48 protein-coding genes and 2 pseudogenes (1 of these 50 running past the window's edge) are annotated in these 57,671 nt (G+C 37.4%); 31 read left to right on the top strand and 19 right to left on the bottom strand.

The features are described 5' to 3' along the window. The 3 genes from gltB to rlmN form a co-directional block, all read left to right on the top strand. Window positions 1–1,908 carry the 3' portion of a glutamate synthase large subunit gene (gene gltB, locus JUJ52_RS08020; RefSeq protein WP_205389183.1) on the top strand. The gene continues 2,700 nt to the left of window position 1, outside the view, so the window shows 1,908 of its 4,608 coding nt (coding positions 2,701–4,608); its start codon lies beyond the left edge, outside the window; it ends in the stop codon at window positions 1,906–1,908. A 62-nt stretch (window positions 1,909–1,970) separates the two neighbouring features. Beyond that, window positions 1,971–3,458: a glutamate synthase subunit beta gene (locus JUJ52_RS08015; RefSeq protein WP_205389182.1), complete on the top strand. Its 1,488-nt coding sequence runs from the start codon at window positions 1,971–1,973 to the stop codon at window positions 3,456–3,458. A gap of 264 nt (window positions 3,459–3,722) precedes the next feature. Beyond that, window positions 3,723–4,790: a dual-specificity RNA methyltransferase RlmN gene (gene rlmN, locus JUJ52_RS08010; RefSeq protein WP_026683071.1), complete on the top strand. Its 1,068-nt coding sequence runs from the start codon at window positions 3,723–3,725 to the stop codon at window positions 4,788–4,790. Between the two features lie 57 nt (window positions 4,791–4,847). Here the strand turns inward: rlmN and JUJ52_RS08005 are convergent, their stop codons facing one another. Beyond that, entirely contained in the window at window positions 4,848–5,237 is a 390-nt protein-coding gene (locus JUJ52_RS08005) for a thiol-disulfide oxidoreductase DCC family protein (protein WP_121604034.1), read from the bottom strand. A gap of 339 nt (window positions 5,238–5,576) precedes the next feature. On the opposite strand from JUJ52_RS08005, the gene JUJ52_RS08000 reads away from it, so the two are divergent. From JUJ52_RS08000 to JUJ52_RS07990, 3 genes are all read left to right on the top strand, one after another. After that, window positions 5,577–5,726: a hypothetical protein gene (locus tag JUJ52_RS08000; protein ID WP_228088850.1), complete on the top strand. Its 150-nt coding sequence runs from the start codon at window positions 5,577–5,579 to the stop codon at window positions 5,724–5,726. Between the two features lie 465 nt (window positions 5,727–6,191). Further along, window positions 6,192–7,367 (top strand): ParM/StbA family protein, encoded by a 1,176-nt coding sequence (locus JUJ52_RS07995; RefSeq protein WP_121604033.1) that lies wholly within the window; start codon window positions 6,192–6,194, stop codon window positions 7,365–7,367. Window positions 7,368–7,376: 9 nt separating this feature from the next. Beyond that, complete coding sequence (locus tag JUJ52_RS07990; protein ID WP_121604032.1) at window positions 7,377–7,913, top strand: hypothetical protein; 537 nt, start codon at window positions 7,377–7,379, stop codon at window positions 7,911–7,913. 38 nt (window positions 7,914–7,951) lie between these two features. On the opposite strand, the gene fdhD is transcribed toward JUJ52_RS07990, so the two are convergent. Then, complete coding sequence (fdhD, locus tag JUJ52_RS07985) at window positions 7,952–8,743, bottom strand: formate dehydrogenase accessory sulfurtransferase FdhD (RefSeq protein WP_121604031.1); 792 nt, start codon at window positions 8,741–8,743, stop codon at window positions 7,952–7,954. 13 nt (window positions 8,744–8,756) lie between these two features. Further along, entirely contained in the window at window positions 8,757–11,108 is a 2,352-nt protein-coding gene (locus tag JUJ52_RS07980) for an FdhF/YdeP family oxidoreductase (RefSeq protein WP_121604030.1), read from the bottom strand. A gap of 456 nt (window positions 11,109–11,564) precedes the next feature. Between JUJ52_RS07980 and JUJ52_RS07975 the strand changes: the two genes are divergently transcribed. The 4 genes and pseudogenes from JUJ52_RS07975 (at window position 11,565) to JUJ52_RS07960 (ending at window position 15,585) form a co-directional block, all read left to right on the top strand. Further along, window positions 11,565–12,101 carry an RNA polymerase sigma factor gene (locus JUJ52_RS07975; protein ID WP_026683065.1) on the top strand — a complete coding sequence of 179 codons (537 nt, stop codon included), beginning with the start codon at window positions 11,565–11,567 and terminating at the stop codon, window positions 12,099–12,101. Next, a complete protein-coding gene (locus tag JUJ52_RS07970; protein ID WP_205389181.1) occupies window positions 12,091–12,840 on the top strand; it encodes a hypothetical protein in 750 nt (249 codons plus the stop codon). The genes JUJ52_RS07975 and JUJ52_RS07970 overlap by 11 nt, the downstream gene beginning before the upstream one ends. Window positions 12,841–12,862: 22 nt before the next feature. Then, window positions 12,863–14,761 (top strand): annotated as a pseudogene (asnB, locus tag JUJ52_RS07965) (asparagine synthase (glutamine-hydrolyzing)). 164 nt (window positions 14,762–14,925) lie between these two features. Then, window positions 14,926–15,585 carry a DUF421 domain-containing protein gene (locus JUJ52_RS07960; protein WP_026683063.1) on the top strand — a complete coding sequence of 220 codons (660 nt, stop codon included), beginning with the start codon at window positions 14,926–14,928 and terminating at the stop codon, window positions 15,583–15,585. A 256-nt stretch (window positions 15,586–15,841) separates the two neighbouring features. On the opposite strand, the gene JUJ52_RS07955 is transcribed toward JUJ52_RS07960, so the two are convergent. Continuing rightward, the gene (locus JUJ52_RS07955; RefSeq protein ID WP_166530930.1) at window positions 15,842–17,416 is read right to left on the bottom strand and encodes a BCCT family transporter; all 1,575 of its coding nucleotides are present in this window, start codon (window positions 17,414–17,416) and stop codon (window positions 15,842–15,844) included. A 781-nt stretch (window positions 17,417–18,197) separates the two neighbouring features. Here JUJ52_RS07955 and JUJ52_RS07950 point away from each other — a divergent pair. From JUJ52_RS07950 to JUJ52_RS07935, 4 genes are all read left to right on the top strand, one after another. Continuing rightward, window positions 18,198–20,432, top strand: a complete 2,235-nt coding sequence (locus JUJ52_RS07950; RefSeq protein WP_205389180.1) for a ribonucleoside-diphosphate reductase subunit alpha — start codon at window positions 18,198–18,200, stop codon at window positions 20,430–20,432. Then, window positions 20,417–20,863 carry a flavodoxin gene (locus JUJ52_RS07945; protein WP_026683061.1) on the top strand — a complete coding sequence of 149 codons (447 nt, stop codon included), beginning with the start codon at window positions 20,417–20,419 and terminating at the stop codon, window positions 20,861–20,863. The genes JUJ52_RS07950 and JUJ52_RS07945 overlap by 16 nt, the downstream gene beginning before the upstream one ends. Further along, window positions 20,844–21,887 (top strand): ribonucleotide-diphosphate reductase subunit beta, encoded by a 1,044-nt coding sequence (locus tag JUJ52_RS07940; RefSeq protein ID WP_026683060.1) that lies wholly within the window; start codon window positions 20,844–20,846, stop codon window positions 21,885–21,887. Before JUJ52_RS07945 ends, JUJ52_RS07940 begins: the two co-directional genes overlap by 20 nt. A 344-nt stretch (window positions 21,888–22,231) precedes the next feature. Continuing rightward, a complete protein-coding gene (locus JUJ52_RS07935) occupies window positions 22,232–22,429 on the top strand; it encodes a hypothetical protein (protein ID WP_121603754.1) in 198 nt (65 codons plus the stop codon). A gap of 259 nt (window positions 22,430–22,688) precedes the next feature. Here the strand turns inward: JUJ52_RS07935 and JUJ52_RS07930 are convergent, their stop codons facing one another. Next, window positions 22,689–23,957, bottom strand: a complete 1,269-nt coding sequence (locus JUJ52_RS07930) for a hypothetical protein (RefSeq protein ID WP_205389179.1) — start codon at window positions 23,955–23,957, stop codon at window positions 22,689–22,691. Between the two features lie 230 nt (window positions 23,958–24,187). On the opposite strand from JUJ52_RS07930, the gene JUJ52_RS07925 reads away from it, so the two are divergent. Together JUJ52_RS07925 and JUJ52_RS07920 are read left to right on the top strand one after the other, a co-directional pair. Further along, window positions 24,188–25,243: a MerR family transcriptional regulator gene (locus tag JUJ52_RS07925; RefSeq protein WP_205389178.1), complete on the top strand. Its 1,056-nt coding sequence runs from the start codon at window positions 24,188–24,190 to the stop codon at window positions 25,241–25,243. Continuing rightward, window positions 25,240–25,740: a GNAT family N-acetyltransferase gene (locus JUJ52_RS07920; RefSeq protein ID WP_205389177.1), complete on the top strand. Its 501-nt coding sequence runs from the start codon at window positions 25,240–25,242 to the stop codon at window positions 25,738–25,740. The genes JUJ52_RS07925 and JUJ52_RS07920 overlap by 4 nt, the downstream gene beginning before the upstream one ends. 21 nt (window positions 25,741–25,761) lie before the next feature. On the opposite strand, the gene JUJ52_RS07915 is transcribed toward JUJ52_RS07920, so the two are convergent. Further along, entirely contained in the window at window positions 25,762–26,883 is a 1,122-nt protein-coding gene (locus tag JUJ52_RS07915; protein WP_205389176.1) for an N-acetylmuramoyl-L-alanine amidase family protein, read from the bottom strand. Window positions 26,884–27,380: 497 nt separating this feature from the next. Here JUJ52_RS07915 and JUJ52_RS07910 point away from each other — a divergent pair, with 497 nt between their 5' ends. After that, complete coding sequence (locus JUJ52_RS07910) at window positions 27,381–27,725, top strand: hypothetical protein (protein ID WP_026682975.1); 345 nt, start codon at window positions 27,381–27,383, stop codon at window positions 27,723–27,725. A gap of 168 nt (window positions 27,726–27,893) precedes the next feature. On the opposite strand, the gene JUJ52_RS07905 is transcribed toward JUJ52_RS07910, so the two are convergent. Then, window positions 27,894–28,430 carry a flavodoxin family protein gene (locus JUJ52_RS07905; RefSeq protein ID WP_205389175.1) on the bottom strand — a complete coding sequence of 179 codons (537 nt, stop codon included), beginning with the start codon at window positions 28,428–28,430 and terminating at the stop codon, window positions 27,894–27,896. Window positions 28,431–28,827: 397 nt separating this feature from the next. On the opposite strand from JUJ52_RS07905, the gene JUJ52_RS07900 reads away from it, so the two are divergent. The 4 genes from JUJ52_RS07900 (at window position 28,828) to JUJ52_RS07885 (ending at window position 30,820) form a co-directional block, all read left to right on the top strand. Continuing rightward, window positions 28,828–29,454, top strand: coding sequence for an NUDIX hydrolase (locus JUJ52_RS07900; protein ID WP_226983568.1), 627 nt, complete (start codon window positions 28,828–28,830; stop codon window positions 29,452–29,454). Window positions 29,455–29,477: 23 nt separating this feature from the next. Beyond that, window positions 29,478–29,672 (top strand): shikimate kinase, encoded by a 195-nt coding sequence (locus tag JUJ52_RS07895; protein WP_226983567.1) that lies wholly within the window; start codon window positions 29,478–29,480, stop codon window positions 29,670–29,672. A 330-nt stretch (window positions 29,673–30,002) separates the two neighbouring features. Beyond that, window positions 30,003–30,299, top strand: coding sequence for a DUF4306 domain-containing protein (locus JUJ52_RS07890; protein WP_205389174.1), 297 nt, complete (start codon window positions 30,003–30,005; stop codon window positions 30,297–30,299). A gap of 323 nt (window positions 30,300–30,622) precedes the next feature. Further along, window positions 30,623–30,820, top strand: coding sequence for a hypothetical protein (locus JUJ52_RS07885; protein ID WP_121603754.1), 198 nt, complete (start codon window positions 30,623–30,625; stop codon window positions 30,818–30,820). Window positions 30,821–31,055: 235 nt separating this feature from the next. Here the strand turns inward: JUJ52_RS07885 and JUJ52_RS07880 are convergent, their stop codons facing one another. Genes JUJ52_RS07880 through JUJ52_RS07860 form a run of 5 tightly spaced genes read right to left on the bottom strand, consistent with a single transcriptional unit; the run spans window position 31,056 to window position 35,231 of the window. Continuing rightward, entirely contained in the window at window positions 31,056–32,291 is a 1,236-nt protein-coding gene (locus tag JUJ52_RS07880; protein ID WP_166530633.1) for an ABC transporter permease, read from the bottom strand. Continuing rightward, window positions 32,284–33,216, bottom strand: a complete 933-nt coding sequence (locus tag JUJ52_RS07875) for an ABC transporter ATP-binding protein (protein ID WP_205389172.1) — start codon at window positions 33,214–33,216, stop codon at window positions 32,284–32,286. The genes JUJ52_RS07880 and JUJ52_RS07875 overlap by 8 nt, the downstream gene beginning before the upstream one ends. Window positions 33,217–33,234: 18 nt before the next feature. Further along, complete coding sequence (locus JUJ52_RS07870; RefSeq protein ID WP_026682969.1) at window positions 33,235–34,083, bottom strand: ATP-binding cassette domain-containing protein; 849 nt, start codon at window positions 34,081–34,083, stop codon at window positions 33,235–33,237. Beyond that, window positions 34,080–34,481, bottom strand: a complete 402-nt coding sequence (locus JUJ52_RS07865) for a GntR family transcriptional regulator (protein ID WP_026682968.1) — start codon at window positions 34,479–34,481, stop codon at window positions 34,080–34,082. The genes JUJ52_RS07870 and JUJ52_RS07865 overlap by 4 nt, the downstream gene beginning before the upstream one ends. Window positions 34,482–34,502: 21 nt before the next feature. Next, complete coding sequence (locus tag JUJ52_RS07860; RefSeq protein ID WP_205389168.1) at window positions 34,503–35,231, bottom strand: hypothetical protein; 729 nt, start codon at window positions 35,229–35,231, stop codon at window positions 34,503–34,505. 237 nt (window positions 35,232–35,468) lie between these two features. Here JUJ52_RS07860 and JUJ52_RS07855 point away from each other — a divergent pair, with 237 nt between their 5' ends. The 3 genes from JUJ52_RS07855 to JUJ52_RS07845 all read left to right on the top strand — a co-directional run bounded on the left by JUJ52_RS07855 (window position 35,469) and on the right by JUJ52_RS07845 (window position 37,867). Beyond that, window positions 35,469–35,975, top strand: coding sequence for a DoxX family protein (locus JUJ52_RS07855; RefSeq protein ID WP_166530630.1), 507 nt, complete (start codon window positions 35,469–35,471; stop codon window positions 35,973–35,975). Window positions 35,976–36,410: 435 nt separating this feature from the next. Beyond that, window positions 36,411–37,028 carry a superoxide dismutase family protein gene (locus JUJ52_RS07850; protein WP_205389166.1) on the top strand — a complete coding sequence of 206 codons (618 nt, stop codon included), beginning with the start codon at window positions 36,411–36,413 and terminating at the stop codon, window positions 37,026–37,028. Between the two features lie 122 nt (window positions 37,029–37,150). Then, window positions 37,151–37,867, top strand: a complete 717-nt coding sequence (locus tag JUJ52_RS07845; protein ID WP_205389164.1) for a sulfite exporter TauE/SafE family protein — start codon at window positions 37,151–37,153, stop codon at window positions 37,865–37,867. 579 nt (window positions 37,868–38,446) lie between these two features. Here the strand turns inward: JUJ52_RS07845 and gntK are convergent. After that, window positions 38,447–39,988 carry a gluconokinase gene (gntK, locus tag JUJ52_RS07840; protein ID WP_205389162.1) on the bottom strand — a complete coding sequence of 514 codons (1,542 nt, stop codon included), beginning with the start codon at window positions 39,986–39,988 and terminating at the stop codon, window positions 38,447–38,449. A 320-nt stretch (window positions 39,989–40,308) separates the two neighbouring features. Between gntK and JUJ52_RS07835 the strand changes: the two genes are divergently transcribed. Beyond that, complete coding sequence (locus tag JUJ52_RS07835; protein WP_226983566.1) at window positions 40,309–41,499, top strand: MFS transporter; 1,191 nt, start codon at window positions 40,309–40,311, stop codon at window positions 41,497–41,499. A 50-nt stretch (window positions 41,500–41,549) separates the two neighbouring features. Here JUJ52_RS07835 and JUJ52_RS07830 read toward each other — a convergent pair whose 3' ends face one another. After that, the gene (locus JUJ52_RS07830) at window positions 41,550–43,406 is read right to left on the bottom strand and encodes an ABC transporter permease (protein WP_121604014.1); all 1,857 of its coding nucleotides are present in this window, start codon (window positions 43,404–43,406) and stop codon (window positions 41,550–41,552) included. Between the two features lie 15 nt (window positions 43,407–43,421). Then, window positions 43,422–44,189 carry an ABC transporter ATP-binding protein gene (locus JUJ52_RS07825; RefSeq protein WP_026682960.1) on the bottom strand — a complete coding sequence of 256 codons (768 nt, stop codon included), beginning with the start codon at window positions 44,187–44,189 and terminating at the stop codon, window positions 43,422–43,424. 201 nt (window positions 44,190–44,390) lie between these two features. Here JUJ52_RS07825 and JUJ52_RS07820 point away from each other — a divergent pair, with 201 nt between their 5' ends. Then, window positions 44,391–47,567, top strand: a complete 3,177-nt coding sequence (locus JUJ52_RS07820) for a DEAD/DEAH box helicase (RefSeq protein ID WP_166530627.1) — start codon at window positions 44,391–44,393, stop codon at window positions 47,565–47,567. 136 nt (window positions 47,568–47,703) lie between these two features. On the opposite strand, the pseudogene JUJ52_RS07815 reads toward JUJ52_RS07820, so the two are convergent. Beyond that, a pseudogene (locus tag JUJ52_RS07815) lies at window positions 47,704–48,099 on the bottom strand (helix-turn-helix domain-containing protein). 266 nt (window positions 48,100–48,365) lie between these two features. Between JUJ52_RS07815 and JUJ52_RS07810 the strand changes: the two are divergent. Together JUJ52_RS07810 and JUJ52_RS07805 are read left to right on the top strand one after the other, a co-directional pair. Then, window positions 48,366–50,159 carry a M3 family oligoendopeptidase gene (locus JUJ52_RS07810; RefSeq protein ID WP_205389160.1) on the top strand — a complete coding sequence of 598 codons (1,794 nt, stop codon included), beginning with the start codon at window positions 48,366–48,368 and terminating at the stop codon, window positions 50,157–50,159. Further along, window positions 50,156–50,299 carry a hypothetical protein gene (locus JUJ52_RS07805; RefSeq protein ID WP_205389158.1) on the top strand — a complete coding sequence of 48 codons (144 nt, stop codon included), beginning with the start codon at window positions 50,156–50,158 and terminating at the stop codon, window positions 50,297–50,299. The genes JUJ52_RS07810 and JUJ52_RS07805 overlap by 4 nt, the downstream gene beginning before the upstream one ends. Before the next feature lie 35 nt (window positions 50,300–50,334). Here the strand turns inward: JUJ52_RS07805 and JUJ52_RS07800 are convergent, their stop codons facing one another. The 3 genes from JUJ52_RS07800 to JUJ52_RS07790 all read right to left on the bottom strand — a co-directional run bounded on the left by JUJ52_RS07800 (window position 50,335) and on the right by JUJ52_RS07790 (window position 53,411). Continuing rightward, complete coding sequence (locus JUJ52_RS07800) at window positions 50,335–51,627, bottom strand: hypothetical protein (protein WP_026682957.1); 1,293 nt, start codon at window positions 51,625–51,627, stop codon at window positions 50,335–50,337. Between the two features lie 84 nt (window positions 51,628–51,711). Beyond that, window positions 51,712–52,497 carry a serine hydrolase gene (locus JUJ52_RS07795; protein ID WP_205389156.1) on the bottom strand — a complete coding sequence of 262 codons (786 nt, stop codon included), beginning with the start codon at window positions 52,495–52,497 and terminating at the stop codon, window positions 51,712–51,714. Between the two features lie 551 nt (window positions 52,498–53,048). Beyond that, window positions 53,049–53,411, bottom strand: a complete 363-nt coding sequence (locus tag JUJ52_RS07790) for a DUF3899 domain-containing protein (RefSeq protein ID WP_205389154.1) — start codon at window positions 53,409–53,411, stop codon at window positions 53,049–53,051. 274 nt (window positions 53,412–53,685) lie between these two features. Here JUJ52_RS07790 and JUJ52_RS07785 point away from each other — a divergent pair, with 274 nt between their 5' ends. From JUJ52_RS07785 to opp3C, 3 genes are all read left to right on the top strand, one after another. Continuing rightward, the gene (locus tag JUJ52_RS07785) at window positions 53,686–55,380 is read left to right on the top strand and encodes a peptide ABC transporter substrate-binding protein (protein WP_121604010.1); all 1,695 of its coding nucleotides are present in this window, start codon (window positions 53,686–53,688) and stop codon (window positions 55,378–55,380) included. Between the two features lie 150 nt (window positions 55,381–55,530). Then, the gene (gene opp3b, locus JUJ52_RS07780) at window positions 55,531–56,460 is read left to right on the top strand and encodes an oligopeptide ABC transporter permease (RefSeq protein ID WP_166530622.1); all 930 of its coding nucleotides are present in this window, start codon (window positions 55,531–55,533) and stop codon (window positions 56,458–56,460) included. A 2-nt stretch (window positions 56,461–56,462) separates the two neighbouring features. Continuing rightward, window positions 56,463–57,620, top strand: a complete 1,158-nt coding sequence (opp3C, locus tag JUJ52_RS07775; RefSeq protein ID WP_121604008.1) for an oligopeptide ABC transporter permease — start codon at window positions 56,463–56,465, stop codon at window positions 57,618–57,620. Window positions 57,621–57,671 lie beyond the last annotated feature (51 nt).

Below are 57,671 nucleotides of genomic sequence, written 5' to 3'. Positions count from 1 at the left end.
GCCATGAATCACATCGGTGGGCGTAGTAATAGTGGTGAGGGCGGTGAATCAACAGACCGATTTACTCGTGATGAGAATGGTGATCTAAGAAGGAGTGCCATTAAACAGGTTGCTTCAGGGAGGTTTGGAGTAAACAGCAATTATCTAGTGAATGCTGATGAGATCCAAATAAAGATTGCCCAAGGTGCTAAGCCTGGTGAAGGTGGACACTTACCTGGAAAAAAAGTATATCCATGGGTTGCTGAGGTACGCGGATCTACTCCAGGAGTTGAGCTCATTTCTCCACCACCACATCATGATATTTACTCCATTGAAGATTTGGCTGAGTTAATTCATAACTTAAAAAATACGAATCCAAATGCAAGAATTAGTGTCAAGCTTGTATCAGCAGTTGGCGTTGGTACCATTGCAGCAGGTGTCGCAAAAGGTAGAGCAGATCTAGTTTTAATTAGTGGTTATGATGGTGGAACTGGAGCAGCACCACGTACAAGCTTGAAGCATACAGGGCTACCTTGGGAGATTGGATTGGCTGAAACACATCAAACGCTTTTATTAAATGGACTTAGAGATCGAATTGTTGTGGAGACAGACGGTAAAATGATGACAGGGCGTGATGTAGTAGTAGCAAGTCTGCTGGGTGCCGAGGAATACGGCTTCTCTACAGCCCCACTAGTCGTATTGGGATGCGTAATGATGCGTGTTTGTCATTTGGATACATGCCCAGTTGGGATAGCAACACAGAATCCGGAACTACGTAAGAAATTTATGGGAGACCCGGAACATGTAGTCCATTTTATGAAATTTATTGCACAGGAAGCACGTGAATTAATGGCAGAACTTGGCTTTCGAACCATCAATGAAATGATTGGTCGTACGGATGTGCTTGAATTTAATCAAGCCATTGATCATTGGAAGGTAAAAGGTATAGATCTGACAGAGTTGCTTTATCAACCAGATGTACCTGCAAAAGTAGGAAGATATGCGACAATCAAACAAGATCATGGAATTGAAAAGACACTTGATTATCAAGAACTAATTCCGAATTGTAAACAGGCAATTGAACAGAAAAAGGCAGTTGAGTTTACAACAGCAATACGTAATATAAATCGGGTAACTGGTACGCTATTAGGCAGTGAAATAACCAATCGCTATGGGGAAGCTGGGTTACCTGAAGATACGATTAAATTGAATTTTAACGGATCTGCTGGGCAAAGCTTTGGAGCATTCATTCCACCAGGTATGACATTACGACTTATCGGTGATGCCAATGATTTTGTAGGAAAGGGTCTATCTGGAGGGAAAATTATCGTCCATCCAGACCCTATTGTTACCTTCCCACCTGAGAAAAACACAATAATCGGTAATGTAGCCTTTTATGGCGCTTCACGAGGAGAAGCATATATACGCGGACTCGCAGGAGAACGGTTTGCAGTAAGAAATAGTGGAGCAACCATCGTTGTTGAAGGTGTAGGAGATCATGGTTGCGAGTATATGACAGGTGGTACAGTCGTAGTATTAGGAAGTACGGGAAGAAATTTTGCTGCAGGTATGTCTGGTGGCGTAGCATATATATTCGATGAAGACGATTCATTCTGTTCGAAGGTGAATGACGAGCTTGTGCATATAGAAACAGTAGCAGATCAAGAAGAAATTCAGCGACTTTATCGAATTATTCAACAACATGTAAATGAAACAAATAGTACACATGCGGAGCGAATTTTATCCTATTGGGACAAATATGTAGAACAGTTTGTGAAAATTATTCCAAAAGCATTTGTGAAAATAAATGACCGAATTGCAACGTTAAGAGCAGAAGGAATGAGCAAATTCGATGCAGAGATGCTTGCCTTTGAGGAGAGTAAGCAGCCTGCAAAAGAAGAAAAGAAAGAGGTAGGAGCATTACAATAGCCATGTTTGCCAATTAAGAAAGGGATAGATATGCGTTTGCTTGTTGGAAAAGGAGGCCTTTGATGGGGAAACAGACAGGGTTTATGGAATATGACAGACAAGTACGGCGGGAGCGAGACCCAGCGGTCCGTACCAAGGATTGGTTTGATTATACAGCTCCATTGTCGGATAAAGAGGTTCAAATACAGGGGGCACGCTGTATGGATTGTGGTGTACCTACTTGTCATGTAGGAATGGAAATTAATGGTGTAACCTCTGGTTGTCCAGTGTATCATCTTATTCCCGAATGGAATCAGCTTGTCTATGAAGGGAAGTGGAAAGAGGCATTAGATCGAGAGCATGAGCAAAATAACTTCCCGGAGTTCACGGGGATTGCCTGTCCGGCTCCGTGTGAAGGAGCTTGTGTGCTCGGTATTAATGAGCCGCCTGTTGCTATTCGAACCGTAGAGCGTTCAATTATTGAGAAAGGCTTTCAAGAAGGCTGGGTAGTCCCGAAGCCTCCAGAAAAGCGAACTGGCAAAAAAGTGGCTGTCGTTGGCTCTGGACCAGCAGGGCTAGCCGCAGCAGCTCAGTTGAATAAAGCAGGTCATCTCGTTACAGTTTTTGAAAGAGATGATCGTGTCGGAGGATTATTAACTTACGGCATTCCAGAGATGAAACTTTCTTATGATGTAGTGATAAGACGCGTCGAAATTTTGCAGCAAGAAGGAATATCCTTTGTAACGAATACAGAAGTCGGTAAAGATATTACTACTGAAGAACTTAGAAAGGAATTTGACGCGATTGTACTATGTGGTGGTGCGACAGTGCATCGTGATATTCAAGTGGCGGGGAGTCAATTAAAAGGTGTTCATCATGCAATGGATTTCCTCCATTCCAATACGAAAAGCCTACTAGATTCAGATTTACAGGATGGCAATTATATATCTGCTACGGGTAAGGATGTTATTGTTATTGGTGGTGGAGATACAGGAACAGATTGTCTAGCCACATCTGTTCGCCATAATTGTAAGAGTCTAACTCAGTTTGATATTTACGATAAAAAAGGATTAGTTCGTGATATGGAAACAAATCCATGGCCGCAATATCCAATGATTCATCGAGTAGAATACGGTCATAAAGAAGCAGCAAGTACTTATGGGAAAGATCCACGTGCTTATGCTGTGATGACTAAAAAATTTGTTGGGGATGACAATGGATATGTTAAAGAGGTGCACACAGTAAACGTTCGCCTTCGTTATGATGAAGCTGGCAACAAAGTCCGGGATGAAATCCCTGGTACTGAAAAAATTTGGCCGGCAGATCTTGTATTGATTGCGATTGGTTTCCGTGGACCAGAACAGGATCTTATTGAGCAATTGCAAATTGAAACTACGGCTAAATCGACCGTCGCCGCTGATTATGATGACTATAAAACAAATGTAGACGGTGTGTTTGCTGCAGGTGATATGCGACGCGGACAAAGTCTAATTGTTTGGGCGATAAATGAGGGAAGAGGCGTAGCCAGGGAATGTGATCGTTATTTAATGGGAGAAACTGTGCTACCATAAGTCGAAAATGGAGTGCTATTGTTTCATACAATGTATGGAGCGGTGGCGCTTTTTCGTGTCTACACACCACTATTATGTGATCTTCGTACATAAAAAGGTAAGTTTTAGACAAATAACTTGTGATCTGCATAAAAGTACGGAGAAATGAGTTTGCAACAAAATACTACTTGCAGTAAGATAGTATGGTGAGAAATATTTTTAGGTATTAGATTATCAAATTTTGCAGTTTGTTTGGATAAGATAATCTAGAAATGAGGGTAAATCATGAGTAAACCATCCATTTATGGACTAACATATGAACAATTAACGGATTGGCTAATGGATCATGGTCAACAGCGTTTCCGCGTTGATCAGGTCTGGAATTGGCTTTATAAAAAACGTGTCCATCGATTCACTGACATGAAGAATGTTAATAAACAGACGATTGCTTTGTTAGAGGACAATTTTGTCTTAGGTACACTAGAAGAAGAGGTTAAGCAAGAATCAAAAGATGGTACGATTAAATATTTATTTCGCTTAGCAGACGGTAATTTAATTGAAACTGTTTTAATGCGATTTAACTACGGATTGTCTGTTTGTGTAACTACGCAGGTGGGCTGTAACATCGGTTGTAGTTTCTGTGCTAGCGGGCTATTAAAGAAAAATCGTGATCTATCTAGTGGTGAAATTGTTGAACAGATCATGAATGTACAAAAAGATTTAGATTCTCGTGGTGAGGATGATCGGGTTAGTCATATTGTTGTCATGGGAATTGGCGAACCATTTGATAACTTTACTAATTTAATGGACTTTTTGTATGTAGTAAACGACGATAGAGGATTAAATATAGGTGCTAGACATATTACTGTATCAACGAGTGGTTTAGCTCATAAAATATATGAGTTTGCAGATACAGGAATCCAAGTTAACCTAGCGATCTCTATCCATGCTCCTAACAATGAGTTACGTACACAAATCATGAAAATAAACAAAGCCTTCCCTATTGAAAAGCTAATGAAGGCAGTAGATTATTATTTAGAGAAAACGAATCGAAGAATTACGTATGAGTATATTATGTTAAAAGATGTCAATGATCATCAGGAGGAGGCGCTTCAGTTGGCGAAGCTGCTTGAGAATCATCGACACTTAGCATATGTCAATTTAATACCTTATAATTCGGTTGATGAACATAACCAATATCAGCGTAGTGAATCAGCATCTATACAAGCCTTTTTTGAAACGTTGAAGGATAAAGGAATCAATTGTGGTGTTCGTTGGGAGAATGGTGCAGATATTGATGCCGCTTGTGGACAACTTAGAAGTAAACAAATGAAGAAAAAGAATGTTGGCTAAAGGAGAAACCTAAGTGCAATTTGCACTTAGGTTTTTTACTTCCTCATCTGTCACTATCTACAAGAACCGTTTCCTTGTTTCAGGAGACGGCAATGTACAGCTTTGTTTCTGTCCGAACCATTCATAGCGATGGTTGGCGATCACTCCATATAGGAAGTCTCTAAGCGGTTTAGGAATGATCATGAAGCCGTATAAAAGCTTCCATGCGCCGTTTAATTCTTTACATACCCTAAGCGCTGCTGTTGATTTAAAATACGTTTTATTACCGTCAATGAGGATAAAACTATTCATGTCAGTTGCTACATGGTTTCTTTTTAAGAGTTCTTGACCAGCGTCTCCTTGTATGGAGGCGAATGTAAACTGCTCTTGCTTATCTCTTTTTAAGATAAATTGAACACTCTGATCACAGAAATTACAAACACCATCAAAGAGAATGACCTTACTCATGTACGCTCACTCCTTATGGAATAAAGCTATCCTTGCTTCTATTGTAACATGCCGTTTTTTTAGATTCCTAGTTTTAAAGTTCTTGAAAGCAGTTGCAACAACAATATCTTATATAGATTAAGGTAACGATGTATACATTTAGGTGTATTTACCTTCTTTTTTGGTGGTACGATTTATGATAAACCCCCTAAATCCATATCTAACGAATGGTCGGGTTTACTGGGCAATGCAAAAAATTCGATACTTGATGGTGAAACGTATTGGTTAGCGCTTTTTCCTTTATTAGCTTTTATTCTAACCATATTCGCCATGCAATTCATTATAACAGGAATAAAAGAGGTGCAAGAAGAAAGGAGAGGACTTATAACTAAATTCACAATAAGAAAAAAGAAGATAACAGTGAAACAAAGTAATGGTGATCAAAACATGAAACCTTCTTCTTCTCGTTTTCAGCGTGTACAAACAAATCGTAAAGAAAAAGCAAATTGATGTTACTTAACAAAATGTCAATTGAAAAAAATATAAGCAAACCAATTCCATGTGGAAAATTAAACATCGGTTGGTTTTCATTATTATAGGAAAGCACATTATTGGATTAATATTAATTGTTTGGTTAGCTATCACCTGAAAACTAATTTTTTGTTGAGTAACGTTTAGTTTTCCTTCTAATCGAGTATGCTGCTATTTGGAAAAGCAATACACGGCCTCATTTTTTACATATAGTCACATCAACTTCATTCGCAAACAATAATGTATACAAGTAAACAAAAAGTGTACATGAAGAACACAAAAATGTTTACTTGTGTACAAATATGTGTAGACACTGTTATATCAACGAAAACTAAACTGTAAACATGTATACAAAATAGAATACGAAAAAAGTCGGATTGCGTTATAAGAAGAAAGGAAGTACTCTTAGATAGAATGTATTATTATGGAGAGGAGTTTTCTTACATGACAAAAACAAGAATAGCAGCAGTGGACGTGGGAAACGATGCGTTAAAGGCAAACTTTGGAAAGATGGAACACGAGGTATATATTCCCAATGTAGTCGCCCAGGATTTTGAAGACCGTCCCGTAATTGGCATTGAAGAGCTAGATAAAAAAGAGGTATTGGATAATATTCATATTCGCGTACATTCACCTGCGCTCGAAGAAAATAACGTAATCTACCGTGTTGGGAATTTAGCAACAAAGACAAACAATTCAACAGAGCTAGATCCCGGTAGTAGCAAGGCAGAAGAGGATCAAACCTTAATTATGCTATTTGCTTCCTTAGCATTGGATGCAGTAGAAAATGGAGCCTTTTCCATGAAGAATAAAGTTATTGATGCAAATTATACCCTTGGAACTGGGCTACCACTCCGAGAGGTAAAGGAAGGTAAGGATGTAGGTTATCGTTCTCAATTACTGGGATCGGTTCACCAAGTTGAATTTTTAGTAACACCACATCATCAGGGTAAGAAAGTAAACATTAAATTTGATGAAGTAAAGGTTTATCCAGAGGGGTTTGCAGCATATGTGAATTTAATTATGGATAATGATTTAAAAGTTATTAATAAAGATTTGATTGATAAACAAATACTTATTCAAGATATTGGTGGATTGTCAACAGATATCGCGGTGATTCGTAATCGTAATGTTGACGATGATAAAGCCCAAGGATTTAATTTAGGCGTTTCTGAATCACTGGAGCAGATTAGGGAAGAAATTCGAACAAAACATGGTGTAGAGCTAGATAGTCGCCGTGATGTAGTAGATATTATTACAAGGAAAAATGACCGACATCACATCATGGTCAAAGGAAGTAGGACAAGCGTTCACGATATTACAGACCATATCCTACTTGAATTGGCTAAAAAAGAGTATCGATTCTTAAGAAACGTGTGGGCTAAGAATTCCCAATCGGAAATTTGTTACTTTGTCGGTGGTGGATCAGCAGTCTTAAAAGATTATTTAAAAGCACTTAATAATAAACTCGATGGCTTTAACATTGATTTCTTTGAAGATGAACAGGAAAGTATTTGGATGATGGCTAATGCTTATTATAAGTTAATAACTGATTTTGTAAATAAGAATGCCAAGCAAGAAAAGGAAGAGAAAGAAGCAGTAAAGGCAAAAGCAAAATAGGGTGATATAATGGCCAAAAACACAATTGAACGAGGGCAATCAATAACCTTTCGTGTTCCTTCCGATACACCGGATTATTTACTAAAGGCGCTACAACGACTCAAGGAAACGGAACGGAGAAATTTTTCTAGTCAAATTGCCCAATTTGTATTACGAGGCTTAAGTGAAAGTGTTACAAAAGAGCGGGAAACGGTCACTGTCCCGCTCCCCAAACAATTAACCAAGGAACAAAAGAGTTGGTTGAAACATGAGCATTCAGAAGCATTAGTAGGTACCATTCTATATCAATTATTAAGTGACCCAATGCGAGCTACGACCTTATTGGCTTCCTTAAACAGTAATCATACGAATATTGATGAGGCACTATACTTACAAGAAAATGATATTGACACAGGTAAGCCTGTGTTGGAGGAAACAGCTCTAAAGGAAGAAATAGATTTAGATAGTTTACGTTTGGATTCGTTAGATACAAACCAACAGCAAGAGGTAATCGAAGAGGAAGAAGAGGATCCATTAAAAGACTTCTTTTCGAGTATGAATAAATAAAAGCAAGTCCTGCAGTAAGGTAGGACTTGCTTTTATTTTTATGTTCCTCTCACGATACGTTCTGGATGGGTATATACGTTCATTTGGTATCCACGAACGAATCCAATAACGGTAATCTTCAGATCCTCTGCCAGCTGTAATGCCAAATTAGTAGGTGCTGATTTAGAAATTAATATACCAATTCCCATTTTGGATAGCTTTAAAAGGACCTCTGAAGAGATACGTCCACTAAAGACAATAATTTTATCATGTACAGGAACATTGTTTACCAAAATATGCCCAAAAAGCTTATCGAGTGCATTATGCCTCCCGATATCCGTACGAACAACCATAAGTTCGTTAGTAGTAGCTAGTGCAGCATTGTGCACACCACCAGTTTTACGGAACTGACTAGAGGATTGCTGTAATTCATGCATTAAGTAAAAACACTGTTTAGCTGATATCATATGCTTGGAAAGAATAGTTTTTGCTGTCTTTACGTCATTTTTAAAATAAAATTGTCTGCTTTTCCCACAACATGAGCCAATGAAACGCTTAGAATGGTCCTGATGAAATGTAGTTGGGAGAGGATCTATTTCTATATATGCATAGCCAGTATCGATATCAATAGCTAGATCTTTAATAGCAGAATAACTACGAATTATACCTTCTGATGCTAAAAATCCAATGAGGAGCTCTTTAAGATTGCTTGGAGAGCATACCATTGTGGCAAACTCACTTCCATTTATATGAATAGTAATTGGCATTTCTACAGCCACTAGTGAGGTTTCATTTGAATCTCCTGTATTATCAAAGCGGATCATCTCCCAATTTGCTTCATTGGAACGCATGTCACTCCTCCTTTTAGTGGCTGTCAATCTCTAATTCTTCGATACGTTTTTGGGCATATTTTCTATCTTTTTGTGCATAATAGGACACAGCTTTTTCTAAAATAACTACTGTGTTATATTCGGGAATTCCAGCATATGCCTCATATACTCCTTTTGGTATAAGAACATTCCCTTCTGGCCAATGCACTTCTAAATTACTAGATTTCATTGGAGCAAACTTTGCGCGTCCGGCAAATAACCCATGTTGATTATAAACAACGATTGGCTCACCATCTTCGATATGATACTTAACGGCATCCTCTTCACTAATTAGTACATCCTCTCGTTTTGCATCATTAAAGGGATCTGTTTCACTGTAGACCATGGAATTAAACTGTTTTCCTCTTCGAGTTGTTACATAGAAATGCCCTTCGGGTTTTCTTAATTCTGGAATTTCGATTGCTATTAAATTTCCCCTGCCATCTGGAGTAGGACAAATTCCATCTTCACACAGCCAAGCGCCACCCCATTGAAAAAGATCCCCTCGTTTATGTAGGTGCTGGATGCCGTCATAATTTGGTGCAGCTTCTGCAATTTCCTTGCGAATAGCTGATGCATTGTCAAAATGAATATGTTCTTGCTTCTCTGGACATACCCGTTTAGCCAAGTCTATATAGATTTCCCACTCTGTACGGGCTTCTTCAATTCGTGGGCCCTTTATCTCTGGAGAGAAATAAACCATTCGTTCCGTAGATGTAGAGGTTCCGCCACCACGCTGTTCGTATCTAGTTCTTGCAGGTAATACGAGTACTGCTTCTTTTGCATCTGTAAGCGTGGATGTATTTAAGATAATATCCTGATGGACCCTGAGCTCGACGTTCTCAAGACATGTCTGAATAAAATCTGGATTTGGCATCGTTTCTAAGAAATTCCCACCGGATAAATAATAAAGATGAAGTTTTCGTTCATGACCATCTGGCAAGCAAGCATTTTCGAGAGACTCACCCACAATATCACCTTGCCAGGTAGGGATATCAAACTTCCAAATACCCTCTAATCGTTTTCGCTGATCATCATTCATATTACCTCCAGGTAATGAGAACGGATCGGCTCCCATTTCACCTGATCCCTGTACACCTGAATGCCCACGTATTGGCATTAGTCCACAAAACTCTCGACCGATAAAACCACGGAGTAATGCCAGATTAGCGATTTGTGATACATTGTCTGTACCGAAACGATGCTGCGTTAAACCCATTGACCAAACAAATACTGCTGACTTAGCATGTGCTAAGAGTGTAGCTAATTCAATCATTCTATTCCTAGAGAGACCAGATGATTCTTCCAGCTGCTCCCATGAATATGTATTAACGGTGGATTGTAGTTTTTCAAGGCCATTAACATGTTTACTAATAAAACCATGATCAAGCGCTGAGCCAGGTACTTCCTTCTCCATTTCGAACCAATGCTTCATAAGCCCGTGCATAAAGGCGATATCACCACCAATATGAACCTGATAAACATCGTCAGCTATTTTCGTGCCAAATAGGGCGGATTCTGCAATAGAAGGTATCCAATATTGATCCATAGAGGGTTCATGATATGGGTTGATAACAATAATTTTCGTTCCCTTTTTCTTTGCTGCATACATGTATTTGGTTGACACAGGCTGATTATTCGCAGCAACCGAACCCCAGAATATAAGAACGTCCGTTCCAATCCAATCCTTGTAATTACAAGTGGATGCACCTACACCAAGTGATCGGCTTAATGCAGTTTTGGAAGGAGAGTGGCAAATTCTTGAGGCATTATCAATGTTGTTTGTTCCAAGGAAACGCGCCACTTTTCCAAGAACATAGTATGTCTCATTCGTTATTCCACGAGAAGTCGTGTAGAAGGAAAATTGTTTCGGTTGCAAGGATTGTATTTTAGTAGCAATTGTATCTAGAGCTTGATCCCAAGAGATACGACGAAATTTACGTTCACCTTGTTTACGGATTAAAGGGTAAGGAATTCTACCAAGCTGACGTAATTCCGTGCTACTCCGATTTCGTAGCTCATCTATATCTGCATGTAGTATTTCTTTCTTAATTGCTGGCATTGTATTTAAGCGAAGAACATTTAATCTGGTAGTACAAAGGTGAGGGCCGGTTAGTGTTTGATCTTTAAGGCCTTGTACGCCAAGGGCGCAGCCATCACAAACTCCTTGTGTAAGGATACGCGTAGCGTAGGGTAGCCTATCTCTGTTTTCCCAAGCTACTTTGGCGGTATCTCGGATATGATGTGGCTTGATTTTTCCTAAACCAAAAGGAATTTTACTGACCCAAAGGGATGGGTCTGGTTTCTTCGAGAGCTTAATAGGTCCCTTATGTTTTGTTTTACCCAATCAAGATCCCTCCTATTTTATAAAGTGAGTCTATCTCTTCACTCAAACTAACCACTCGAACAATTTATATGTGAATAATGGAATATGGCAGATTGTCACAACGGGCAGTCGGTCTACGAGTCCCCTCGCCGCTGCAGAGAGGTCTCACCAGAACACGCTGTTTCTCAGGTATCGCTGCGCTTCGTTTTGTCTATGGAATGAGCATTACATCTTTCCAACAGTTGAAAAGTATTCTGTGTAACTGATGGTAAGTGCATTGAGGATTCAAGAAATATATAGGTACTTCCAATCGTATCATGTAAGCGAATACATTACAAATTTGCTTTTCTGTATGATGCTACGTATCTTATCTAAAATAAATGTAAGGTAGAGTGTAAAGTTTTAACTGGTCGAAAACTTTTTACAAAATGTCAAGGTATATATAAGTAAGAACGTCATGAAGGGAGATTGTCACTGGTGGTGGATAAAGAAACCAGGCTTATTAAAAAAATAAAGAAAGGCAATCATCAGGCATTTAAGAAGCTATATGATCGATTTGCTGACTATTCGCTACGAACAGCTTTTGCCATTACAAAAAATCAGTCAGATGCATCAGATATCGTTCAGGAAACCTTTATTCGTGTCTATCGAAATATTGATTCCTATGATATGTCCAGATCATTTAAGGCGTGGTTTTATCAAATATTAATTAATGAGACTAGGCGGTATATGAAAAAGAAAACAAAGCAAGCAAGGAGTATCGAATCAGATCAGTTACTAGATTTTTTGCACCAACAAACAGAGGAAGCATACCATTTTGATGATTTGTATCTAGCTATGGATAAATTGGAGGAAAATCATCGCACAGTAATCATATTAAAATATTTAAACGGATTTACGGAAAAAGATATTGCGGAAGTGCTTGAGTTAAATGTGAACACAGTGAAGTCTAGGCTGTTTAAAGCTAGAAAGCAATTGAAAGGTATGATGGGAGGTGCTTCTGATGAAAGATAATAACCTGTTTGATAAACAACTAGAAGCAGAACTCAAAAGGAAAACACAGCTTGATATGGACGTCAAACAAGCGATCTGGAAAAGCATTGAGGATGAATTATTCCACTCCATTACGGAACATGATAAGAATCGACGAGGAGTATGGGTAGCTGGCATATCATTAGCGGCAGTAATGCTCATTCTATTATTTGGAGTAATGACAGAGACTGGTCAGGCTATGATACAAAACTTAAAAGATTTGTTTATTGAAGAAAAGCAAGAACAGATCGAAATGGAAGGTCAACAAGAGGAGCTAGATACGCACCTGGAAACAAACGAGGAGCTTCGCTATGTTATTTATCTCGATGATGATCGCTATAAGATGGATAAGGGTGGAGAAGCTGACCGAATTGAACTAAAAGAAGAGCTTCCAGACAGTTATCCAGATGTTTATATGGAAATTAGGAGAGAAGAAAATACCACAACAGAAGAAGTAGTTGCCGATATTAAAGAAACATTGAATAACGAAGAAATGGAAATTGTTGAAGAAACTCGAACAAAAAATCCTATAGAGGCAGAGTTGATACGTGGCAGGGGGAGCAAATATCCTGAATGGGACACTCCTATTTACCAATATTATGTTACAGATTCGATGAACGGGCAGGTTTTTGTTATTAAACAAGCGTATTTTTTAGAAGCAGCTGAAGGACATGGAGCTCGCTTCCATTATATGTTAGAAAGCTTTGAAATTGTGAAGTAGTTAATTTAAGGAGGATAATGCTATGTGTGGATTCGTAGGAGTACTATTAGATCAAGAGGTTCAATTCAGTAATGAGCATTTGGAAGAAATCAAACTAGCAAATCAGCTAATTAGACATCGAGGTCCGGATGATGATGGTAGCTACCATGATGATCATATAGCATTAGCCTTCCGAAGGTTAAGTATTATTGATATTGATGGAGGACAGCAGCCTTTTTCTTTTGGCAAGCAACGGTATTGGATGGTTTTTAATGGTGAGATATATAACTAAAAAATAGTAAAAGAGCAATTAAAGAAAAAAGGGTATCATTTTACCACCAATTCAGATACAGAGGTTGCTGCTTTCTTATTTCTAGATCAAGGTGTTGAAGGATTCTCAGAACTTCGTGGTATGTTCGCCATATTAATCTGGGATAAAGACGAGAAAAGACTTTATGGAGCTAGGGATCCTTTTGGGATCAAACCATTTTACTACTGTGAAAATGAACATGATACTGTCTTTTCATCAGAGAAAAAGTGTATCTCTTATTTAAATAAGCAGGATGTAGTTGATCAACGAGCATTTCAGCATTACTTATCGTTTCAATACGTGCCAGATCCATTAACAATAACAGAAGGGATACAACGTTTAGCGCCTGGTCATTATTTTGTTAAGGATTGGCAAAAGCCGATACAAATCTCTAGATACTTTCATGCAAGTCTGCAACCAGTGCATAAAAATGAAAGACAGCTGATGTTTGCTATACGTGAAGTATTATTTGATTCAGTGACAGCACATATGCAAAGTGATGTCCCAGTAGGTGCTTTTTTGTCTGGTGGAATTGATTCAACAATCATAGTAGCAATGGCAAAACAAATAAATCCACAAATAAAAACTTTTTCGGTAGGGTTTGACGAGGCTGGCTACTCGGAAATCGATGTAGCAAAAGAGAGTGCTGAAAAGCTTGGCGTTGAAAATATTCATCGATATATCTCAGCCCAAGCATTTGTTAGTGAACTACCAAAAATAATCTGGCATATGGATGACCCTTTAGCCGATCCAGCAAGTATTCCGCTTTATTTTGTAGCAAATGAAGCAAGAAAGCATGTTAAAGTTGTGCTTTCGGGCGAGGGTGCAGATGAATTATTTGGTGGATACAATATTTACCGAGAGGCGGAAGCATTAAGGTGCTTTCAATATATACCTAAAGGCATTATGCCACTAGTCAAACGGATCGCAGATATGATGCCAGAGGGTGTGAGAGGTAAAAGCTTTTTACAGCGGGGAACTACATCACTTAAAGACAGATATATTGGCAATGCTAAGATGTTTGAAGAAGCGGAAAAACAACAGTTTATGCTGAATTATGCTAGTAACCAGTCCTATCAATCTTGGACAAAATCTTTATATAAGTGTGTAGAGGCCGCAGATCCCGTTCAAAAAATGCAATATATTGATATCCATACATGGTTATCAGGGGACATTTTAGTAAAGGCAGATCGAATGACGATGGCAAATTCATTAGAGTTACGTGTACCGTTTTTAGATAAGGCCGTTTTTGATGTTGCAAAACAAATACCCACACAATACAAGATAGCTGATGGTACGACGAAGTCTATTCTAAGAAAAGCGGTGCACGATATTATTCCAGCTCATGTGCTGAATCGGAAAAAGCTCGGTTTTCCCGTACCAATGAAATCCTGGTTACGAGATGAATTATATGAGTGGGCGAAAAATTTAATTAAAACGAGTGAAACCGATCATCTAGTTGACAAATCATTTATGTTAAATTTATTGGAGTTGCATGCTGCTAATAAGGGAGAACATGCAAGAAAGCTATGGACTGTACTTGTATTTATGCTATGGCATCAGATTTTTGTAGAAAATCGGGACGAGTTCTCGGAACTTAGACGTCAAGAGACTGGGGTTAAAAGCTCTTAACAGGTTAACAGCGTTAAAAGAAAGAATCATGATTTATCCAGCTTGATTGTGAGAGAATCTCCATACGTTTAGTCGGCAAAATTGGATTTTGGCATAGGTAATTCGTATAAATTACCTCCTAGCAGTCAAACTAACAAGAGAATAGATCGAAGGAGGCTTAATGAATGGAGTTTGCCTGGGTTTGGAAAGCGGTATTGATTGTACTAGGAGGTACATTACTTCTACGATTTGCTGGTAGAAAATCTATTTCACAAATGACCTTGACACAAACGGTTATTATGATTGGGATAGGTTCACTACTCATCCAGCCGTTAGCTGGCAAGAATATTTGGGTTACATTAGGAGTAGGAGCAGTTCTAGTACTTACGTTAATCGTTATGGAATTTGTTCAAATTAAATCAGATTTCTTTGAAAATGTTATTACAGGAAAGTCAAAATTACTTATACATAATGGTGTCATACAAGAACAACATTTGAAAAAACTACGCTTGACTGTCGATCAATTAGAAATGAACTTAAGACAGCAGAACGTCACAAGTATTCGAGATGTGCAATGGGCGACACTAGAACCAAATGGTCAAGTAGGCTTTGCCTTAAAGCCAGAGGCACAGCCAGTAACGAAGAAAGAATTTCAGGAGCTAGCTAATGAGTTGAAAAATGCGTTACAGGCAAATGCTCCGAACCAACAATTGTATGAAATAACGAAGCACCTACAAAGCTTAAATGAGCAAATGATGCAAACTTCAAATGAAGATGATCTGTTTAAAGAAGTAGAAAATCATAAGCATGACAAAAACGCATCCCCCCCACGCCGTTTAGATTAACCTAATAGGTGCGGAAGTTATCTCCTCTAGATTTTAAAGAATATGGAGCACGGACAAAAGAATTTTTAGCGATGTAAAACCCAAACTTTATCTGAAATATTTTAGATGATGTTTGGGTTATTGTTTTGGAGACAGGTAGTTCATTCGTCGCTTAGTCAAATGCTTCGCTTTCCGCGAGCGCGTCTTCAGAACGCGATTTTCCCGTTACTTCAAATAATAAAGGTAAACAAAAACCCCAACAGATTGAAGTTTCACTTTATTCATCATCGGTATTTTTCGTATGGATGTAGATGGTTGAACTATGGTAATGCTTGGATGTGCGAATATCTACAGTAGCGGCCTTAATAAAGGACCATGCTAAAAGTGCCATGATGAAAATAACAGGAAAAGCTGCCACGATACTTGCTGTTTGTAATGTTTCCAAATCGCCGACAAACATGAGTACCATTGGAAGAAGACATAGGGTAAATGCCCAAAATAGCCGATTCCACCGAAGCGGTTCAGATTGAATTTTCTTTTGCACCACAGCTGCCAAAATGAATGATGAGGAATCAAAGGTAGTTGCTAAAAATATAATGGCCAATACCGTAAAAACACCAATCATCATTTTAGCTAATGGCAGCTGTTCTAAAATAGCAATAATTGCGGCAGGCGCACCATGTTCATTCATAAAACCGATCACATCAAATTGTCCGCTTAATTGTAAATACAACCCGAAATTTCCGAGAATACCGAAAAACAAAATGGAGCCGAAAGTTCCGTATATCATAGTTCCTAAAACCATCTCACGTATGGTACGTCCTCTGGAAATACGTGCAACAAATAATCCAACAAACGGTGCGTAGACAACCCACCATGCCCAATAAAATACCGTCCAGGATTCAGGAAATCTTGTTTCTTCAAATCCAGCTAAATTAGCGAATGGCTCAAGCCAGGTAGCCATTTTAAAAAAGCTATCGGCTACCTGTCCGACACTAGTAAAAGTAGTCTCGGTAATGAAAAGTGTAGGTCCAAAGATAAAAACAAATAAAAGGACAAAAATGGCAAGCCATAAGTTAATATCACTTAGTACTTTAATTCCCTTTGTAAGGCCGGAATAGGCACTGATAGCAAAAATTAGTGTGCAAATCAACATAACGATAGCTTTTAGACCTAAGGTGACAGGAATGCCGGTTAAGTTGTTGATTCCTTCTGCGATCATAGGTGTGCCTAAGGCTAACGTAGTACCAGCACCGCCTAATAATCCAAACATAAACAGTACATCAATGATAATGCCAATTGGCGTATCAATCCATTTTCCAATGACAGGTCTGACCGCTTCACTAATTTTTAATACAGATGTCTTACGAACATAATAAAAGTAGGCAATAGGTAATGCCGGTAATGTATAAATCGCCCAAGCTATTGGGCCCCAATGAAATATACCATAGGAGGCTGCCCACGGAATTGCTGCTGCCGACTCAGGAGCTATACCGAATGGGGGTCCTTGATAGTAATAGGCCCACTCGATCATTCCCCAATAGAGAATACTCGATCCTATTCCCGCTGCAAATAGCATGGCCGCCCAAGAGAAACTCCCGAACTCTTTATCGTCCTGCTTCGTTCCTAACTTAATATTACCGTATTTACTAATGGCAACATATAAAAGAAAAACAAAACATAATAAGCCAAGTGCTAAGTAGAGGAACCCGAACTTACCAGTCATAAAGCTGTTAGCTGCATTGACAAGCTCCGCACCGGCCTCTGGGAAGAAGATTAAGGGTAAACATACACATAATAAAAGAATTAAAGCACTGATAAATGTACGCCAATCGATTAGCTTTGTCTTCATAAAGAATCATCCTTTCTACCATCAATATGTAGTATTCTTATTATCTGATGTTACAGAACGGGGATAAAAATTTATTTTGTTCCATCGACAAACCATGGAGATGCCCTTACTCCTTCTCGGATAAGCGTACAGGTCATAACAAAGCACCAAAATTGAAGTATTGCTTTAAATGGAGGTAAACTTACTTGAATAAGGGTTTACTACTGCATATCAATCTGATCGTATGTATTAAGATTTACACATAGGAATAATTCATACATTAGATTTTTGTCTTGAATATCTGATCAGAAGAAATCTAATATACAAGGTTGTAAGACGTCTATGACTGTTAGCCTGTTCTCTATCATAGGGAATATTTTCTATTAAATTTTTAAAGCAGTTTCTAGCGTTGTTTTATCTCAATTTTGACCGTTTTTGAACGTTCTGTCGTCTCTATTTTTTCGCTAAAATGATTGCATTCCGGAATGTTATATGCTAAGCTTTTAACACAATATATCGTAAAACTATCAGGAAACAAATACTATATATAGTGTTTTTATGACATTTAAGTAACCGATTTCGTGTTAGAAAATTGAGATTGTTGAGAACCCAAAAGGATCAAGAATTCTATCCTCACGAGATACAGCGGTTTTTTATTTTTGCATGATAATTATTAAAATTAATAGATATTCATTTTTTACTAGGATCTGTTTCATGTCCTGCGAAAAAGGTTAATGACAGGAGCGTATCTCTTACTAGATCGCTGAACAGGATTTAGAAGCAGTTAAAGGGAGGATTATAGATGATCATTGAATTGACATCGAATAAAGAGAAACTTATAGAAGTAATTGATAATGCTGCGCAAGGACTAGCTATTCACACAGAAGCATACAAGCAAAAAGCGTTTAAAACCATACATGAGGATACACCAATTGAAAAAGCAATTGATATGCTTGTTAAAAATGCATTGGAAAATATTGATGAATCTGAACCAGAATGGACATATCTAGCAAGCCGTATTTATTTACAAGAACTGTATCGTCAAGCAGGTGAGAATCGTCAATATGATGGACATGCAAAGTATGGCGATTTCTACGCATTATTAAACATGCTTACGGATAAAAAGATTTATAAGCCTACATTACTTGATACGTATACAAAAGAAGAGATTGATTATTTTGCACAACAAATAAACGCAGCAAAGGATTTATCATTTACATATCTAGGATTATATACGTTAGCAACTCGTTACCTTGCAACGGATCATGATAAGAACGTTTTTGAACTTCCGCAAGAACGTTGGATGGTTATTGCAATGACGTTAATGCAACACGAGGATAAGGCACATCGTACGGAACATGTCTTGGAAGCTTATTGGGCACTAAGCAATCTCTATATGACAGTTGCTACACCGACACTTGCGAACGCAGGTAAGACTCATGGCCAACTTTCAAGCTGTTTTATTGATACAGTAGATGATAGCTTACAATCAATTTACGACAGTAACACAGACATTGCTAAGCTATCGAAAAACGGTGGTGGAATTGGCGTATATATGGGTAAGATTCGTAGCCGCGGTAGCTCTATTAAAGGATTTAAAGGTATGTCGAGTGGTGTTGTCCCATGGATTAAACAATTAAACAATACAGCAGTAAATGTGGATCAGCTAGGAACCAGAAAAGGTGCAATTGCTGTATATTTAGATGTTTGGCATCGTGATATTGAAGCATTCCTTGATCTTAAGCTAAATAATGGGGATGATCGCATGCGTGCCCATGATATCTTTACAGGTGTAACACTTCCAGACCTATTTATGGAACAGGTAGAAAAACGTGAAGACTGGTATTTATTTGATCCACATGAAGTTCGGCAAGTAATGGGCTATTCATTAGAGGACTTTTATGATGAAGCAAAAGGAAACGGTACGTGGCGTGAAAAATATCGAGAATGTGTGGAATCCGATCAGTTAACAAAGCGAAAAATACCAGCGATCGATATTATGAAGCGCATTATGAAGTCACAGCTTGAATCAGGTACACCATTTATGTTTTACCGTGATGAAGTAAATCGTCAGAACAGTAATAGTCATAATGGAATGATCTATTGTTCTAATCTATGTACAGAAATTACACAAAACCAATCTCCATCTGAATTTATGGAGGAATTTCTTGAAGGTGAGAGCACGATCGTCAAGAAATATCAATCAGGAGATTATGTGGTTTGTAATTTAAGTTCGATTAATTTGGGTAAGGCTGTTCCAGACGAAATATTAGAACGGTTAATTAAAATTCAAGTGCGTATGTTAGATAATGTGATAGATATCAATAATTTACCGATTATGCAGGCGCAGTTAACGAACAAAAAATACCGTGCTATCGGACTTGGAACATTTGGTTGGCACCATTTATTAGCAAGAAAGAATTTGCAATGGGAAACCGATGAAGCAGTAAACTATGCGAATGATTTATACGAAAAAATTGCTTTCTTGACAATTAAGTCCAGCATGGAATTAAGTAAAGAAAAAGGAAGCTATCCAGCGTACGAAGGCAGTAAGTGGAGCTCAGGAGAATATTTTGATTTGAAGGGTTATCATAAAGGCGAGTGGCTAACATTAAAAGAAGCTGTTAAAGAACACGGTATGCGTAACGGCTATTTAATGGCAGTTGCACCGAACTCAACAACAGCAATGATTGCTGGCTCAACAGCTAGTATTGACCCAATCTTCAAGCCGTTCTATAACGAAGAGAAGAAGGATTTTAAAATTCCTGTCACTGCACCAGATTTAACGCATGAGACATATAATGTATATCGACGTTCTGCTTATATTGTGGATCAGCGTTGGTCTGTAAAACAAAATGCTGCAAGACAAAAGCATATTGATCAAAGTCTATCATTTAATTTTTATGTTCCGAATACGATTAGAGCTTCCGTGTTACTGGACCTTCATTTACAAGCTTGGAGAGAGGGCTTAAAAACTACCTATTACGTTCGATCCACCTCAAGTGAAGTTGAGGAATGTGAGTGGTGTCAAAGTTGAGGGCGTTAATTGCGTACTTGACATATAGTGGTAATACACAAGAAGTAGCTACGATTATTGAAGATGCCTTAAATCAGGAAGGGTTTACTACGGCGGTTCACCGAATTGGAATTGACCCGCCGATACGTCCGTCCGAATATGATATACTATTTATCGGCACCTTTACTTGGGATAAAGGAAGTACACCAGAGGAAGTAAAAGATTTTATACTGGAAGTAGGCTATAAACCAAGTAATGTTGCCATATTTGGAACGGGAGATACACAGTTTGGCGGAGACGACTTATTTTGTAGAGCAGTTGATAAATTAAGTCATTTTTATAACAGTCCATGGCAGGGGTTGAAGGTTGAACAATCCCCACGTGGTTTACAAGAATCAAAAGTGAAAGACTGGGTGGAAGGAGTACTGCATCATGTCAAAAGTCATGCTTGAAAAAGCGAAAACATTAGAGCCACTAAATCCAAATAAGTCCACGGGGATTTTTGGAGGTAAATCAAGTGGTATTCTGAATTGGAATGATATTGCTTATCCACACTGGTATAAAATGTACAAGCGACTTGTCGGAAATTATTGGCAAGCAGATGAAGTGAATATGCAGAGCGATATCAAACAATTTCCTTCTTTATCAGAAGAAGAACAAGATGCATATCTAAAAATTATTGGATTGTTATCAACATTAGATGCACCACAAACGAGAACAGCATTATTACTATCTTTATATGCAACAGATCCATCGGTTCAATCGATTATGGCAGTAATCGCACAGCAGGAAGCTGTGCATAATGAAAGTTATTCCTATGTTCTATCCTCTGTTGTCTCACTAGACGAACAGAATAAGTCCTTTCAATTAGGAAGAAAGGATCCCATTTTACTTAAACGTAATGAAAATCTAATTAAGCAATATAACGCATTTGTTGAAGAGCCATCGATTGAAAATATTTTAAAAACGATGGTCTATACATCGCTATTAGAAGGGATGTTCTTCTATTCCGGCTTTGCATTTTTCTATAATCTAGCACGCCATAATAAGATGGTTGGAACTTCTACGATGATCAGTTATATTAATAGGGATGAGTTAGAGCATGGTCGATTTATTTCGGAGCTATTCCGTGCGACATTAGCTGAAAATCCAGAATATAACACGGAATCATTTACACAATGGGTATATGATCACTTCAAAGAGTCCGTAGAATTAGAGATTGAATGGTCTAACTATGTATTAGGTAATGTAGAAGGCATTGATTTAGATGAAATGGCAGGTTATATAAAATATCGTGCAAATAAAATGCTTCGTATGATGGGGTTACAAGATATTTATCCAGATCACTTGGATAATCCACTAAAATGGATTAGAGCTTATGTGGATAATTTTGATGGAACAAAAACAGATTTCTTTGAACAGAAATCACGTCAATATACTAAGACAAGTGACCTAAACGGATTTGATGATTTATAAAAAAGAAATCGACGATATCGCCGATTCCTCAAGCTGTCGAGAAATTCGACAGCTTATTTTATAAGTTAAGAAAGTATAAAATAGTGCAATGACTGCGTTAAGCCAAGTAGTTATTTTGAAATGTTTGATGTCTATTGGTAATGCTCCGACTAATTACTTCGCTTTCGGCGGGCACGGCCTCAACTAACTTTGCAAAGAAGAACACGTTGCAAAGTGGATTTTCGGCTCGCGCTAATCCCGCAGGAGTCTACGTAATTAGTCTCCGCTATGAGAAGGTGCACCAATTCTTGTCATAAGTAATAGGTTGACTTTTTTTTACAATGGGTAAGTGAAAATCGCTATCCGTGAGTATAAAAGCAGCTGTGTTACTTCATGCTAGCGTTGTAGAGCCTGATAATAGCGAAGGGCGGCCACTTCAACTCCTGTGGGAAATGTTTGACCTGAAGATCCACTTTTTTGAGCGGGTTTTGCTAAAAAAGTTAGCTGAAGGACAAACCCCACGGAAAGGGAAGTGGGCAGCCGGAGTGGTGGTCAAGCAGTAGCTATTTTCCATAATAGCTACTAGAGGAAGCGTAAATCGGAGCATTTAGTGATAAGGACTGAGCGAATTTTGCTCAGTTTTTCTTAATGCGTGTGCTAGATATAGAGCAAAAGTAGCTGCACCTATTAGAAACCTACTGCTTCTAGAGGCAGGGTATTTTGTTTGGTTTTTTCCGCATATAACTGGCAGTAAGCCCCCAATTTCAAGCAATAAAGAGAACTAAGTGGGGGATAAAAACACCCACTAATTGAAGTTTTACTTTATTCGTCTAAGCTAATCATTTCCCCCGTTACTGCATCTACTACATAGCTACATTCAATTTTACCGCATAACATATACCTACCTTTTTGATAGACGTAGACAGGTGAGATCTCAAGGTAGCTACGGAGCTTTTCGGATGCTTCTCCCTTTGAAATAACAGGCATTTCTGCTTCTTTAAAATCACGAAGGACATCGAGCAATTGACGATTGTCCATATAATTAAGAGGCTTTAATGTTTTTGAATCCATAATAACCTTTATCTTAGGACCGATGATACGAAAATCTTGCTTTACTGGATGCAAGATTGCAAATAGGTAGTTGTGTTCCTGTTGAATGGTAGTTAGTTTCCATTGGCCATTGTCATCTGGTAACTCTTGCTGTAGTAGACGACTCACTTCTGTAATAATTCTAGTTTGTTCATCTTTGGAAATAGATCTTTTTCTATCAATCTCTTTATTATTGCTCAATGCCTCAGACTCGGAAATTTCTGGTGACAGATCGATTTTTTCTAGAGATATGGTAGAAGCGGAACTAGTATGGCTCCATGTGATAGGTTCAACGCTATTACAATAAATGATGGATTTTTCCACTTGATCATAGGAAATCGTCTCTCCTCCATTATTGGTAAGGAAGAACATAGATGTCCCGTATACGGAAATCCATTTTTGTTCATTCTCCACTGGAATTTCCATCAACTTGCAATGATCTAGAGCAATGGGTTCAACGATTTCCGACGTTAAAGCAAAGGGTTCCCACTGAACTTGATCCTCTGTAGGAAAGCTCCCATGGATAGAAAAGAGTGTAAGTTGTCCTTGCTCATTAAAGGTTATATCGATGTTCCCACCTGGATAGACGGGAATATTGTCTACAGCAGATCGGAAATGCATTTCATTTTTTGATTCCTCGACTAATTGAAACTGTCTACCATATTCTAGACCCGTCATTTCCTCAACCCATTCAATGATTTGTTCACTGGTTTGGTGAATGACAGTTAACGCCTCTGCATGAGCATAAGATATATCATTAACAAAGATTATTTTTTTGATTCGTTCACTATGAAGGTCTACATCAACAACGGCTGTTCCTGGAGGATTTAAGCCTTCTTCTGTTTCCGCTGCTTCATTAGGAAACCATTCCATGGTTAACTCATAGGATACGCCTTCATTAGGATTTTCTTCTTTAACAAAGCTGTGTCTTTTTAAATAATATTTATCTAGTCCCAATTCATCTGCTGTAACGTCAATCAATTTTTGTACTCGCTTATGCATATAGATACCCTCACTTTATTTCAGTTTGACATTAAATAGATAGTTCCTTTTATCTCGTTTATAACTGGCAGGAAGCCCCTACTTTATAACTTTGCCTATAGTATATCATTCCTTTAGGAACGAATTCACATATTACAAAATGATATAATGAGCAAAAATCAAAAAATCGAATTTTCCACTTTACATTAACGTAACGTCAAGGTTTATAGTGAAGTTGAGGAGGAAGGAATATGCAAATAAAAAAAGTCGCAAAGCAATTAAATACTACTCCGAGAGCAATTCGCTTTTATGAGGAGAAGGGATTAATTAAGCCTGCAAAGTTAGACAACAATGAGTATCGCAGCTTTTCTGAAGAAGATATTGCCCGATTAAGTACGATATTAGCTCTTCGAGAAATCGGATTTAGCGTTAGTGAGATATCCCACGTTCTAAACGAAGAACAGCGAAGCATTTCGCAGTATCTAAACATACAACGATCTGCTCTCTATGAAAAATGGCTCGAAATGAAGGATATGATTCATACGATCGATCAAATGCTAGATCGTACATCGGATGATTATGATAATATGCAAGCAATCTATCAATTAGCGACTCATTTAAAAAATTTAAAGGAAATTCGTCGAAATTGGCAAGACAAATGGAATTTTGATAGTCAAGCTAAGGATTATGATTCTAGTATCAAGATGCATGGCTATCGCTTTAATGTACATCAGGACTATGATAAGGCGTTAACAAAAGTAGTTGAAACCATCCAGCTAGAAGCTGGCAATACGTGCCTAGATATTGGAATTGGTACAGGAAATCTCGGTGCAAAGTTTTTACCCAAAGGAATAAACGTCATTGGCATTGATCAGTCCGAAAACATGTTACATGTTTGTAAACAAAAGCACCCAGCCATAGAAATACGTAAAGGACACTTTTTAGCCTTGCCGTTGATGGATCAGCAAGTAGATGGGATTGTTTCCAGCTATGCACTACATCATATTACTGACGAAGAAAAAATACTAGCATTACAGGAAATGGATCGAGTATTAAAAGCAGGTGGGCAAATTTGTATAGCTGATTTAATGTTTATTAATGAACGACAACGTAAGCAAGTTATGAAATATTTTCAGGATGCGGGCAATAAAGAGGCAATTTACGCCATAAAAGATGAATATTATGCGGATCGCTCTATCCTAATAGAATGGTTAAAAGAACATAACTATGATGTAAAAGCATATCCGTTTAATGATATTTTAAGCATGATTTATGCCCAAAAGACAGCTTGTGGTGATAAAGCATGAATAATACGCCAGCAGTTAGATTGGATTTCTTTCAAGATAAATATCTCGCTGATTTAACTTACTACCATTTATCAACAGATCAATTAATGTATACCGCACATCCTAAGGAAGCATTGGCTAAAGAAGCTTTCGAAGCAAGAAGACATGGGATTGTCATTCTGTTTCAACACCATGTTGCAGGTTTTTTTGTACTAGAGGATGGAGAAAGTCTTAAAATGTATAGTGATAACCAACAGGCATTACTGCTTTGCTCGTATTCCATTGCGTACAAGATGCAAGGGAGAGGAATTGCAAAACAATCACTTCTACAGTTACCTGCTTTTCTAAATTGCCACTTTCCGAAAAAAAATGAGGTTGTCCTTGGAGTAAACCATCAAAATATAATAGCACAACACGTTTATCAACAATGTGGATTTGTAGATAGTGGGAAAAGGATTATTGGGAAAAAAGGAGAACAATATGTACTACAATTAAACGTAATGGAAGCTATCCACTAATAACAGACAGCTTCCATTACGTTATTCTTGCACATAGTTTTTTAATCCATCGGTAACTGCTTCGGCTACGTTCGTTTCAAATGATTCACTTTGAATCTTGGCTAGATCATTTGGGTTTGTAATAAAACCAAGCTCCAGTAAAATAGATGGCGCATGATTTGTTCGTAGGACACGGTAGTTTTTCTGGAGTATCCCACGGTCTTTCATATCAATAGAAGCTGTTAGTGATGTATGCACATTTTCTGCTAATCGAAGATCATTTTTCTTAGAATAATAGAAGGTATTTAAGCCACTAACAGAAGAATCAGGAAATGCATTATAATGAATGCTAATAAATGCGTTGGTCTTGTTAGAATGACTTAATTCAACTCTTCGATCTAATGATATATACGTATCCTTTGATCTTGTAGTCAGTACCGTTGCCCCAGCTTCACGTAGCTTATCAGCAATTTTCTGAGCGGTCGTAAATGTTATATTTTTTTCGTATACATTCTTCAAGCCCATTGCCCCTGAATCTTTCCCGCCATGTCCTGGATCTAGCATGATATGATAACCATCAAGCGGTTTTGTCGCTGATGTTATACTTGATGTTTGCTGGTCTGGTGCTTTGATTGTGTGGGCGGATACACTCGCGCTTGTAGCTTCTTGAACTGGGGTATCCGTATGCCAGGAAGCTATCCAACCGTTTTGTCCATTATTTACTTCTATTTGATGCCATTCACCCTTGGTTTCTATTAGTCTATAGCTTTTTCCAGCTGGTAATGTTCCAATACTAGAATAGCTAGAGCCAGGACCTGAGCGAATATGCGTGTTCTTTGTTACTACTTTTATTTTTTCTTCTTCTGTTTCTTTCGCTTCACTTACTTGTCCAATATTATGCAAATAATGCCCTGCTACCCATGCCTCCTTCCCATCATAAAATGTTTTAATCCATCCATATTTTTCCTCGAAGGCGACTAATTGATCACCAGCTTGTAGCTTACCGATGATTTCTGCTTGGTCTGATGGTTCACTTCTAACATTTAGCAATGTTTCTCCTACTTCAAAAAGCTCTCGAGTATCTGCTTGACTTTCATTAGGAAAAAAAAGCATAGATACAAAGATAACGACAAAGCTACTAACAATATAATAGATAAACCGCATAGCAATCTCCTCTTAATAGTAATTTAATGTAATAACAGTATGTACAAGGAGATAACTAATTAAACTATGTTTCTGAAAAATAAACTATGAAGTACTAGATTGCTAGATGGGTAGCAGGAATTAACACAAAAAATACCTCTATCCAGCATATAACTGGCAGTAGGACCCCCACCTCAAGCAATAAGGTGGAACCAATATAGATAAGTGGGGTATCGACTGCCAGTAAATGTCCGATTGGTTCAATGGTCTTTAGGTCATACCCTTGTGGTACTAACCATCAGTGGGGGGATAAACAAAACCCTGATAGGAGTTTCACTTTATCTAAAATAATCAACTGTCAAGATACTAATCTTATCTTTGTATTTGTTTTAGGGTTTGTTATAATGGTGTTTTACTATTACATGTGGAAGAGAGGGCTTCTATGAAAAAGTCTTCGGGAGATCGTAACGTTCATTATTAAACTTTTTAAGGAATTTGGAAAAAATGAGGGGATATCGTTGTTTTATTTTTGGTTACAAACTGCATATACACCTTTTCCAGTTACGGATATACTGATACCAGTGATGGTAGCTATCATGGCAACCATTGTTATGTCGATTGTTTATAAAAATAAGCCAAAAATTGATCGTGGTAGAGTGATTATCTATTTTCAGCTTAGTTACCGAAGAAAGTTAATTCGCAGCCTTTGGACGTTTCCTATTCATATAGCAATTATTTTACTGGCCATCTATATTACTCATATGCGGCCGACTGTCGAAATTCTAGTTTTTATCGCTTTTCTAACTGGCAACTGTTTGCAAATTGGCTATAACTATTGCATGTATAAAAAGACAGAGGCTTAACCTACAGTAAAAAAACAACAGCTAACAAAAGCCGTTGTCATAAGTGTTACATAACTTTATCCCGCATATGGCAGTAAGCCCCCACCTCAAGTAATAAAGTTAAATGGGGGTTTTTGTCTTACTCTCTTTCTGATAGCAGACAGCTGTCGTTTATTAATGTATACCAATTCAATCTATGTGAATGAGCGTTGAAGCAGCAGTCAGTGCAACTTGATCATTAACAATGTCTCCAGGTCGTCTTGCTTGGCCAATCACGTAATCTTTTAGTGTCATTCCATAAAATTCACAGATATAATTGAATTGCTGAATAAGCGGTAGTCCCTTTACTCGTGGATGATCACCGCCAACAATTATTAGATAAACATTTTTCTCTTTTAATGCGGCACGAAAATGTGAATAGCTGTCGTCTCTTAAAATTTGTGACCAACGATCAATAAAGGTTTTCATTGGACCAGACATCCCATACCAGTAAATTGGTGTAGAGAAAACAAGCGTATCGTGCTCTAACAGTTGATCGATTAACTGTGTATGATCATCCTCAACTACTGGAAATCCTTCTGGTGCATGACGTTTATCAATAATTGGTTGAATATCATGATCGCGTAAATAAATATGGGTTCCTTTCTCTTTAGGAACTGCTTGATACGTTAAATATTCCGTATTTCCATTAACTCGAGTGGAACCATGAAATACAGCAATTTTCATGTATTATCCTCCCTATGAAAGATTTTTCAGGATGAATGAAGCCGTATTTAGCAAAAGACTGTAGTGTTTTTACCATCTTAACAGGCATAATCCTATGGATACCTTGGACGGTAAGGAATCCTAAAAACTCATGAAATTTTTCCTTTTCTTAAATTGTATTCTTCAGCAGGTATTTTAGAAGTGAGAGAAGAATCTTATTTATAGATAAAATAAATGATTTAGCTAAAGGAGCTATTCCAAAGATGATATATAGAAAGAAAACATACAAATTGAAAAAGGGCAACGTTGAAGCTTTTAATAACTTCTTTCATGAATATTTGCTTCCGAATCAGCTTATACCTATGGGGCAAACCTTGTTGGCAGATGGGTAAATCAATCAAACGATGAAATAACAGCTATGTGGGCATATAATAATATGGAGGAATATGAGCGTATCGAAGCGAACATTAGAGCAAGTGACTTACATAAAATGGGACAGAAAAAAAGAAAAGAATTGGGGGATATCATTATAGATAGTCGTCAGGAATTCTTAACTTCTACAGGAAACGATCAATATCCTAAGCATATAGTTTCTGTTAGTGGTTATATAACGAATGATCAGGGGGAAGTTCTACTAGTACGTAATATGGATCGTGCAGATACCATGGAGATACCAGGAGGACAAGTGGAAGAAGAGGAGTCATTATTAGAAGCGGTACATCGAGAAATTAAGGAAGAAACAGGAGCTATCGTCCAGATGGATGGTATAACTGGAATTTATCAGAATGTTACCAAGGGAATCATAAATATTGTATTTAGAGGAAAATACATATCTGGTGACTTACGCACGCAAGAAGAGGAAACAACAGAAGTGTGCTTTAGAAAATTAACAGCTACGAATACATCTCAATATATTACACGAGAGCATTTTTTAGATAGGGTATTAGATGCAATGCATCCAACCTACATCCCATATGAAGCATTCGAAATAAGACCGCATCACATACTTCATCAGCTGAGACCTAGTATAAAGCAAGAACAGTAATAAAGAATGTAGGTGAGCCACAGTTGAAGATTCCAAGTAAGATACGTATCATTGGTTCTGTAGGTAGTGGGAAGACGACGTTAGCTAAGTTGCTGGCGAAACAGCTTCGTATAACCTACTATGAATTGGACAATGTCGTGTGGTATAGAAGGAAGACAGGGGATATAAAAAGAACAATCGAAGAACGTAAGAAGATACTTTCAAGCATATGTCAATAATTTGCTTGGATTAATGAAGGTGTTCATCGTGATAATTTGGTAATTCCTAGTATTAAACACGTAGATCTTATTATCATATTGGATACGAATAAACATGTTCGGTCGTTTCGAATTTGTAAAAGATTCCTAAGGCAGAAGTTAGGCATCGAACCTGCCAATTATCAACCTACACTTTCTATATTTATCAGTATGTTGCAGTGGAATAGACAATTTGAGCAGAAAAGACAGGATATTTGCAATATGTTGAGCAGCTATAACGATAAACAGGTCATTTATAACTAACAAACAGGCATTAAAAACCTATTTGAGTACTTTAAGGGTGAATCACGAATGAAAAAAATAATCGTTTTCATCGTATTACTGATCGTTTCCATATATACATTATTTCTAACCTCTTGGACTGGTTCCTACCTGATGCTCGAGCATAATTGGCAAAATAAGACGATATTTACACCTGAGGATGTATCAGACCCAAGAGATATATACTTTATCGATCAATGGCTATATGCGTTTACCATTCAGCCTATTACTAGCACGATATTTATAATAGCTAGTATTGTAGTGGTTAGTATGATTATATTTCACTTTAGAAAACGAAGGAAAAAGAAGAAACAGGATGAGGTTTAACATGAAGGATTGAAAAGAGGCAGCGGATTGCTTTTTTTGTAAGTTAAGAAAGTATAAAATCAGTGCAATGACTGCGTTAAGCCAAGTAGTTATTATGAAATGTTTGATGTATATTGGCAATGCTCCGACGAATTACTTCGCTTTCGGCGGGCACGGCCTCAACTAACTTTGCAAAGAAGAACACGTTGCAAAGTGGATTTTCGGCTCGCGCAATTCCCGCAGGAGTCTACGTAATTAGTCTCCGCTATGAGAAGGTGCAACAATTCTTGTTATAAGTAATAGGTTGACTTTTTTTACAATGGGTAAAGTGAAAATCGCTATCCGTGAGTATAAAAGCAGCTGTGTTACTTCATGCTAGCGTTGTAGAGCCTGATAATAGCGAAGGGCGGCCACTTCAACTCCTGTGGGAAATGTTTGACCTGAAGATCCACTTTTTTGAGCGGGTTTTGCTAAAAAAGTTAGCTGAAGGACAAACCCCACGGAAAGGGAAGTGGGCAGCCGGAGTGGTGGTCAAGCAGTAGCTATTATTCCATAATAGCTACTAGAGGAAGCGTAAATCTGAGCATGTAAGGATAAGGACTGAGCGAATTTTGCTCCGTTTTTTTTAGTGATTTACTACCTGCTGCTAGCAAGCCCCCACTGATTGAAGTTTTACTTTGGTAAGCTGTAAACGAATCGAGAAACTGATTAACGTAGTAATAAAAAGCTGGAATTAAAGGAGGGAGCGATCTTCCCCCTCCTTTAAATAATATAGGTTTAAGCACGTATCCATTTCCATATTTCTGCAGGTGTAGCATTTTTACCATACATTAATATACCAACTTTAAATATCTTTCCAGCTAGTTTCATAAAGAACCAGACGCTGATGATTAGAATCGTCAATGAAATGGCAATTTCCATCCATGGCCATTCTTCTAAACTAGTTAATCGTAGTAAGAGAACCCCTGGAGAAGTAAAGGGAATATAAGAACCAATCTGAGCCATGAATCCATTTGGATCACTTAAGACCGGACCAATGAAAATGAATGGCAGAAATGGAAGCATCATGACCATTCCCTGAAAATTACCGGCAGTAGAAACGTCTGCCATCGTAGCTCCAACACCTACAAAAATAGAGGCGAAGAGAAGGTAGCCTAAGATGGCAATAGCGATATAAAAGGCTAGTTCAGGTACTAATAAATACTGCAAAATGGATATATCTACACGCCAAGCAATGATAGGCAACACAAGTGTAATGGAAACCACAGCCTGAATGAGACCCAGAACGAAATAGCCAATAATCTTTCCTTGCATAAGGTCTGCTGGTGTTAATGATGAAAGAATAATCTCTGCAATCTTATCTTTCTTTTCCTGTGACGCACTTTGGAATATCGCCATACCTGTAAATACAATGGATAGCATGATAAATCCAGCGAACGCACCTGGTACAATTCGTTTCAGCGGGTCAGCTCCAGCTTCTTCTTCATTTACAGTTTCTTGCGCTTCTTTAGATGCAATCGCTTCAACAGAAACTCCACGTGAAAGGGTCGCAAGTTCTTCCTCAGTTAAACCAAGCTGCTTCATCTGCATCGTTTGTAATGGACCTGCCACAATTTGTGCCTGGTTGATAAAGTAAGGGGGTATTTCTTCAGAAGTGTAGGCTCGAATAACACCCTCTTCTAGTGAACGTTGATCAATAAATAAGTAAGCAGTATCATCTGTATCTTCTAATTCTTTGTTTACTTCTTCTTCGCTTAAATCCGATTGCTTTAACTCCCAAGGGAGATCATTTGTTTTAACCGTATCCTCGATGGCAGAAAATAATTGAAGCTGATCATTTATAAAAACGGTTGTCAGCTCTTGTGTTTCCTCTGTATCAGACCCTCCAAAGGTATTTCCGAGTAGCATAAAACCAATTATGAGAACTGGTGTTAGAAACATGCCAATAATAAATGTCTTGTTTTTTAGATTTCGTTTGATCTCCCATTTGGCTACCTTCATGGTATTACGCATGCTCCACACCTTCTTCGTGTAATAGATTTTTGTCTGTTGCAATATCAATAAAAATTTCATGGAGCGATATGCGATTCAGCGTAAGTTCCTGAATGTTAATATGGTTCGGAAGCTGTCTTAGCCATGTTGTGGGCTGCACGTCCTTACTAAGGTAAATGATACTGCGGTCATCTTCCTGTTCGACGCGTTGTACATTAGGAAGTTGTGCTAAATCTTGTTTGTTATTTTTGCCGTGTATCGTACATTTAAAGTTAGCATATTCCATTTTTACATCTGTCATTTCACCATAAATAACTTTTTGTCCGCGATGAATCATAAATAATCGATCTGCCATTTCCTCAACAAGATTCATTTGATGTGAGGATAATAATATGGCGGTACCATTCTGAGCGAGATTCCTAATTTCCTGCTTAAATAGCTCCTGACTGACAGGGTCAAGACCAGAAAACGGTTCATCTAAAATCAATAATTCTGGCTCATGAATAATGGAGGCAATAAATTGCACTTTTTGCCCCATCCCTTTGGATAACTCTTCCACATTAACCTTCTCTTTACCCTCTAGATCAAACTTTTTAAGGTAATCGAGTGCCCGTTGTTTCGCCTTATCTAGTGGATAGTCTTTTAATTCGGCTAAATATAGTAAAATATCCATTACCTTAACATTTTTATAGAGACCGCGCTCTTCTGGTAAATAACCAATTTTATGTCTTGGAATAGTAGCTCCTTTACTATGATGAAATGTAATGGATCCCTCATCTGGATACATGATTCCCATGATGTTACGAATGGTTGTTGATTTTCCTGCTCCATTAGGACCAAGAATAGCCATTATTTCCCCTTGTTTTACTTCAAAAGAAATATTGGAAATAATCTGCTTCCCTTTAAAGGATTTCCCTAAGCTTTTGACAGTAAGCATTGTGTTCAAGTCGACATCGTCCTTTCATTATTCAACTAATAATGTAATTATTTCTTCTAAATCTAAGCGTGCTTGAGAAGAGCTTTTTATATGTTGATTATGGAAATATGCCTCTGTATCATCTGGGTTATTCGAAATGATTTGGTTATTGGTTCGCAGTAATTCTCCAGGTATCCTTTCTTCAGGTAACGTATCGGATAACCAGTAGCGTTTAAACATATTATTTAATGCCTCTTTTTCATATGTTCCAACCCATTCTCCTCTTTTTAATACGCATAAGTAATCAGCAAGTTTCATAATATCTGAAGATTGATGGCTGGTCATAACGATTGCTCGATCTCCTCGTTCCATCCATGCTACGATCATATCCAGAAATACTTGCTTTGCAGGGATATCCATAAATGTTGTTGGCTCATCAAGCAGCAATAAAGGTGTGTTTTTCGGTAAGGTTAACGCAAGACATAACTTCTGTTGTGAGCCAGGAGATAAGTGAATAAACTTTTTATCTAGGGAAATATCGAAACGTTTCACCATTTCTTCAAATAAGTGTTCATCCCAGTTTGGATAGTAAGGGGCAATAAATTTCTTAAGTGTTCTACCTGAGAAAGCATTCCAGCCAATTATTGGCTGTGGTTGGTAGCTTACGGTTGTCTTCCAACCCTCATCTGGACCATGGACAAATTTATTTAACACTTTAATGTTTCCTTTATCAGGCTTTACTAGATTCATAATTAACTTTAATATGGTGCTTTTTCCTGATCCGTTATTACCAACTAATGCTGTTATTGTTCCGGGTTCCAGCGTTAAATTTATAGGTCCAAGATGGAATGAATCTAAGCCTTTTTCTAGGTTGGAAATTTCCATTATTCCATTCAACTGTTATCATCCTTTCTAGTATGTGATTCCATCACTTCAGTAAAGATCTCCTTTATTTGATCTATCGTATAGTCATAGCTAAGTGCTGTATCAACTGCATTTTCAATCGTTTGGTACACCTCTGAAACCTTAACCTGCTGCTTCAGTGCGTCTTCAATTTCAGCTACAAAGGTTCCTTTCCCTTGGGATGTACGAATAAACCCTTGGTATTCTAAGTTTTGATAGGCTCTTCGAATGGTGATAACACTTGTCTCCAGATCTTTGGATAGTGAGCGAATAGATGGTAAGGGAGCCCCTTCCGGTAACTGTCCACCTGCAATTAATGCCTTCAGTTGATTTTCGATTTGATGATATATTGGTTCACGAGATGACTTGGAAAGACGTATTGGCAATTCCACTTTAATTACTCCTTTCCAATTTTATATATAATCCAGTTTATTCATTATCTTTTTCATATAAATTTGATGAGCTTGGAGAGCAGCGCCAGCCAATCCGATAGACAGTATGGATGCAAGAAAAGGCCATTTTTTGGCAATAACGATAGACCAATATACGAAGCCATGATCAGTAAAAAAATAGATACCTAGAAAAGCAATGAACATCAAAAATAACACCATGATAGCAATAATAATGGTACCAATCGTTGTTGCAGCAAAGCCTCTTTCTCCTGCATCACTCATTGGAAATAACGTTCCAACATAAACAGCTGTCGACAACCAAATGACGGAGAAAGCAATATATGCGCTGATAGATAGCATTTCGTTTATAGGGGATACATAATAAAACAGTATCAAAAAGATAACTTGCCAAGGTAGTGAATAACAAAAATAGATTATAAATCTACTCTTAATAAGCACATCCTGCTTAATAGGTAATTGGAGTTGCATGATTAAGGTAGGTGACACTAAAACATCTAAAGCCTGCTTTTGACTTTGAAACACCTTTGGTTTTGCCCAAAATCCTCCCATGAAAAAAAGGAAAATGAAGAAGAAATCATATCCCATAAAGTCATTATCTATGTAAGATTCTAGAGATGTGGCAAGAAAGGATAAGATAAACATTAAAAAGATAAAATAAAAGAAAAAGCCTTTTATCGAATGAGTTAATTCTAGTTTTGCTACTTGGTAAGCTTGCTTCCATTCCTTCATAGTAAACCCTCCTTACACTGTTATGCTGTGTATGTGTTTATATACAGTATATAGGATTAAGGTAGGGTGTCAAGAATAAATTTCCATCCTACATGAAATGGTAATAAAGTTATGAACTAAATGTGAAATAGTGAGCAAAGTGATTTAAATTTAAATGAATCATGGTAAACTATAGGTGTAGTAAGAAATACACAAGTTTTTGTGAAATAGTGAGCATTTGAAAAGGAGATGAAAGTAATGATCATGAATTTTATTCGCAATCATAAAGTGGCAGCAGGAATATTGGCAATCATACGTATTTATATTGGCTATGAATGGCTAACTGCCGGATATGGAAAAATAACTGGCGGTGGATTTGATGCTAGTGGGTTTTTACAAGGTGCAATAGCAAGTGCAGGTGGTGAACACCCTGCAGTTCAAGGTTGGTGGGCTGTATTTCTAGAAAAAGTTGCACTTCCAAATGCAGAACTATTCACATTTCTTGTGATGTGGGGAGAATTATTAGTAGGTATTGCATTGATATTAGGAATTTTCACCAACTTCGCTGCTTTAATGGGAATAACAATGAATTTTGCCTTCTTATTTAGCGGAACAGTCAGCACAAATGCGCAAATGGTATTACTAACGACATTCTTACTTGTAGCTGGTTATAACGCTGGCAGATATGGATTGGATCGCTGGGTTATCCCATTTTTAAAAAATCATAAACCGACTGGCAAAAAAACAAACATGAAAGTGGCATAGTATTTAACCGATTTGATAGTTAAGCTTCTGAGCAAATAGATGTTAGATATGAAGTGGTTAATAATATAAAAAATGACAATCGTAAGTGAGCTGTCTTTAAAGGGCAGCTCACTTTTATTTTTGCCTAGGAAATTATAAAATGTGCCCCTAACACGATTATAACCACCCTTCTTCGTGTTATAATTGCGAGTCTCGTATATGTTCTTAATTATGGTATATATTGGTATAATTGTCAGCGTCCTTATGGTGGGAGTGAGGGTGGATAACTTAGCTATACACGATTTTATTGCTAGGACATACGTCATTTAAAAGTAATAAAGGGGGCTATTATTAGTAGTTACCTATCGTTTTCATCAATTTATGCTACTCTGATGTTTAAGGTGTCTAACAAAAGTGAATGATGATACTAAACATCCTTGAAGGGAGCGTAAGGGTATGAAAAGGACGTATGCTATACTAATTTTCGGATTGGTATTACTACTTCTAGCAGCGTGTAATCCAAATAATGAGGAGCAGCAAGGTAACGTCGATAAAAATAATGAACAAGATCAACAAAATGAAGATAGTCCAACTGTAGGGAATCCAGATAATGCAACTGCAGAGGAAGAGGTTCTCGTTTCATTAAAAGATAAAGATGATCATGTTGTTGCAACAGCGACACTAAAGCAAGTGAAATCGGGTGTTCATATAAAACTTAACGGAGAAAACTTACCACCTGGAACACATGGCTTTCATATTCATGAAACAGGATCCTGTCAACCGCCAGATTTTAAGTCGGCAGGGGGACATTTTAATCCTGGTCAAACTAAGCATGGAAAGAAGCACCCAGAAGGTCCTCATGCAGGCGATCTACCGAATATTGAAGTTGGGGAAGATGGTACCGTAAACACAGAAACAACAGCCGAATTGGTTACGCTGAAAAAAGGGAAAGATAATTCGCTTTATAAAGAGGGAGGAACAGCTTTAGTAATCCATGCTGGTGCAGATGATTATATATCTCAGCCATCAGGAGATGCAGGAGACCGTATAGCCTGTGGTGTAATAGCTGAATAGATCCAATGTGCCCGAGCGAGATAGCTCGGGCATTTTTCATGGCATAAGCAATCATTCATATTCTTTCAGCGTTCTTTGATATAATAAGGTTATCTAAAATTTACCATGCTGTAGGTGAGTATATGGAATCCATTTTTCTTTTTTCCTTCATTATATTAGTTGCTTCTATATTGCAAACGAGTACCGGATTTGGCTTTTCTATTATTGCTACACCTCTTTTGTTATTAATCTTTGAACCTAGAGAAGCAATCCAAATAAACTTAGTTATTTCATTAATTATCTCATGTGCACTAATCTATAAAATTAGACACGATGTAGATTTAGGTATTGTAAAAAGATTTGGATGGGGAAGTGTGTTTGGTTTACCTGTTGGTACAGTAATTTTTCTGCTAATTGATGTGGAGGTCTTGACGCTTATAATTAGTGTAACTATATTACTCTTAACCATATTATTAATGATGCGATTTCGTCTGAAACAAACAAATCATCGCGATTATATAGCTGGCGGATTTTCCGGAGCGTTTACAACAAGTATTGGTATGCCAGGCCCCCCCATTTTATTATATTTTTCGAGTACGAATACATCGAAGGAGACGCTGCGGGCAACAACGCTAGCATTTTACCTATTTATTTACATGATTAGCTTAATTATACAGGTTGTTGCTGCTGGAACGTCAAAGCAAATTTGGATAGCAAGTGCGTGGTCACTTCCGCTCGTGGTAATAGGGCTAATTACTGGTCAAATTCTTTTTAAAAGGATTAATCGAGCATTATTCCAAAAGTTAACATATGGGCTATTGTTGTTTACAGGAATATATTTATTAATCGAACAATTATAAATCGTTGTGAGTGTTAACTAGTCAACAAGAAGTTATCATATAATTAAAACGTTCCGTTACAAAGACGAGCCATGCATCTTCGATAATTACATAGGTTCTTTGAAAAAGTGTTCTTCTTTTTTAAGGAGTCTCTCATATTTTCAGGTGGTAAATTATTTATTCTAAAAAGATTATCTCGCATATAACTGGCAGTAAGCTCCTACCTCCAGTAATAAAGAGAACCCAATATGGATAAGCGTGGTCGACTGCCAGTAAATGTCCGATTTGTTTAAATGCCTTTGGTCATACCCTTGTGGTACTACCAATCCATGAAGAATAACAAAACCCCCCACGGCTTAAGTTTCACTTTATGGTTTTTAAAACGACGACTATCGTCGAACTCTCTGACGACTGTAATTTCTCCAATACCGGGAAGCGGAATAAGCACTTGAAATTCGAGACGATCTTTTGAAAGTTCAACTCAAAAGCTGTTACCTCTTTTAATTACGTCATACATTTTGCATAATCTTTTCCTGCTCGTATCTAATATCGTTGATTAAATTGAATGACACTTAGATATCAGCGAATAGTAATTTACCTCTAATAATTCGTGCTATGCTTTCGTTGAAAGTCCGCTATACACTGGTATTCATCTTCAAATAAATTTGATAAGCGAATAAAAATTGGAAGTAGCTCCCGATAAATATCGCTTGAATTTTTTTCTGGATAATGTGTATGCGTGCTGCCAATCATATCGGAAATACTTTGCAGGTCTTCAACTTCACCAAGGGCATACATTCCAAGAATCACAGCACCTAAACATGAGCTTTCATAACTTTTAGGCACGATAACTGGTTTATCAAAGACATCTGCCAATACCTGCCGCCACATCTCAGAACGAGCAAATCCACCTGTTGCTTGGATCCTTAATGGTTCTCCAATATGTTCCTGTAATGCTAGTAATACACTGTATAGATTGTAAATAACGCCCTCTAGTACTGCTCGTATCATATGTTGCTTTTGATGATGGATACTAAGCCCATAGAAAGAACCACGGGCATTAGCATTCCAAAATGGGGCACGTTCACCAGTCATATATGGATGGAAGAGCAATCCGTCCGCACCTGGATTTACTTTAGAGGCGATCTCAGTGAGCATGTCGTACGGATCAATACCTAGGCGTTTTGCTGTTTCGACCTCAGCATCAGCCAATTCCTCTCGGAGCCATCGTAGTATCATGCCTCCATTATTAACAGCTCCCCCAATGATCCAATGCTTCTCTGTTAATGCATAGCAAAAGGTCCTACCCTTTACATCGGTATGTGGTTTATTTGTAACTGTCCGTATGGCACCACTTGTACCAATTGTAACTGCAATAACACCTTGCTCCATTGCATCCACTCCGAGGTTAGAAAGAACGCCATCACTTGCGCCAATGACAAATTTCGTTGTTTGTTTAATTCCCATAAAATGACTCAGTTCATCGGATATGCCAGTGAATACTTCAGTGGTAGGAACCAGTTTAGAGAGTTGACTTGTTGATACCCCTGCTACACGTAATGCTTCTTCATCCCAATCCAACCTATTTAAATGCAATAAACCCGTTGCGGAAGCTATAGAATAATCAATAGCATAGGTTTTAAATAACCGAAAAAATACATATTCTTTAATGGAAATAAATTTTTTGGTCTGTCTAAATATCTCTGGCTTTTCTTCCCTCAACCACACTATTTTAGACAATGGAGACATTGGGTGAATAGGTGTCCCCGTGCGTAAATATAAAGCATGTCCATTATTTTCCTTTATTTGATCCGCGTACTTTGTACTTCGTGTATCTGCCCATGTAATGCTATTGGTTAAAAGTTGATCCGATTTATCCACAGCAATGAGACTATGCATTGCTGAGCTGAAGGAAATAAATGATACATCCATCGGTGAAATGTTGCTTTTTCGAATTGTTTCGCGAATACTACGGATCACTGCATCAAATATTTCCAATGGATTCTGTTCGGCAATCAATGGAGTTGGGGTGTGTAGCGGATAATGGATCGTATGATTTGAGGTAATTCTTCCATCTTTTGTAAAGAGTACCGCCTTTGTACTTGTTGTGCCTATGTCGACACCAAGGTAGTATGTAATCATTTATATCCCTACTTTCAGTACATAACGAAGATACAATTGTATCCTCCTTGTATAATCATATTGTTTTTTTCATTGTATCAATAAAAGACAGAACTATACTAGTTGTACTGGTGATTAACGGTATATAAACATCTCCAACTGAATTGAATTTTCCCTTTATTTTCATTGGTAGTTGTCTCATCCACCTTACTGTTCAACAAAAAACAGTCACTCTTATAGAACAAGTAACTAAATGAATAGCTTCATAGTTTGTAATCATTGCTTTCTCCCTCCAAATCTGTATAATATATTTCGAGTGTCGAAGAAAAAGGAGGGTTATTGTGGATGCACAGCAAGCTACTACAAATAAATCTGGAAAAATCTGGACGCGTGACTTTATACTAATCTGTTTAGCTAATTTCTTTATTTTTCTAGGTTTTCAAATGACGCTCCCAACCCTGCCATTATTTGTGAAAGAGCTTGGTGGTAGTGATCAGCTAATCGGCATTATTGTTGGTATTTTTACATTTTCAGCACTTTTAATGAGACCATATGCTGGTCATGCACTGGAATCTAGAGGGAGACGCTTTGTTTATATGTTCGGTCTTGGTGTGTTTGTATTATCGGTTGGCTCTTTCGCCTTCGTTACAAGCATAGCCTTTTTACTTATGATGCGAATTGTTCAAGGAATAGGCTGGGGATTTTCAACCACAGCGACTGGAACAATTGCCACCGATCTTATTCCCCCTAAACGCCGTGGAGAGGGGATGGGTTATTTCGGATTATCAGGTAACATTGCTCTTGCCTTTGGTCCTTCACTTGGATTGACATTAGTAGATGTCATAACCTTTCCACAACTATTTCTAATCTGTGCTAGTGGTGGTTTGATTGCATTTATATTATCGAGTACAATCAGGTATAAAAAGGTAGACCAGTCTGAACATAAAACAGTTGCGGTGAAGTTCGATATCTTTGAAAAAACTGCAATACAGCCTTCCATGTTATTATTTTTTATTACCTTTACGTTTGGAGGAATTGCCACTTTCCTTCCGTTACACGCAGCAGAAAAAAGTGTAGCTGGAATCGAATCTTATTTTCTTGTATATGCCATTTTTTTAATGATTTCTCGTACCTTTGCTGGTAAAGTGTATGATCGAAAAGGGCATCTCTATGTCTTTTTACCAGGGACGGTTTTAATTTTTGGGGCAATGCTCTTATTAGCCTGGCTGCCAAATACTGCAGTTATGCTAATTGCAGCTGGTATGTATGGACTTGGATTTGGCTCTGTGCAGCCAGCCTTACAAGCATGGGCTGTTGAAAATGCGCCGGGTAATCGAAAGGGTATGGCAAATGCAACATTTTTCTCTTTCTTTGATTTAGGTATAGGGTTAGGCGCTATTATATTTGGACAAATTGCCTTTGTATTCAATTATTCTTTCATTTATGTAACAGCTGCAGGCTCTGTGTCGCTTTCGATTATTTTATATATATATCTAGTATGGAAGGCAGCTCGTAGTCATAATCGGCAGTAAAAAACCAAGCGAAGATAATTATCGCTTGGTTTTTAGATTAGCTGCTAACACTATTTTTCCTTTGGAAGGACAATTCGCTTATATAAATGAACGGTAATCAAATAGTATAGTCCGTAAATTACGAAGAAAATACTAATTGGGATCCAAATTTTTGTATAAGGCTCAATGATAATAAACGAGAACATTTGCATTCCCACAATTACATGCACTAAGCCAACTAACGCTGGAAAAAGGAATAATAGGAAGAGCTCACGGTAGATAGATTTCTTCAATAATGATTTGCGTACGCCAATTTTCCTTAGCATACTATAGCGATGTATATCTGCCCCTGCGCTTGATAGTAATTTAAACATCAGAACACTGGCCATCATCATTAAGAAAGCTATTCCTAGGAATATTCCCATAAAAATGGTTCCGCTAGCAAGACTCTTTAATGCAACATAGTTCGTGAACTTACTACCGGTATTTTCAACTGGTTCTCCACGATATTTTTCTGCGATCTGAGCTTGACCCTTATCGATTTTTTCTATCTGCGGAATGTCCGCCTTAAAATCTTCGACGCGAGCCAAAATTACTTCATTATCGTTCGCATCTATCTCGTCGTACTTAGCCTGATCAACAACATACACTGAAGTAGAGCCAAACATGTTGTAGCTAGCATTGATTTCGGTAGATATTGCTGACCACCAATTTTCAGGTAATTCCTCAGAGCCTGCATCTTCTTGAAGTGAATAAGACGAAGCAGGTAATTTATCTTCAACACGTTGCTTTTTTGGTAACTCAAACTGTGCATTGTACGCCTGCACCAATGGTGGATCTTCGATTAGCTTATTTTTAAGAAAATAAATACCATCATCAGTTACTTTATACGTATACGTATGCTGTTCAGTCACATCCATCGACTTGAGTGCTTCTAAATCTTGCTCAGTTGGTTGATGTATGGCGACATCATTCGCATGGAACATGGAAGATTGAATTTCAATATTATGATAAAAGGAGATCCCTGCTGTCATGGCTCCTAATCCAAGAGCAATAAGCATGGCAACCGTTCCTAGTACCTTTGTTAAGTTAAGCATACGAAAACGAAGTTGTCCAAGTGTAAATGAATTAATTCCTTTCTCATTAAGCTGTCGGTTTTGCTTTAGCTTTTTCAAGAAATAGGGTAAAAACGAGATAAAAACAAGGTATGTTCCTGGTATAATTGTAACGGAGGCTAAAATTACACCTAACTGCTGTAGCTTTTCAATTTCAATCATTGCGAAATAGCCAATGCCGATTAATATAATGGCAAATAGCACGCCAAAGAACGTTTTTACACCACTTACCTTCACGAAATCTTGCTTCTGACCAGCGTGTAGTAAATGTAATACACTTCTTCTGCCAATCTGCCAAGCATTTACGATGGAAGTCAACAGGAATAAAATAATATAAAAGATAACGGTTGTAAGGATGGAGGAAGTATATACTGCCTTAAATCCTTCTACTGAAAAATCAAGCTGTTGCATTAACAAGTCAGAAATACCAATCGATAATCCAACTCCGACTATGATTCCTACGACAAGAGAGATAATCCCAATGAAGAATGTTTCGAAAAACATCAGTTGTGTGATTTTACCCTTTTTAGCTCCAAGTGTCATATACATGCCCATTTCTTTTTGCCTTAATGTTTGAATAAAAGAAGTGGCATAGAATATATAGAAAATGGTAATAAACCCTAAAATAAAGGAACCAACATGAAACACAAACATGATGGAACTAATTAATGAATTTGCTTCAACAAATGCTTTATTTTGAGCTAACGTTTGAAACATGTAAAAAATAGCAATGGATATCGTTAATCCAAACAATAATACTAAATAATCTTTAAACATTTTTCGCATACTTGATAAAGTTAATTTTACTAACATCGTATCACCTACTTTCTATTCCAATTCATTTGATGTAGCAAACTCAGCAAGTACATCTAGGATTTCCTGATGGAAGCTATTTCTTGTTGTGTTGCGATGGATTTCTTTATATAATTGGCCATCTTGGATGAATAAGATTCGCTGACAATAGCTAGCACTTAACGGATCATGTGTAACTAACATAATTGAAGTATTAAGCTTTTCATTTAAGTGAACTAATGTTTCCATTAAGCTTTTTGCGTTTTTAGAGTCCAAGGCACCGGTTGGCTCATCTGCTAAAATCATGGCAGGCTCATGTACAAGTGCTCGCGCAGCAGCAACACGTTGTTTTTGACCTCCAGATATTGTAATAGGATATTTATCGATAATCTTTTCAATACCTAATTTTTGTGCAACGTTCATCACGCTTGGCTTAATATGTCGAGTGGAAACACCTTTTAATGATAACGGTAGAGCAATGTTTTCATATACAGTCAGGTTTTCTAACAGGTTAAAGTCTTGAAAGATAAATCCAAGCTGCTCGGAACGAAAATCTGCCAACTGGTTTTGCTTCATAGCGGTAATATTCGTACCAGCGATCTCAATGGTTCCACTAGAAGATTGATCTAATGTAGAAATAACATTTAATAGAGTGGTTTTTCCGGCGCCTGATGGCCCCATAATTCCAACAAATTCACCGCTCTCTATATCAAAAGAGACGTCTTTTAATGCGTGAAATTGATTTTCATTTTTCTTCCCATAAACTTTATTTAAATGGTTTACGTGTAATACAGGTTGACTCATAATCCTACCTCCAACTTTATTTTCTAATGCTAGTCTACCGTTATTAGGAGTTAGAAGGTATGGATTTTCCTTTCAGCAAGCTTACAGTTTTGTAAGGGTAAATGACGGGGAAAGCTGTTTTATGAGCAGGCTTCAGTTTAAAATCAATGAAAACTCGTATACAATAGTAATAAGAATTGGTAAAGGATGGTATTTGCTATTTTGAAAAGTATCCGAAACATCAATGTTGAAAAATTATTTCCTTCCGTTATATATAAGCGAGGATTAGACTACTATTTACAAGATAAGGTAAGTGATCTTTTATACGATATTAATTATCAAGTATGGACTGCCATCGTACACGGATCGGAAAATTATTTTGTCGAGATTAATATGAAGGATTTTTCTAAAGGTACCATTGATACGTATTGTGATTGTCCGGCATTTGACGCATTTGGTTCATGTAAGCATATAGCTGCGGTATTAATCCATATCGTTAATAAAGACAATGAGAAATTTCAGGTTCCTAAATATTCCTCATATGATTACAACATGACTCGGAAATTTATGAATGCACTTCATAACATTCCGCAAAACAATAACGACAAGGAAACTGCGTTACCAAAGCAAACGATGCTTAAGGTAGAGTATAGTTGCAAATTAGCTTTTAATAGTCAATTGGAAATTGAGCTTAAAGTGGGAGAAAAGCGTTGTTTTGTTGTGAAAAATGCAGGTGAATTTCTCCAACATGTTTCACAAGCATCGGAATACCCGATGACAAAAAAATTTTCCTATAATCCAGATATACACACTTTTTCAGATGTGGATCGGCAGATTTTAGAGACATTATCTGCCATCATTAAAAATGAAAGAATTTATCATACCAATCCTTTTTTTAGAGGCGATCAAGCAAGTAAACGATCGATTATAATTCCACCACTAGAGGCAAAAGCGTTGCTAGAAAAATTAGTAGCGCAGTCATTGACTGTGGAAACAAAGGATCTCACGTATCCATCTGTATCCATTAATAGGGATTCGTTACCTTTTCAATTTTCTTTAACCGCTAGTGAACAAGAAGATTTGCAATTGGAAATGGAAAAGGTGAATGATTTTATCTACTTAGATGCCTATGAATTACTATTTTCTGAAGGAATATTTTATTTTCTTCAAAGTCATCAAGTTCCAGTGATTGAACAGATTAGTCATTTCCGTAATGAAGGTTTTCATTTACCAATCGCCAAGAAGCAGGCAGATGAATTTGTTTCTACTGTTATTCCATCATTGAAAAAAATTGGTGAGGTAGCGATCGATGATAAGGTAGCTAAAGATATTATTCAAGTACCATTACAGGCAAAACTCTATTTAGAGGTGAAGGCAGCATGGGTCGTAGGTAGATTAGAATATCATTATGGAAAAGAACAAATTGACCCCTTTAGTGGACGTGAAGAAAATGAAGTCATTATTATTCGTGATGTGGAAAAAGAACAACAAATTATGCGACTCATAGAACATGCTGATTTTCACTATAATGGGAAAGAGCTCTATATCGATATGGAAAACGAAGAGGAAATGTATGATTTCATTTATTATATGCTTCCAAAGCTAAAGGAGTATGTGGAGCTCTACTTAACCTCAGAAATACGGAATCTAATCGTCGAACAAGAACCGATGACAAGTACAAGTGTTAAATTGGAAAATGCATCAAATTTACTTGATATCGGTTTTGATATTGAGGGGATAAATGACACAGAGGTAAATCAAATATTAGAGGCAGTTATTGAAAAAAAACGCTATTATCGTTTGGATAATGGAGCACTTCTTTCCTTGGAAAGTGACACATTTTCATCTGTTAGACGGTTCTTAGATGGGATGGATATTGAGGTCAATGATCTGGATGAAGGCAAGGTTAAGGTGCCAGTGTATCAAGGTACACAGGTAGATGAGCTACTGGAAACGAGTAAGCGTTATGATCTATCATTTCGTAAATTACTACATCAGTTAAAATCTCCAGAAGAACAAGTATACCCACTTCCAGATACGCTGGAGGCATCACTTAGAAATTATCAGCAAATTGGCTATCAATGGTTTAAATCATTGAGCCATTATCATTTGGGAGGTATACTAGCGGATGACATGGGTCTAGGGAAGACATTACAAAGTATCGCATATATTGCGTCAGAGCTTTGTGAAGATCCTCATCTGATTGTGGCGCCTTCATCTGTTGTATATAATTGGAAAAAAGAATTTGAAAAATTTACACCAACATTAAAAGTAGCTGTCTTAACTGGATCTCCCCAGGAAAGAAGACGAAAATTTTCGGATTCAAAAAATATGGATGTTTGGATTACTTCCTACGCAACGTTACGGCAAGATATTGCACTGTATGAGGAATTATCTTTTCAAACACTGATTCTCGATGAAGCGCAATATATAAAGAATTATGCTACGAAAACATCGAAAGCTATTCGGCAAATTAAAGCAGGGAGACGATTTGCCTTAAGTGGGACCCCAATTGAAAACTCGATTGATGAGCTATGGGCTATCTTCCAAGTAATTCTCCCAGGATTAATGCCGAATCATCAAACATTTAAACAACTGTCTTACGAAAAAATTGCTATGATGACAAGACCATTTATTTTACGACGCCTAAAACGGGATGTGCTAAATGAGCTACCCGATAAAATTGAAACCGTGCATACTTCTGAGTTAACGAAGGAGCAAAAAGATTTATATGTAGGCTATCATCGACAGCTACAAGAAGAAGCTGCACAATCAATGAACGAAAATGGCTTTCAAAAAAACCGTATGAAGATACTTGCCGGTTTGACAAGACTAAGACAAATTTGCTGTCACCCATCTCTATTTTTAGAAAACTATCAAGGGGAATCCGGAAAGCTAGAACAACTTATGGACACAATAAAGAATGCATTAGGAAATGGGAAGCGTATGCTAATATTTTCTCAGTTTACTTCGATGCATGAAATTCTGATTAAGAAGTTAGATCATGAAGGGATCGGCTATTTTTATCTACATGGTCAGACACCATCGCATGAAAGAGTTGAGATCAGTGAGCGATTTAACAATGGTGAAAACAACGTGTTTCTAATTTCGTTAAAAGCCGGTGGAACGGGACTTAATTTAACAGGTGCCGACACCGTTATTCTATATGACTTATGGTGGAACCCAGCAGTTGAGGACCAAGCAACAGGTCGTGCTCATCGTTTTGGCCAAAAAAATGTAGTTCAAGTGATTCGGCTTATTACGGAAGGTACTATTGAAGAGAAAATATATGAGCTGCAGCAAAAGAAACGAGAATTAATCGATCAAGTAATCCAGCCTGGAGAAACGATGATATCCAGCTTGAGTGAAGATGATGTCAGGGAGCTATTAAATATATAAAACGTAACGATGTAATAAGTGTATTTGGTTTATAAAAAAGTTAAACACGGGGCGTTGCAAACATGGATACTAGATCGATGTTTGCAACGCCCCCTATTCGTGTTTAAGGAGTTACGCTTACATGATAAGGAGAGGTTTAAAACAACGATGACGTAAGTACGAATAAAATAGGCTCGAGTTATCACTTTTATTCAAAAAACGATGCTTCATATTTGGTAGAGTACGTACCACATCTCCTTCATCTAAAAAATACTCGGTCCCTTCTAGTTCGATATGTGCCTTCATAAGGTCTGGTGTTAAAACATCATAGACAATATGGTTATTATTTTCACGATATACGTTCACGCGATCTTTTTTTCTGGAAATAAGGGAATCTGTATCAATTTCATTAAAAAAAAGCGTACAGTGGTACGTTTAATGCTTTTGCAATTAACTCTAATACAGTAAGCAAAGGATTTCCTTGTCCTCTTTCTACTTGATTAATAATTGACGTGCTAATTCCTGCATCATCGGCAAACTCACGAATTGTCATACCATTCTTTTTACGATAGTTTAATAGAGTTTGTCCTAAGCCATGGTTCTTTATAATAGTGCCCCTTCAATACAATATAAGTTTGATATCTTTTGTGCTGACATACTAAGCATAGTGTAAGAATGCTTTCTTCATGAATTATTTAATTTAATAGGAAAGTAATTAACATCAAGTAAAATTAAATCTGTGTATGTAATAAATATACGACTTAAGACGGAGTCGGAAAATTTAAAATAAGCTATACTTTTCATAAGGGAGGATGCTAAGTGGAACAAACTATAAAAGAAAATTGGGAACTTGATACATTATACGCTGGCGGTAAAGATTCCAAAAAATTACATGAGACGTTGAATCAATTAAAGCGAGAGATAGATAGGCTGCATACGAAGATTGGAACAGTGGATGATCAATTATCATTTGCTTCCTGTTTACGCGATGTGCAAAAAAATCTAAAAGGTCTAAGAGAGCTAGAGGATTACATTGTCTGCCTCTATGCAGTTAATGTGGGAGAGCCCGATATATTAAAAATAATGAATGAGATAGATCATGTACGCTCCATGTTTGAAGCATTATTTGTAGATATTGACACGCATATTGATCATTTTTCCGTCGATCAATGGAATCATTTTATTCAATTACAGGAAGTTCAAGATGTTCGTTTTTATCTAGAAGAGCGTAGAGCCGGGATCAAAGATCGTCTCCCTGCTGAAATGGAAAAGTTAATTAATAAATTGGCGATTAACGGATTTATTGGTTGGGAGAATTACTACGAACAGTTAATGGGTGAATTGAAAATCCTCATCGACAAACAGGGAAAGGTAGAGGAAGCATCGATAGGACAAGCATTAATGTATCTAGCTTCGCCCAATCGCTCGCTAAGGAAAAATACAGCGGAAGCATTAATGGATGTATTGCAACAAAATGGCTCCTCTTTTGCCACGACATTTAATCGAATAAGTGGATTTCGCTTAGATGTGTATGAAAAGCGTGGCTGGGACAATATGCTAAAAGAGGCAATGGATAAAAATAGAATGAAGGAGAAAACGCTACATACCATGCTATCAGCTATACGCGCGAAGAGTTACATCATGCAACCTTATTTAAAACGAAAAGCGCAGTTAATGAAGCTTAAGAAAATGGCATGGTATGATACGGATGTACCAAGCTTTACATCAAAAGATAAAATTACTTACGCAGAAGCGGCAGATTTGATCATTACCCAATTCTCTAAGTTTAGTGAAAAACTTGGAACTTTTGCAGCAAATGCTTTTGCGAATGGTTGGATAGAGACAGAGGATAGGAAGGGGAAAATGCATGGTGGGTTTTGTGCCTACTTACCAATTGCTAAAGAAAGTCGTATTTTTTTAACGTATACCGGCAGTTATCAAGATGTTGTAACGATTGCTCATGAACTTGGGCATGCTTATCATAATTACTTAGTCAACGATCAACCCGCTTTTGCACAGGAAAGAAGTACAAGTATTGCGGAAACAGCTTCAACGTTCGCTGAGAATCTAGTACTCGATGCTGTAATAGACAGCGCATCAAATGAAGAAGAAAAATTAACCTTGCTAGAAATGAAGATTGGAAATGGTCTAAAGTATCAAGTGACTGTTCCAGCAATGTTTGATTTCGAAATGAAATTATATGAACAACGGAAGTCTGGCCCATTGAAACCCAATGAAATAAATGAATTAATGACAAGCACGTTTAAACAGGTTTATGGAGACACGGTGAAAGACATGAACCCTTATCTATGGATGACCATCCCACACCTTTATCGTACAGAGCTGCCATTTTATAATTTTCCGTACACCATTGGCTATCTACTCAGCAATGTAATGTATGCACAATATAAGGAAAATCCCGTACAGTTTCCGGCTCAATACGATGCATTTTTAAAAAACACAGGAAAAATGACAATTGAACAATTGGCAGCCCACTATCTAAAGCAGGACATTACAGATTTGTCATTTTGGGAAGCATCCTTGCAGCCAACAATCGAAGCTATTGAACAGTATAAGAAATTATCGGAAAGAAAATGGCAGGAAATGAGATGATGGGTACGAAGGGATTTATCCCGCATATAACTGGCAGTAAGATTCTCGCTTCAAGCAATAAAGAGAAACCGAAATTGGTAAGAGGGGAATCAACTGCCAGTAAATGTCCGATTGGTTCACCTAACCATCCGTGGGGATAAACAAGCCCACGGATGGAAGATTTACTTTATCAAGTTTACTGATTTAATCGGAATAGTTTTCTCGGCCTTCCTTTTAGATAAGGCTTTTCCTCACCTGCCACTTTTATGACCTCGCCAGCTAACAGTTTATTAATGGTACGTTCTGCACTTCGTTTTGTAACTTTATAATGCGATGCAATATCGTGAGAAGAGAATGGTTCGTTATTTCGAGATTGAATAAAATCGATAAAATTATAGGATAGTTCATTATTTAAACGTGCCTTATGAATGAGTGCTTGATAAAGCTTCGATGTATCAAAATGTTTAATAATACCAATTGGTCCAATCGTATCTTGCCGTTCATTAACAATATAGCATTTACTGTCTTTTTCCGTACTGCATGCATCTAATGCTAATTTCGCATTTTCCACTGCTTCCTTTGCGGTTAAAGCCAATCCAAATCCAATATCGACAGGTGTTTGCAATGTTTTCTCAATATCGTACAGTAAAGGAAAATCCCGATAATGATTTTGAATATGGTCAATGACTCCCTTGGTACCGAATAAAATAAAACGGTTATCATCACTTGGAAAGACGGAAGCGTTCGTTTGCTTGGCAAATGTTAAGAGTAAACGATGTAATTTCTGTAGCGATTGCTTAGCCACCGTACTACCTCTTCGTTGCTCAATAACTTCCCATTGCTTTAATCGTACGTATCCAGAAACAATTTGTGTAGTATTGGGCTCTGAAAGTGTCACGATTTTTCGAGCCTCTTCGAGGGCGCATGCAATATTTAGTCTAGGTATTGTCATACAGCTTACGGGTATACCTTCATGTCTTAATTTTATTTCGATTTCCTTTGTAGATGTGAGGACAGTATCAATTTTTCCTTCCTTCCATAACGTTTGATGGAAGGACACAATGTCATCTGATTGCACCTGCTGTTGTTTATTTGGCTGAAAAATATAGATATCCTTATTTTTCATGGCTATATCTGCTAGTACGTTGCTGACATGCTTCCCACTTAACACATCTAGAGAAATGCGGTTAATAACTTGTTTATGAAGATGGTTTAACCGGAATAAGGAGTGAATAATCATATATTCATCATACGGTATTTGAATACTTGGAATTCGCTTCTTCACTAACAAGTCTTTTGCATATAGATAAGAGAGCTGTTCCGTAAATAAATAAATATCACATACATATGCTTTTTCAATTAATTCTGTAACATCTTCAGCCTTTGAGTAGGTAAAGGGCATAAGCTCGATATCGCTTTTCGTATCAGCGAGCTTCATAATGCGTTTCATTACATCCTCATTACCAAAAGCTGCAATCTTAATTTTCATTCTAAACGCTCCCATGTTCTTATAAATGATTATAAATGCAAATTTTTTTACTATGTAATCCTATTTTTATTTAAACTAGCTTCCCTACTTGATGTAACGAATTAATAAATGACCGATATCTGCAATTATTCTTTCACTTTCTGCATTAAGGGAGATTCCTTCTGATAAAAGAACAACATGTATCGTCTTATCCTGATATTTCATAATGCCAGCATCATGGGTGACTCCTTGTAGCTCCCCCGTTTTATGGTAAAACTGAATCTCATCCTCTGCCTGCAAATAACTAGGGAGCTTATTAGTAAATTGCTGGTTAGCTAAAATAGTTAAAATCATTTTCTGGCTCTCTTTTGTTAAAAATTTATTATTTTCTGAAATTAAATGCAACAATTTTGCGATATCATATGCACTTGTATAATTGTCCAATCCATTTTCCTTTGCCTGTAGATCCATAAACTTACGTTGAATGATCGATTGTTGGCAGTCAGCATCTTTTGTTAATTGATTGATTGTTTCTACACCTAATATATCAAGTAATACATTGGCAGCTGTGTTATCTGAAACAATAATCATTAGCTCCAATAAGTTTCGATAACTATAAATATGAGAATGGGATAAATAATTAATTACTCCAGCACCGCCAACCATATTTTCCCTTTTTATATAAACAAGCTTGTCCTGTAAATGTGGGTTTTTATCTAGTTGACGAAAGCCTGCAATTAAAATTGGTAATTTAGCCAAACTGGCTGCACATCTTAACTGAGCTGGATTAATGGAAATAGTACCTTCATCTGTTTCAATATAAACAGAAAAATGATCGCTTACCGGTTCCAATTTGTGATGTATGGATTTTTCCAATTCTCGAAAATTCATATCGTATAGACCACCTTACATATCAGTCTTAGAAAACTTTCTGAAGCTGGACGTACACTGTAAGCAAGTATTGACATCGCTTCTTTGCTTTAATACAGTAAAGCGTTCATCAATATTTAACGAACAACAATCGACAACTTTCGCTAATAGCAATATAGTATTGAATTTTCTCATAATTGTCAATCCTAAAATAATATATTTGCATTACTTATACATATATCTAGCTGACTGGACTACCTAAAAAAACAGTATGAAATAAACATACAGGCTGGGACCGTTGCCGTGGAAAGCGAAGTTGTCATACATTTTCTTTTGATAAAAATACGTTTGTTCCCGCCTCTTTTCACACATATTTGAAATACATCTTTCATTCCACGGCAACGGCTTACCCTCTTTATGGGCAAGTCCCGTGTGAGGATATCACACGGTTACTTTTTCACTGAAGTCTTGTATAGTTTCGCTGCGACATCTGAACGATATCTTTTCGGGAAGTTCCGTTTTTGAAGAAAAGAATATTAGAGCGAGCTACCTTCGAAGAACACTCTTTATAGCTAAATGTAATAATAAATAATCAGTAGTAGCCCTAATAACACAAAGGTAGTAATTGTTTGGAATTGCATGATCTTATAAAATGAGGGATTTACCTTTTCAGAAGGAGCAGGCTTTTCTTTCCATTCTTCCATATAGTCATTTGATATCATACTTAAAAATCTTCTGAAGCCAAACGTGACACCATCAAAGAAGCCGCCTTTTTTGGTATAGATAAACAATGTAATGACGAGAAGCAGTAAAAACACATAGAATAGTGCATTTATAAAGTTCACGAGATTATAGGATGGAGCAAAAATAAGAAAAATCACAAGTGTTAAGCATATCGTGAGCAGGAAATACAGCCCATGTTTTGATTTATTCATAGAGTCACCTTCTAGATAAGTTGAACTAATTATATCATAGAATTTTATGTTGCAAAAAGCGCATTATTTAAAAAATTTAATGAATTGTATTTAGGACGAAAGCATTAATCCAACGCCGTTTACACATATTTTTAATAAATGAAAATAATGATAGTTTTTACACTATTATAAAAAATGTTTTGCAAATTAGCTGGGTTGATTGTATAATTTCGTTAGTAGATTAAATCTGCGAAAAAATCAAAAAACTATTACTTTAAGGGGGTTCTTTTTAACTATGAAGTTAAAATGGTCACTATTATTGGCTCTTGGTCTATTGCTTAGTGTGTTTTTAGTAGCATGCTCAGGTGATGACGGAGATTCAGCAGAAGGCACTGGTTCTGATGATAAGAAAGAAGAAGAACCAGCAAAAGACGAAGAAAATGTAGAACAAGTACTTAATTTTATTAATGGAGATACAATTCCATCGATGGATCCATCCATGGCTACTGACGAATATGGCTTCCAGTTTCTAGGTGCAACCATGGAAGGTCTTTATCGCTTGGATGAGAACGCAGAACCAGTTGAAGGTATTGCAACAGAGCACAAAGTGAGTGAGAACGGTCTTACATGGACATTTACCTTACGTGAAGATGCAGTTTGGTCAAATGGCGATCCTGTAACTGCACATGATTTCGTTTATGCTTGGCAGCGTGCTGTAGACCCAGACACTGGCTCTGAATATGGCCCGTATATGATGGGTGGCGTTATTAAAAATGCAACAGCTGTTAACACTGGTGACGTTCCTGTAGAAGATTTAGGTGTTAAAGCGGATGGCGATTACACCCTTGTTGTAGAGCTAGAAAATCCTGTACCTTATTTTGAATCATTAACTACCTTTGGCACGTTCCTCCCGTTAAATCAAAAATTTGTTGAAGAACAAGGCGATAAGTTTGCTACAAGTACAGATACGCTATTATCTAATGGTCCTTATAAGCTAACAGATTGGGAAAGCACAAGCAGCTCATGGAATCTGGAGAAGAATGCAGATTACTGGGATGCAGAAACGGTTCAGCTAGAAAAGATGACGTATGAAGTGGTAAAAGATCCACAAACTGGTGTTGACTTATATGAAAGCGGTACAGTTGATCGTGCTGGACTATCATCTGATTTAGTTGATCAGTATTCTACACATGAAGATTATGTAGTAACACCTGAAACATCTGTCTTTTACTTGAAGATGAACCAAACGAGAAACGAAGCATTAGCAAATACAAATGTCCGTGCTGCAATTAGTCGTGCATTTGATAAGCAAGCACTAGTCGATCAAATCCTTAACAACGGATCGCTAGTAGCTAATGGTTTAATTCCTGCTAACTTTACCCCAATGCCAGGCGGTGGAGAGGATTTCCGTGAAGTTAGTGGCGACTTAGTGACATATGATGTAGAAAAGGCGAAAGAATATTGGGAAAAAGGTCTAGAAGAACTAGGAACAGACTCTGTCGAGCTTGAATTCCTTGCAGGTGATTCAGAAACGGCTAAAACGATGAATGAATACCTTGCTAATCAGCTAGAAACAAATTTACCTGGATTAAAAGTTACGTTAAAGCAGGTTCCGTTTGAGCAACGTTTAGACTTAGATACGAATATGGATTATGATATTCAATTCTCCGGCTGGGGTCCAGACTATCTTGATCCATATACCTTCCTTAACCTATGGTTAACGGATGGTGGTAATAATAAAATGGGCTACTCTAACCCTGACTATGATGCGTTATTAGAAAAAACTACTACGGAATTAGCTCAAGATAATGAAGCACGTTACCAAACCTTCCTTGAAGCAGAAAAGATGCTATTTGAAGATGCAGCAATCGCTCCTGTTTACCAAAGTGCAATGGCACAATTAGTATCACCTAAAGTTAAAGGTGTTTATGTGAATCCATTTGGACCAACATATGAATACAAATGGGCTAGCGTTGGATCAGAAGAATAATAGTAGTCTAAATTAATATGCTAAAGATTAGTAGGTTAAGAGAGTGTATGACCCTTTGGTATATACTCTCTTTTCCCCTGTCAAGAAAAAGACTTATAATAAATAACATTTACTATTTTTAGAATATTCAGCTTAATAGGAGGTGCACGAATGGTTCGTTATATACTACGACGTGTATTTTATATGGTAATTACGCTATTTATCATCGCGACCGTATCTTTCTTTTTAATGAAGATGCTACCAGGTAGTCCGTTGAAGGCAGAAGATAAACTGACCGAAGAACAAAAAGAAATCGTTCTTGAGAAATATGGCTTAAATGATCCTGTGCCAGTGCAATACATAACTTATTTGAAAGATTTAGTGCAAGGGGACTTAGGTATCTCCTTTGCGTTTGATAATACACCGGTTACAAAAATACTTATGGATCGAATTGGTCCGTCGGCACAGCTAGGTGCACAATCGTTACTAGTGGGAACATTTTTAGGTATTTTATTTGGGTTAATTGCCGCGATTTCGCATAATGGTATCCTCGATTATACCTCAACCATTCTTGCTGTACTAGGTACTTCCATACCTTCGTTTGTTTTTGCCGGACTACTCCAATGGTTCCTTGCCGTGGAAACAGGCTGGTTCCCTGTCGCATTATGGGGAACGTTTGAACATACCATATTGCCAACGATCGCCTTGATGATATTTCCGATGGCAACGGCTGCTCGTTTTACGCGTACGGAAATGATCGAAGTAATGGGTTCTAATTTTATTACAACCGCACGTGCGAAGGGTGTAAGTGAATACGGAATCATCTTCAAGCATGGTATGCGTAATGCACTTATACCACTTGTGACCGTAATTGGTCCAATGGCAGTGAGTTTAATGACAGGAACGCTTGTTATTGAACAAATTTTTGCCGTACCTGGGATAGGTGAGCAGTTTGTATCATCCATTATGGTTAATGACTACCCTACAATTATGGGGACAACCCTCTTATTTGCCTTTTTATTTGTTGTCATTATTCTAGTCATCGACCTCCTCTATGTATTAATTGATCCGAGAATTAGACTGACAGGAGGGAAGAGCTAAAAATGGATAACAAAAAAAACGAGCAACAAGTACCAAAAGAATTATTAATACCAATTGAAAGAAAAGAAGATACAAGTGAAAAAATAACGAGTCCAAGCAGAACTTTTATGCAGGACGCTCGCCGAACCTTCTTCAAAAATAAACTGGCGATTTTTTGTGTTATTATTCTAGGCTTGATTAGTTTATTTAGTATTATCGGACCAGGTATGAATGAGCATGGCTTAGATGATCAAGATTTGTCACGTGCTAAAATGCCACCACACGTACCCGTTTTAGAAAATATTTCATGGCTTGGCTTTAACGGTACATTAAAAGATGAATTTAAGGGTAACGATGTAGAACATGCAACGCAAAATGCAATTCAAAGATACAATAATGATAAAGATTTTATTGATATAAAGGTATTGTCCGAAGGAGATGGCAGTAAGGATTCTGCAGAGGTAAAAGCTACTTATCATATTTACGAAGCCAAGGATATGTCTGATCAATATTTCTGGCTCGGCACCGACACGCTTGGTCGAGATCAATGGACAAGGATTTGGTTAGGTACGCGTGTTTCCTTAATTATCGCATTAGTTGCGGCGGCGATTGACCTCGTAATTGGTGTCGCATATGGTGGTATTTCCGCATATTATGGCGGTAAAGTGGATAATGTGATGCAGCGAATTATTGAAATTCTTGTCGGTATACCAAATCTCGTCGTCATTGTCTTAATGATTCTCGTATTACAGCCGGGAATGCTCTCGATCATTATCGCTCTGACGATAACAGGCTGGATTGGAATGGCCCGGATCGTCCGTGGTGAAGTGCTAAAGTTGAAAAGTCAGGAATTTGTGCTTGCTGCACGAACGCTAGGTACGCCAAATAGCTCGATCATTCGCAGGCATTTAGTACCAAATATTAGTGGGATTATTATCATTAATACGATGTTTACGATTCCAGGGGCGATTTTCTTTGAAGCATTCTTAAGCTTTATTGGATTAGGGATGGTTCCGCCAGAGGCGTCTCTTGGGACATTGATTAATACTGGATTTGAGAACCTGAGATTGTACCCATATTTACTCGTGTTCCCAGCTATATTAATATCCGTAATTATGATTGCATTCAACTTAATTGGAGATGGATTACGTGATGCGTTTGATCCGAAAATGCATAAATAAGAAGGTAGGTGTTTCTAAATGAGTAAATTGTTAGAAGTAAAGGATTTGAGA

It is taken from the genome of Virgibacillus sp. AGTR (genome assembly GCF_016919725.2).
Lineage (GTDB): Bacteria > Bacillota > Bacilli > Bacillales > Amphibacillaceae > Virgibacillus > Virgibacillus salarius.
Note: the sequence above shows the minus strand (reverse complement) of the source record. Positions and strands in the feature narration are given on the sequence as shown.

Coding starts and splice junctions, on each gene's coding strand:
- JUJ52_RS07825 (WP_026682960.1), bottom strand. CDS start 44,189: ATGAGTCAACCTGTATTACACGTAAACCATTTAAATAAAGTTTATGGG.
- JUJ52_RS07860 (WP_205389168.1), bottom strand. CDS start 35,231: ATGAAGGAATGGAAGCAAGCTTACCAAGTAGCAAAACTAGAATTAACT.
- JUJ52_RS07915 (WP_205389176.1), bottom strand. CDS start 26,883: ATGCGGTTTATCTATTATATTGTTAGTAGCTTTGTCGTTATCTTTGTA.
- JUJ52_RS08015 (WP_205389182.1), top strand. CDS start 1,971: ATGGGGAAACAGACAGGGTTTATGGAATATGACAGACAAGTACGGCGG.
- JUJ52_RS07795 (WP_205389156.1), bottom strand. CDS start 52,497: ATGAATTTTCGAGAATTGGAAAAATCCATACATCACAAATTGGAACCG.
- fdhD (WP_121604031.1), bottom strand. CDS start 8,743: ATGCGTTCCAATGAAGCAAATTGGGAGATGATCCGCTTTGATAATACA.
- JUJ52_RS07800 (WP_026682957.1), bottom strand. CDS start 51,627: ATGAAAATTAAGATTGCAGCTTTTGGTAATGAGGATGTAATGAAACGC.
- JUJ52_RS07970 (WP_205389181.1), top strand. CDS start 12,091: ATGAAAGATAATAACCTGTTTGATAAACAACTAGAAGCAGAACTCAAA.
- JUJ52_RS07830 (WP_121604014.1), bottom strand. CDS start 43,406: ATGTTAGTAAAATTAACTTTATCAAGTATGCGAAAAATGTTTAAAGAT.
- JUJ52_RS07950 (WP_205389180.1), top strand. CDS start 18,198: ATGATCATTGAATTGACATCGAATAAAGAGAAACTTATAGAAGTAATT.
- JUJ52_RS08005 (WP_121604034.1), bottom strand. CDS start 5,237: ATGAGTAAGGTCATTCTCTTTGATGGTGTTTGTAATTTCTGTGATCAG.
- JUJ52_RS07905 (WP_205389175.1), bottom strand. CDS start 28,430: ATGAAAATTGCTGTATTTCATGGTTCCACTCGAGTTAATGGAAATACG.
- rlmN (WP_026683071.1), top strand. CDS start 3,723: ATGAGTAAACCATCCATTTATGGACTAACATATGAACAATTAACGGAT.
- JUJ52_RS07790 (WP_205389154.1), bottom strand. CDS start 53,411: ATGAATAAATCAAAACATGGGCTGTATTTCCTGCTCACGATATGCTTA.
- JUJ52_RS07805 (WP_205389158.1), top strand. CDS start 50,156: ATGATGGGTACGAAGGGATTTATCCCGCATATAACTGGCAGTAAGATT.
- JUJ52_RS07855 (WP_166530630.1), top strand. CDS start 35,469: ATGATCATGAATTTTATTCGCAATCATAAAGTGGCAGCAGGAATATTG.
- JUJ52_RS07880 (WP_166530633.1), bottom strand. CDS start 32,291: ATGCGTAATACCATGAAGGTAGCCAAATGGGAGATCAAACGAAATCTA.
- opp3C (WP_121604008.1), top strand. CDS start 56,463: ATGGATAACAAAAAAAACGAGCAACAAGTACCAAAAGAATTATTAATA.
- JUJ52_RS07940 (WP_026683060.1), top strand. CDS start 20,844: ATGTCAAAAGTCATGCTTGAAAAAGCGAAAACATTAGAGCCACTAAAT.
- JUJ52_RS07925 (WP_205389178.1), top strand. CDS start 24,188: ATGCAAATAAAAAAAGTCGCAAAGCAATTAAATACTACTCCGAGAGCA.
- JUJ52_RS07850 (WP_205389166.1), top strand. CDS start 36,411: ATGAAAAGGACGTATGCTATACTAATTTTCGGATTGGTATTACTACTT.
- JUJ52_RS07995 (WP_121604033.1), top strand. CDS start 6,192: ATGACAAAAACAAGAATAGCAGCAGTGGACGTGGGAAACGATGCGTTA.
- JUJ52_RS07990 (WP_121604032.1), top strand. CDS start 7,377: ATGGCCAAAAACACAATTGAACGAGGGCAATCAATAACCTTTCGTGTT.
- JUJ52_RS07955 (WP_166530930.1), bottom strand. CDS start 17,416: ATGAAGACAAAGCTAATCGATTGGCGTACATTTATCAGTGCTTTAATT.
- JUJ52_RS07785 (WP_121604010.1), top strand. CDS start 53,686: ATGAAGTTAAAATGGTCACTATTATTGGCTCTTGGTCTATTGCTTAGT.
- JUJ52_RS07890 (WP_205389174.1), top strand. CDS start 30,003: ATGAAAAAAATAATCGTTTTCATCGTATTACTGATCGTTTCCATATAT.
- JUJ52_RS07920 (WP_205389177.1), top strand. CDS start 25,240: ATGAATAATACGCCAGCAGTTAGATTGGATTTCTTTCAAGATAAATAT.
- gntK (WP_205389162.1), bottom strand. CDS start 39,988: ATGATTACATACTACCTTGGTGTCGACATAGGCACAACAAGTACAAAG.
- JUJ52_RS07845 (WP_205389164.1), top strand. CDS start 37,151: ATGGAATCCATTTTTCTTTTTTCCTTCATTATATTAGTTGCTTCTATA.
- JUJ52_RS07900 (WP_226983568.1), top strand. CDS start 28,828: ATGTGGGCATATAATAATATGGAGGAATATGAGCGTATCGAAGCGAAC.
- opp3b (WP_166530622.1), top strand. CDS start 55,531: ATGGTTCGTTATATACTACGACGTGTATTTTATATGGTAATTACGCTA.
- JUJ52_RS07960 (WP_026683063.1), top strand. CDS start 14,926: ATGGAGTTTGCCTGGGTTTGGAAAGCGGTATTGATTGTACTAGGAGGT.
- JUJ52_RS07930 (WP_205389179.1), bottom strand. CDS start 23,957: ATGCATAAGCGAGTACAAAAATTGATTGACGTTACAGCAGATGAATTG.